The following is a 57,213-nucleotide window of genomic DNA, read 5'->3' on the forward strand; positions in this document are numbered from 1 at the left end:
CTGTTGACCGGCATCAGCGCGACATCGGTAGCGCCGCCGGTGGGCGCGGCGCCGTCCTGTGCCCAGGCAGCCGCGAGGTTCCAGGCCTGCACCCATTCGCCACGCGTCGAGAAAGGCGCCGACTGCCAGCGCCGCCAGCGCGTGCCGTCGGCGCCGGGGCGCAGCGTCCAGGCGACGACCTGCACGGTCGGCGTGCTGGTGTCGCTGCCGCGGCGCGTCATGCGCAGCACGCGGCCGTCCCAGTCGATCGGGCGGGTCTGCGCGAGCAGGGTGATGGCGTCGAGGTCGGCGCTCCATTGCGCGAGCGTGGCCTGCAGCGTGAGCACCGCGTCGGCGCGCAGCTGGTTCTGCGTGGTGGCGCGCGACATGCTGTCCAGGCCGCGCCAGCTCACGAGTGCGAGCAGCGCCATCACGGCGATGGCGACCAGCAGCTCGATCAGCGTGAAGCCGCGCGCGCGCGAGGGCTTGCGGATGTGCACCATCAGACGCGCCCCACCACGGTCGAGACGCGCAGCAGCGGCGCGCTGCCTTCGTCGCGCACCTGCACGTCGACGCGCCGGAAGTTCGGGTTGAGCGTGGGCACGGTCGTGGTCGTCACGAGGAAGGTGAGGCCGGCCTGCAGGCAGATCGAGCCCGAGTCGCCGATGGCCGGCATCTGCCGCGACAGGCGCGCCTTGGCGAGTTCGTTTTCGGCGCACAGGCCGGCCAGCACGAGGTCGGACTGGCGCTGCGCATTGCGCGTGAGCGACATCGTGGCCTGCGAGCCGGCCGCAAGCGCGAGCGCGACGATGCCCAGCGCGATCAGCACCTCGATCAGCGTGAAGCCGCGGTGGCGTGCGGTGCGCCGCAGCCGTGGTCTCATGGCACGGCGAACACGGTGAAGGGCCGCAGCCCGTCGGTCGCGACGCGCAGCATGCGCGCGGGCGGGCCTTCGCTGTGCAGCATGACCTGCTGCGCCGGAATGATGGGGTCGGGCCCGAGCTGCAGCGCCGTCACCGGCGTGCCGCCGCCCAGCAGGGGCTGGGCCGTGATGCCGGCGTGGGTCCAGCCGGTGGGCAGGGCGTCGGCCGGCAGGCCGTCGAAGACGAAGCCGCCGCCTTCGACGAGGCGCCAGCGCACCATGACGCCGCTGGCGCGCGACTGGGCGCGGGCCGATTCGAGCAGGGCGGCGAGGCGGTCGGCCTCGCGGTCGAGCGCGGCGGCGTTGCTGTCGCGCATCGCGAAGCTGACGCCGGCGGTCGCGATGGCGATGATCGCGATCACCACGATCAGCTCCAGCAATGTGAAGCCGCGCACCGCGCGAGGCGTTGGCAGCACCACGCGGCCGAGGGCGATGCGCTTACTGCCAGCTGCCGATGTCGGCATTCTTGCCCTCGCCGCCGCTTTGTCCGTCGGCGCCGAAGGAGAGCACGTCGATTTCGCCCTTGATGCCCGGGTTCATGTACTGGTACGGATGGCCCCAGGGATCGTTGGGCAGCTTCTCGACGTAGGGCTTCCAGTTGGGCGCGGCCGGGCCCGCGGTGGGGCGGGTCAGCAGCGACTGCAGGCCCTGCTCGGCGGTCGGGTAGCGCTGGTTGTCGAGGCGGTAGAGCTTGAGCGCCTGCATCAGGTTGTTGATGTCGGTGCGGGCGGCGGTGACGCGGGCGTCGTCGGCGCGCTCGATCACGTTCGGCACGATCAGGGCCGCGAGCACGCCGATGATGACAAGCACCACCATGAGTTCGATCAGCGTGAAGCCGCGTTGTGCGGTGCGGGAGACGGAACGAAGGAGTTTGTTCATAGCTTGCGGGGACATGAGGCAGTAAGCGCGCTGCATGATAATCCGCGGCCATGACAAGTCCTTACTCCGCAGCCCGCTGGCATGCCCCACTTGCAACGACGGGGCTTTGGGCGTTGGCCGCAGGCGCCGCGGTGTTCTGGGCGCTGAGGCTGGCGTCACCGGCCGATGCCGTGGCAGCAGCGGCCACGATGCCACGCGCGCCGGTCGCGGCCGATGCCGAGGCGGTGGCCCGGTTGCTGGGCGTGGTCACGGTGACGTCGAACGCTCCCGTGGCGCCGGAGGCCGCGAGCCGCTTCGCGCTGTCGGGCGTGGTGGCGGACCCGTCGAACCAGGGCGCGGCGCTGATCTCGATCGACGGCAAGCCGCCGCGGCCGTTCCGCGTGGGCTCGAAGGTCGGTGAGAGCTATGTGCTGCAGTCGGTGGGCGTGCGCGCGGCGACGCTCGGTGCCCAGCGCGACGGGCCGGCGGCGTTCACGCTGCAACTGCCGGTGCGTGCGCCGCTGAGCATGGGACTTCCGACGCCACCTGCCGGTCTGCCCACGATGCAGTCACCTGCGCCGGCCGGGCTGTTGCCGGCCACGATGCCGGCGGTGGTGATGCCGCCGCAGCAGCAGCAGCAATTGCAACCTGCCGCCACGGCGGGCGCTGCGATGGAGCCGCCGCCGCAGGCGCAGACCCCTGCGCAGTAAGCGCAGCGGTCTCTTTCTCTTTTCCTCTTCTTCTTTCGCTCAGGCCTGTAGGAACAGGCGGTAGGCCGGGTTGGCCGTTTCCTCGACGCAGGGGTAGCCCAGCGTTTCGAGGAAGCTGTCGAAGGCCGCCGACTCTTCGGCCGGCACCTGCAGGCCCACGAGGATGCGCCCGTAGTCGGCACCCTGGTTGCGGTAGTGGAACAGGCTGATGTTCCAGTTCGGCCGCATCAGGCTCAGGAACTTGAGCAGCGCACCGGGACGCTCGGGGAACACGAAGCGCAGCAGGCGCTCGTCGTGCGCCAGCCCCGTGCGGCCGCCCACCAGATGGCGCAGATGCTCCTTGGCAAGTTCATCGTGCGTGAGGTCGAGCGCGTCGAATCCGTGCGCGATGAAGACCTTCGCGATGGTGGCCGACTCGCCGCGCGCCGAGGTCGTGAGACCGACGAACACGTGGGCCTTGGCCGCGTCGCTGATGCGGTAGTTGAACTCGGTCACGTTGCGCGGCGCACCGCCGGCAGGCAGCTCGCTGATGAGTTCGCAAAAGCGACGGAAGCTGCCGCGCTCTTCGGGGATGGTCACAGCGAACAGCGCTTCGCGCTCCTCGCCGACCTCGGCCCGTTCGGCCACGAAGCGCAGCCGGTCGAAGTTCATGTTCGCGCCGCACAGGATCGCCGCGTAGGTCTCGCCCTTGCGGCCGTGCTCGGCGGCGTACTGCTTGATGGCCGCCACGGCCAGCGCGCCGGCCGGCTCGACGATGCTGCGCGTGTCGACGAACACATCCTTGATGGCCGCGCACACGGCATCGGTGTCGACCGAGATGTAGCTGTCGACCAGGTTCTGCGCGATGCGGAAGGTTTCCTCGCCGACGAGCTTGACGGCCGTGCCATCGGAGAACAGGCCGACGTCAGGGAGGTTCACGCGCTGGTGCGCGGCGACCGATTGCATCATCGCGTCGGAGTCGTTCATCTGAACGCCGATCACCTTGATCTCAGGCCGCACGGCCTTGATGTAGTTGGCCACGCCGGAGATGAGGCCGCCGCCGCCGATCGCCACGAACACCGCATCGAGCGGGCCCTGGTGCTGGCGCAGGATTTCCATCGCGATGGTGCCCTGGCCTGCGATGACGTCGGGATCGTCGAACGGATGAACGAAGGTCAGGTTCTGTTGTGCCTGCAATTCGAGCGCGTGCAGGTAGGCATCGGAATAGCTGTCGCCGTGCAACACGATCTCGCCGCCGAAACCGCGCACCGCATCGATCTTCAATTGCGGTGTGGTCACGGGCATCACGACCACCGCGCGCGCGCCGAGCTTGCGCGCGCCGAGCGCAACGCCTTGCGCGTGATTGCCGGCCGACGCGCAAATCACACCGCTCGCCAATTGCGCTTTGCTGAGGTGCGCCATCTTGTTATAGGCACCGCGCAGTTTGAAACTGAAGACGGGTTGCTGATCCTCGCGCTTGAGCAATACGGTATTGCCTAGTCGCTCGCTGAGCGCGCGCGCCTTCTCCAGAGCGGACTCGACGGCCACGTCGTAGACCCGCGCATTGAGGATTTTTCTGAGATAGTCGGCGGGCGTTAAAGCCGCGGTAACGGGTGCATTGCGCAAGATCTTTTCCAGGGAGTTTTCATTTGCTAACCATCAATCATAAGAGGCATCGGTATTGCATGCGGGGAATGGCATGGACACAAATGTCATAAACCTATTCCGCAAGGCTCCAGCTGCAAATGATTCCGGTTTTTTTGCGCGCACCTTTCCCGCGATTCATACGCCCGCTAATTCGATAACTGTTGAGCAGAATTTGTTATCAGTTTCTGTCAGCGACCTTTCGAAAGGGCTGATGAAAGCCGAGGCCGCACGCGTGCAACGCGGCGAAATCGGACGGCCCACATGGCAAGTCATGGGCAACAGATTGCGTGCGCACATCGTTCCTTTGCTGGGTGATGTGCCCGCGAACGTGTTCGCGACAACCGATGTGCAGCGTTTGATCGATCACCTCGGCGAACAAGGCTTCACCAGCACGACGATCGCGCAGTACCTCGTGCTGTTGCGCAAGGTCGCAACGCACGGTGTGCTCACCGGCGCGTTGCGCGAAGCGCCCGTGTTTCCAAAGATCAAGGTGCGCAGCCAGCCGCGAGGCAGCTTCAGCGTGGCGGAGTACCGCGCGTTGATTGCGGCCGCGCGCAAGTTGCGTGGTCGATCGCATCCGGTGCTTGATCGGTTGACGGCCGGAGAGCGCTTCTGGATCGCACGCGAACTGCTCGTCATGCCCGACGAGCTGCCATGGCTGATTCGCTGGATGGTCAACACCTTCGTGCGTCCCAGCGACATCAAGCTCATGAAGCACAAACACATCGAGGTTGTGCGCGGCAAGCACGTCTACCTGCGGATGAACTTGCCCGAGACCAAGCGGCACAGCCAGCCCATCGTGAGTCTGCGGCCTGCTGTTCGTGTCTATGAATGCTTGCGCGCCCACCGCGAGGCGCATGGTTTTGGCGGGGCGGAAGACTACATCTTCATGCCGCACCTGAAGAACCGCGAGCACGCGCTGGCGGTTCTCAATTTCTTCTTTCACTGGGTGCTCGAAAAGACGGGGCTCGAAAAAGGGCCGCTGGGTCAATCGAGGACGCTGTATTGCTTGCGCCATACCGCCATCACGTTGCGGCTGCTGTATGGGCAAGGCATCGACATGCTGACCTTGGCGCGCAATGCACGCACGAGCGTCAACATGGTCGAGCGTTTCTACGCATCGGTACTGAGCGGAGAAATGAATGTGGGGCTGCTGCAGAGCAGGCGTGGCCGGGTGAGTTGAAGACGGACAAAAAGCCGCCCGGCTTGAGCCGGGCGGCTTGAGGGTCTCTTGATTCAAACTGGCAAGGGCCAGCATGAGAATCGAGCCGTAGTCGATCAGAAGGTGTGGCGGATGCCGAAGTCGTAGCCGGTCGAGTTCTTCGGGGTGAAGCCACCCGTGGTCACGAAAGCCGGGCCGGCGACAGTCAGAGCTGCACCGTTCTTGTTGCTCACGCGAGCAACGGTAGCGTACAGAGCCGTGCGCTTCGACAGGTTGTGCACGTAGCCGATAGCCAGCTTGTTGGCTTTCGGATCGGCAGCGACCGGAGCGTACGAGAACGGCGACTGAACAGCGTTCAGGTCGTACTTGACGCTCGAGTAAGAAGCGCGGATCAGGCCAGCACCGACCGGCACGGTCACGCCGAGCAGGTAACCGGTCAGGTCGGTGTCAGCAGTACCGCCAGCGAACGGGGTGACTTCGTAGTCGACCTTGCTCTTGACGCGCGACACTTCACCGAACAGCTTGACGGGACCGAAGTCGTACGAAGCGCCTAAGTTCAGCGTCCTGACAGAGTCGGTCGTGCCAGCGTAGAAATCGTCGCCGGAGGTGCTGCTGCCATACGCCAGTGCAACGTCCAGGGGGCCATTGGCGTAGCCGAAGCGACCGCCGATGTAACGGCCCGTGCGACTCTTGGCCGCGGCAACGTCAGTCTTTTCGACCACGCCAGTCTTCGGATTCAGAACAAAAGCGGTACCAGCCTTGGGCGTGAAGTTGCCGTTGTCGTACTTGTTCCGTTCGTGGAAACCATACTGCACTTGGCCGTAGAAGCCGCCCAGGTTAGGGGGCAGGAAGTAGCCGATGGTGTTGCTGGCACGAGCGTAGTTCGGGTTGCCGCCAAAGCCGCCCGAACCACCGGTGGTGTTGAAGCCGCCGGCCGTCGAGATCAGGTTGGTGCCCACACCGTTGGCGCCGAACGGATCGAACACGGTGTCGTTCCAGAACGACGGGGTGTAGTCACGGCCCAGGCGGACTTCGCCGAAACCACCCGACAGGCTCACGGTCGAGCGACGAGCGAACGTCGACACGCCGGTTGCGCCGTCATCATTGGTGATCGGGGCTTCAAGCCAGAAGCTGGCTGCCAGGCCGCCACCCAGGTCTTCCGTGCCACGGAAGCCCAGACGGCTGGAGTTGTAGGCCGAGTTGGCCAGTTCGCGGCGGCTGACCTTGACGCTGCCGCGGTTCACGTAGAACGGGTTGTAGACCGGGAGGCCCAGCTTGTCGTACGTGACGCCGTTGTTCAGGTCACGCGAGGTGGACGAGTAGCTGCTGATCGATGCGTCAACCACACCGAACAGAGTGACGGACGACTGAGCCGAGGCAACACCGGCGACAGCCAGGGCAGCCAGAGCAGCTGCCCTTTCAAGAGGGGCGGCTAGAGTGGCGCCGCCATCGCGACGCACAAAGAAAAAAGCCCCGAGTTTTGCAACTCGGGGCTAAATCCACCAATTGGAAGGGTGGAGGAGACAACTGGGTGCACACCATGAAGTGCGCAGCAATGAAATAGAGTATACCCACCCTTTGTTGCGATGCAACAAGCAGGCGACGCTTTTCCCACACACAAATCGATGTTGGCGTGCACTTTTGCGCACCAATTCATCCCAATTGGAGCTGAAACACCATGGAATGCACAGTAAGTTGGACCGGTGACGCAGGCACCCGATCGGCCATGGGCTTCGTGGCCGAGACCGGCAGCGGCCACGTCCTGATGATGGACGGCGCCCCGGATGCAGCCAAGCCTGAGAACGGCGGGCAGAACCTGGCCGCGCGGCCGATGGAAACCGTGCTTGCCGGCACGGGGGGCTGCACGGCCTATGACGTGGTGCTCATATTGAAGCGGGGGCGCCATCGCGTCGAGCGCTGCAGCGTCAAGCTGACCAGCGAGCGCGCGGAAAAGGACCCCAAGGTCTTCACAAAGATCCACATGCATTTCACCGTGGCGGGCAAGGGAATTCCGGCCACCGCCGTGGAGCGGGCGATCGCGCTGAGCCATGAAACCTATTGCTCGGCCAGCATCATGTTGGCGAAGACGGCGGAAATCACCACCAGCTTCGACCTGATCGAGACCTGAAGCGTTGCGTGGCGGCGCTCGAAGCCTAGATTCGGTGCGCGACGGTTGTCATGACCCGTGCTGCCAAGCGCATTAGGGCCTTGGCCGGTGCCGGCAGCTCTACCGCGCCGGCGTCCACGGCTTGCGCGGCGTGGCGGGCTTCGTCGATCTTCATCTGTTCAACCACGGCGCGGGAGGCGTGATCGGTTGGCGGCAGGCGGTCCAGGTGACTTTCGAGGTGCGCTTCCACTTGGCGTTCGGTTTCCGCGACGAAGCCAAGACTTACAGGATCCCCCAGGCGTCCGGCAATCAGGCCGAGTCCGAAGGCGCCGGCATACCAGAGCGGGTTCAGGATGGACGGGCGGGCGCCTAGGTCGTCCATCCGTTGCTGCGTCCAAGCCAGGTGATCGGTTTCCTCATGCGCGGCTTCCAGGAAATGGGCGCGCAACGCCGTGTCGCGCGTCACGGCAGCCTGGGCGGTGTACAGCGCCTGTGCACACACTTCGCCGACATGGTTCACCCGCATCAAGGCTCCAGCTTCACGGCGTTCCGCTTCGCTCAATTCACCTTGCGGCTGGATCGCGGGGGGAAGCGCCCGAGTGGCGTGAGATCGGGCAAAAAGCGTACGCAAAGCGGCATCGGCGGCCGTCAGGGCAGGGTCGAGCAAGGTAGTCATGAGCCTATTTGACCCCACCTGCCTGGCGATGCAAGGCAGCCACATTTTGTTTCACATCATGGAAAAACAACCAGCCTAAGTCCTTTGTTGCACGACTGCAACGAAACACGCGGGGCTTCCATGATTTAGGGCGATTTGTTTTGCCCTGTTGCAGTGGCTCTGGTGCAATAGCATCAACTTCCCAAAAGGAGGTTGGCCCGGGGTCCGGTGGGAGCACTAAGTGCCAGTCACGGTGAGCCCTTCGCACCGGAGCCCTATGTTTAACCTTGGAGAAACTTGCAATGAAAAAATCTCTAGTTGCTCTGGCTGCCCTGGCTGTCGCCGGTGTTGCCTCGGCTCAGTCGTCCGTCACGCTGTTTGGTGTGGTCGACGCGTCGATCAGCGGCTACTCGTCCACCTCGCGTGACCTGAACGGCGCCACGTTCCTGAACCCGTTCTACCTGAACAAGGGCAGCGTCAAGGCAAGCCGTCGCGAACTGGCTAACTCGGGCTACAACTCCAGCCGTCTGGGCTTCCGTGGTACGGAAGACCTCGGTGGTGGCCTGGCAGCCAGCTTCTGGCTCGAAGCTCCGATCACCAACGACGACGGCCAGCAAGGTGTTGCTACGTTCGCACGTCGTTCGACCGTGAGCCTGTCGGGTGGTTTCGGTGAAATCCGCCTGGGTCGTGACTACACCCCGACGTTCTGGAACGACACCGTGTTCGATCCGTTCGGCACCAACGGCGTTGGCACCAACCTGATCTCGACGGCCAACAACGGCTTCGGTGGCTTCGGTACCCCCGCAGCTTCGACCGGCGCGTTCACCAACGTCGGCACGAGCAACTACGTTCGCGCCAGCAACACCATCGGCTACTTCCTGCCGCCGAACCTGGGTGGTTTCTACGGTCAAGTGATGTACGGCTTCGCTGAGAAGACCAAGTACAGCCCTGGCGTGGCAACGCCTGACGTGGCTAACAGCCAGCGTCAAGGTCGTTACGTCGGCGGCCGCTTCGGCTACGCCAACGGCCCCCTGGACGTGGCTCTGGCTTACGGCAGCAGCACCGTGGGTGACAACTACTACCCTGGCACGACCGACAAGGTCAACACGCTGAACCTGGGCGCTTCGTACGACTTCGGTCCCGTGAAGCTGTTCGGTGAACTGTCGCGCGCCAAGAACAAGCGTGACTACGAAGTCACCCCGTTCGCTGGCGGCCGTGCTGACACGGACCTGACCGGTTACCTGCTCGGCGTGACCGTGCCGGTCGGTGCTGGCCTGATCCGCGCTTCGTACTCGAGCGTCAAGTACGACCTGAACCAGCCTGACGTGCTGTTCCAGCCGCGTCTGGCTGACCCGAAGGCCAACAAGCTGGCTATCGGCTACGTGCACAACCTGTCGAAGCGCACGGCTCTGTACGCTACCGTTGCTCGCGTGAGCAACAAGAACGGCGCATCGCTGACCGTCGGCGGCCCGGCTTTCGTGACCACGGGTGGCTTCACCCCGAAGACCTCGACCGGCTACGACTTCGGTATCCGTCACGCTTTCTAATTTGATGCTGGCGTAAGCCAGCTTCGAATCGAAAGACTCAAAAGCCACCCGGCGCAAGCCGGGTGGCTTTTTTCATTGGGGCGCCGTCATCGCGAGGACGGGCAGTGTTGGCAAAGAGCACCATCTGTGTGCACCCCCGGGGAACCCCCGTGCGGGCACGCTGTTTGCACTGCTAGCATGCCGCGACCACTCTTGTTCCTGAATGACTGCCTTTGTACTGCGCCGCCTGATCCAGGCCGTGATCGTGATGATCGCGGTTGCGTTCATTGCCTTCCTCCTCTTTCAATATGTCGGCGACCCGGTCGTGTTCCTGCTGGGACAAGACGCCAAGCCCGACCAGATCCGTGAAATGCGCGCCGCATTGGGGCTCGACCGACCCTTCTTCGTGCAGTTCTGGCATTTCCTGGTCAACGCCGCACAAGGCGAGTTCGGCCTGAGCCTGCGCCAGGGCGCCAAGGTGTCGCGCCTGATCGGCGAGCGCTTCCCGGCCACGCTCGAACTCGCACTCGTGGCTGCGGCCCTCGCGCTGTTCGTCGGCATTCCGATGGGCGTGTACACCGCATTGCGCCGTGGCACCTTCATGAGCCAGGTGTTCATGACCGTGTCGCTGCTCGGCGTGTCGCTGCCCACCTTCCTGATCGGCATCCTGCTGATCCTCGTCTTCGCCGTGACGCTGGGCTGGTTCCCGAGCTTCGGGCGCGGCGACACCGTGCAGTTCGGCTGGTGGACCAGCGGGCTCTTCAAGGCCGACGGCTGGCACCACATCATCCTGCCGGCGGTGACGTTGGCGATCTTCCAGCTCACGCTGATCATGCGACTGGTGCGCGCCGAGATGCTCGAGGTGCTGCGCACCGACTACATCAAGTTCGCGCGCGCACGGGGCCTGTCGAACCGCGCGATCCACTTCGGCCACGCGCTCAAGAACACGCTGGTGCCGGTCATGACCATCACCGGCCTGCAGCTCGGCGGCCTGATCGCCTTCGCCATCATCACGGAGTCGGTGTTCCAGTGGCCCGGCATGGGGCTGCTCTTCATTCAGGCCGTGACCTTCGCGGACATCCCGGTGATGGCCGCCTACCTGTGCCTGATCGCGCTGATCTTCGTGGTGATCAACCTCGTGGTCGACCTGTTGTACTTCGTGGTCGATCCCCGGCTGCGCGTGGGCAAGGCGGGAGGCCATTGAGGTGAGCGCAACAGCCGCAGTTGCCGCGCCGCGCCTGCAGGCCTCCGGCCGGGCCTTCGCGCACATCGCCAGCTTCTACCCCGAGATCGAGGCCTTTCGCCGCGACCTGCATGCCAACCCCGAACTCGGCTTCGAAGAGGTCTACACCTCGGGCCGCGTGCGCGAGGCACTGCGGGCCTGCGGCGTGGATGAGATCCACGACGGCATCGGCAAGACCGGCGTGGTCGGCGTCATTCGTGGCAAGTCGACGGCCAGCGGCCGCATGATCGGCCTGCGCGCCGACATGGACGCGCTGCCCATGCGCGAGGACAACGACTTCGGCTGGCGCTCCGCCAACGACGGCCTGATGCACGGCTGCGGCCACGACGGCCACACCGCCATGCTGGTCGGCGCCGCGCGCTACCTGGCCGAGACGCGCGACTTCGACGGCACCGCCGTGCTGATCTTCCAGCCCGGCGAAGAGGGCTTTGCCGGTGCGCGCGTGATGATCGAAGACGGCCTGTTCGACCGCTTTCCGGTGAACGCCGTCTATGCGATGCACAACTGGCCCGCAATGCCGGCCGGCACCGTGGGCATCAACCGCGGCGCCATGATGGCCGCGGCCGATCGCGTGACGATCGAGATCAAGGGCAAGGGCGGCCATGGCGCGCACGCCTACCAGACCATCGATCCCGTCGTGGTGGCCGCGCACATCATCACCGCGGCGCAGACTATCGTGTCGCGCAGCGTGCGCCCCATCGACGCGGCCGTCGTCAGCATCTGCGCCGTGCAGGCCGGCGACCTCGGCGCGATGAGCGTGATCCCGGGCGAGGCCACGCTGGTCGGCACCGTGCGCACCTTCAGCGCGCGCGTGCAGGCGCAGGTCGAGCAGCGACTGAGCGAGCTGTGCATGGCCATTGCCGCCGGCTTTGGCGCGACCGCGACGATCAAGTACGAACGCATCTACCCGGCCACCATCAACACCGCGCCCGAAGCGATGTTCGCGGCCGACGTGGCCGAATCGCTGGTCGGCGCGAAGAACGTCGACCGCAACATGGAGCCCAGCATGGGCGCCGAAGATTTTTCCTTCATGCTGCAGAAGAAGGCCGGTGCCTATCTGCGCATCGGCCAGGACGTCCGCAGCGGCGCCTTCCTGCACAACAGCCGTTACGACTTCAATGACGAGATCCTGCCGTTGGGCGCCGCACTGCATGCGGGCCTGATCGAGCAGGGCATGCCGCTGGCTGCTACCCGCAGCCTGCAGCCAGGGAAAGCCGCCGCCACCGCGGCGCCGTGATGTGTTCGATTTCAACCCGAGGAGTGTTCCCATGAGTTTCAAGAAGCAAGCGGCTGCGGTCGCTGTCCTGTGCGCTCTGAGCGCCGTCAGCATGGTCGCCAGCGCGCAGACCATCCGCATCGCGAACCAGGGCGACGCCCTGTCGCTCGACCCGCACTCGCTCAACGAGTCGCTGCAACTGAGCGTCACCGCCAACGTCTATGAAACTCTCGTGGGCCGCAACAAGGACCTGAGCCTGGCGCCGCTGCTGGCCACGAGCTGGAAGCAGACCTCGCCGAACGTGTGGCGCTTCGAGCTGCGCAAGGGCGTCGTGTTCCATGACGGCACGCCGTTCAGCGCCGACGACGTGGTGTTCAGCTTTGCGCGTGCGCAGGGCGACGGTTCCGACATGAAGGCCACGCTCAGCGAGATCAAGGCCGTGCGCAAGGTCGGCGACCTCGCCGTTGAAATCGAAACCAACGGCCCGTTCCCGATCCTGCCCGACGTGATCTCGCTCACCATGATCATGAGCAAGAAGTGGTGCGAGGAAAACCAGGCCACCAAGCCCGTCGACCGCCGCAAGGGCATCGAGAACACCGCCTCGTTCAAGGCCAACGGCACCGGCCCGTTCCGCGTGCGCGAACGCCAGCCCAACGTGCGCACCGTGTTCACGCGCAACGGCACCTACTGGGGCAAGATCGACGGCAACGCGCAAGAGATCGTGTTCACGCCCATCGCCAACCCCGCGACCCGCGTGGCCGCACTGGTCTCCGGCGAAGTCGACGTGATGGAGCCCGTGCCCGTGCAGGACATCGCGCGCATCAACGCCGCACCCAACGCCCGCGTCATCACCGGCCCCGAGATGCGCACCATCTTCCTGGGCATGGACCAGAAGCGCGACGAACTGCAGTACTCGAACGTGAAGGGCAAGAACCCGTTCAAGGACAAGCGCGTGCGACAGGCCTTCTACCAGGCCATCGACATCAACGGCATCCAGCGCACCGTGATGCGCGGCGCCTCCAAGCCCACCGCGCTGCTCGTCGGCCCGGGCATCAACGGCTGGACCGCCGACCAGGACAAGCGCATGCCCTTCGACGTCGATGCCGCCAAGAAGCTGCTGACCGAAGCCGGCTACCCGAACGGCTTCGAAGTCTCGATGAACTGCCCGAACGACCGCTACGTCAACGACGGCCAGATCTGCCAGAGCGTGGCCGCCAACCTGGCGAAGATCGGCGTGAAGATCAACCTCGTGGCCGAGACCAAGGGCACCTACTTCCCGAAGATCCTGCGCCGCGACACCAGCTTCTACATGCTGGGCTGGACCCCGACCACCTACGACTCACACAACGCGCTGAGCTCGCTCACCTCGTGCCCCGACGACAAGGGCACGGGCCAGTTCAACCTGGGCGCCTACTGCAACCCCAAGCTGGACGAGCTGACCAAGAAGATCCAGTCCGAGTCGGACAAGGGCAAGCGCAACGAGATGATCAAGGAAGCCTTCAAGATCCACACCGACGACATCGGCCACCTGCCGCTGCATCAGCAGTCGCTGGCCTGGGGCGTGAGCAAGAAGGTCGAGCTGGTGCAACTGGCCGACAACTTCATGTACTTCAAGTGGATGAGCATCAAGTAAGTCGACCGTGGGCCGCTGCCTGAGCGGCCCGACCATGGGCCCGCTTCTTGCGGGCCCATTCTTTTTTGACTCACGATGAAAAATAACCCCCACGCGGCCCGGCGATGAAAAAAACCCTTGCCCGCTGGCTCGACAGCGATGTCGGCTACAGCTTCCGCAACTCGCCGGTGGCGATCGCTGCCGCCGTCATTGCGCTGGTGTGCGTCTTCTGTTCGGTGTTCGCCGGATGGGTGTCGCCGCACAATCCTTTTGACCTCGCCACCCTTGAACTCGGCGATGCCCGCCTGCCGCCGGCCTGGAGCGCCGAAGGCTCCTCCAAATACCTGCTCGGCACCGACGACCAGGGCCGCGACATTCTTTCGGCCGTGATCTACGGCGCGCGCATCTCGCTGATCGTCGGCGTGGTGTCGGTGGTGCTGTCGGTGGTGGTCGGCGTGGTGCTCGGCCTGCTGGCTGGCTTCTTCGGCGGCTGGCTCGACTCCTTCCTCATGCGCGTATGCGACGTGATGCTGTCGTTCCCACCCATCCTGGTCGCGCTACTCATCGCCGGCGTGGGCCGTGCGCTCTTTCCGAGCGCGCACGAATCGCTGGCTTTCGGCGTGCTGATCATTTCGATCTCGCTCACGGGCTGGGTGCAGTACGCGCGCACCGTGCGCGGCTCCACGCTGGTGGAGCGCAACAAGGAGTACGTGCAGGCCGCGCGTGTCACCGGCGTGGCGCCGCTGCGCATCATGCTGCGCCACGTGCTGCCCAACGTGATGGGGCCGGTGATGGTGCTGGCCACCATCCAGGTCGCGACCGCGATCATCACCGAGGCCACGCTCTCGTTCCTGGGCGTCGGCGTGCCGCCGACCTCGCCCTCGCTGGGCACGCTCATCAGCATCGGCAACCAGTACCTGTTCTCGGGCGAATGGTGGATCACGGTGTTCCCGGGCTTGATGCTGGTGCTCATCGCACTCAGCGTGAACCTGCTCGGCGACTGGCTGCGCGACGCGCTGAACCCGCGCTTGCGCTGAACAGAAAAGGACAACGCCCCCATGACGCTGCTCCAGGTCAAAGACCTCGTCGTCGAATTTCCGAACCGCCGCGGCACGCTGCGCGCACTCGACCGCATTTCCTTCGACATCGCGCCCGGAGAAATCCTCGGCGTGGTGGGCGAATCGGGTGCGGGCAAGTCGCTCACGGGCGCGGCCATCATCGGCCTGCTCGAACCGCCGGGCCGCGTGGCCAGCGGCGAGATCCTGCTCGAAGGCCAGCGCATCGACAACCTCGGTTTCGATGCGATGCGCCCCATCCGCGGCCGCAAGATCGGCGCGATCTTTCAAGATCCGCTGACCTCGCTGAACCCGCTGTACACGGTGGGCCGCCAGCTCATCGAGACCATCCGCACCCACCTGCCGGTGACCGAATCGGAAGCGCGCAAGCGCGCCATCGGCCTGCTGCAGGACACCGGCATTCCCGCCGCCGAACAGCGCATCGACCACTTCCCACACCAGTTCTCGGGCGGCATGCGCCAGCGCGTGGTGATTGCGCTCGCGCTCGCGGCCGAGCCCAAGCTCATCGTGGCCGACGAGCCGACCACCGCGCTCGACGTGTCGATCCAGGCGCAGATCATCCAGCTGCTCAAGCAGATCTGCAAAGACCGTGGCGCGGCGGTGATGCTCATCACGCACGACATGGGCGTGATCGCCGAGACCTGCGACCGCGTGGCCGTGATGTATGCGGGCCGCATCGCCGAGATCGGCCCGGTGCACGAGGTGATCCACCAGCCCGCGCATCCCTACACCTCGGGCCTGATGGCGTCGATTCCCGACATGACGGTCGACCGCGAACGGCTCAACCAGATCGACGGCGCCATGCCGCGGCTCAACGCCATCCCCACTGGCTGTGCCTACAACCCGCGCTGCCCGCGCACCTTTGCGCGCTGCCTGACCGAGCGGCCCGAGCTGATGCATGCGGGCGCCACGCGCGCCGCCTGCTGGCTGCACGACGCCGCCGACCCGCATGCGGGCCGCGCCGAGATCGCTGCGCAGCACCACGATGCCCTGGCGGCCGGCGAGCGCGCCACGCCCGAGGCGGCCGAACCCCTCGCGGAGGTGACCCGATGAGCGCCGTGACCGAACCCCGCACCGCCACGACCGCGGCCGCCACGGGCGAGCCGCTCGTGGTCGCGCACGACCTCGCGCGCACCTTCGATGTGTCGCCGCCCTGGCTCAACCGCGTGCTCGAACGCAAGCCACGCGTGCTGCTGCATGCGGTCGACGGCGTGAGCTTTTCCATCGAGCGCGGCAAGACGCTCGCGCTGGTCGGTGAATCGGGCTGCGGCAAGAGCACCGTCGCGCGGCTGCTGGTCGGCCTGTATGCGCCGACACGCGGCGGCCTGCAGTTCGACGGGCAGGACGCGCACGCCGCGTTCAAGACGCCCGAAGGCCGCACCCTGCGCCGCCGCATCCAGATGATCTTCCAGGACCCCTACGCGAGCCTCAACCCGCGCTGGATCGTCGAAGACATCATCGGCGAGCCGCTGCGCGAGCATGGCATCCTGAGCGACAAGGACGCGCTGCGCCAGCGCGTGGGCGAGCTGCTGCAGTCGGTCGGCCTCTCGCCGCTGGACATGAGCAAGTACCCGCACCAGTTCTCGGGCGGCCAGCGCCAGCGCATTTCAATTGCCCGCGCGCTCGCCACGCAGCCCGAGTTCCTGGTGTGCGACGAGCCCACCTCCGCGCTCGACGTGAGCGTGCAGGCGCAGGTGCTCAACATCATGAAGGACCTGCAGCGCGAGCAGGGCCTGACCTACCTCTTCATCTCGCACAACCTCGCCGTGGTGCGTCACGTGGCCGACCAGGTCGGTGTGATGTACCTGGGCCGGCTGGTCGAGGTGGCGGACAAGCAGAAGCTCTTCGCCGAGCCGCAGCACCCGTACACCCGCATGCTGCTCGACGCGATCCCGCAGATGAAGCACACGGGCCGTGCGCGCACGCCAGTGCAGGGCGAAGTGCCGAACCCGCTGAACCCGCCGACCGGCTGCGCCTTTCATCCGCGTTGCCCGCATGCGAATGCGCGCTGCTCGTCGGAGCGACCGTCGCTGTTGAGCCTGAAGGGCGTGCAGGTGGCCTGCCACGCGGTGGAGGAAGGCCGCTTGTGAGCGAAGGCGGCAGCCCGCAGGGCTGGCCGGCGGACAACTTTCCGTACCGGCCGCACCTGCGCTTCTGCTCGCTGGGCAATGAGAACGTGCAGGAGGTGATGGAGGGCTTTCGCCTCGCCTGCGAGCGCCTCGGCTACACCACAAGCATCGCGCCGGGCCCGGGTGTCGACAACGACGACATCAACCTCTTCTTCTTCGCGATGGGCCTGAGCCTGCCCTCGGACGACGAATTGCCGCCGAATGCGATCGTCGTCAACTTCGAGCCGGCCCTTCCCGAGTTGCTCGCGGAGATGCCTGGTTATCGACGGCTGCTGCAGCGCGCTCACGTGTGGGAGTACAGCCTCGAGAACATGGTGCACCACCCGGCGCTGGGCATCTACCGCGCCGATTACGTGGGCCCGGGCTTCGAGCCGATGGCCACGCCGCTGGTGCCGGCGTCCGAGGTGCTGGACGATGCGCAGCAGGACATCGACGTCATCTTCTTCGGCGAGACGACGCCCCGGCGGCTGCAGGTGCTGGAGGCACTGACCGCCGCCGGACTGCGTGTGGCCTATCCCTTCGGTACCGCCTGGACGCCGGCGCAGCGCGACGCCTTGCTGCCGCGCGCCAAGGTCGGGCTGAACATGCGCAAGGCCGACCACTCCAGCACGGTGGAGCTGCCGCGCCTGTCGATCCTGCTGCGGCATCGCAAGGCCGTGGTGTCGGAGCTGTATCCCCATTCCGAAATTCCGCAGGTGCTGCGCGACGCGGTCGAAGGGTGCACGAAGGACGAGCTGGTCGACCGCGTGCGCGCACTGGTGGCCGATGCGCCGCGGCGGCGCGCATTGGAAATCGCGGGGCCGCGGGCGCTGCAATCCTTGCCGCCGCAGCATGAGGTGCTGGCGGGTGCGATGCAGCGCTACCTTGCGGCGGCCCGGCAGCGGTGGGTGGGGCAGCAGGCACGGAGCACGCGTGAGCCTGCCTCGCAGGTGTCGGTCCTGATGGTGATGCGCGATGACGAGAAGGACGTTGCGGACGCCTTGGCATCGATCGCCGAGCAAAGCCTCGCACCGCACCAGATCATCGTTGTGGACGACGGCTCCACCGATGCCACCGTCGACGTGATTCGCGCGCGCATGGCCGCCGACCCGCGGCTGGCCGGGCTGCTGCTGTTGCAGGCGCCCGTCCCGATGGGGTGGGCGGCCGCCGCGCAATGGGGGTTGATGCAGGCGCGCGGCGACACGCTGGCGCTGTGGTCGCCGACCGTGCGCAGTGCGCCCGAGCGCTTGCAGGTGCAGTCCGCATTCCTGCGGGCGTCGCCGGAGATCGGCGCGGTCGGTGCCTGGTACGCCCGCGACGGCGACGCGGGCTCGCCGTCGATGCAGCGTGTGCCGGAGATGCACGACCAGATCCTGGCTGCGCTGTTGGCCCATCTGCCGCACGAACAACCGCTGCTGATGGGCGGCCTGATGCTGGCGCTGCCTCGAATTCGGCAACGCGGGCTGGGCTTCGATGCCACGCTCGGCCGGTTCGCATGGCTCGGCCTGTTGCTGGAGCTGGTGCGTGGCGACGCGCGGCTCGCCAACCTCGGCATGGGCCTGAATCGCCTGACGCGCCACCACGCCACAGGCCTTGCGGAAACCGATGTGATGGCGCTGGCCCATGTGCGCGAACGCTTGCTGCCGCTGGTCTTCCCCGACGTGCCGTCTGCCGATGCGCAGCGGCTGGCCCGGCTCTACGGCCAGCAATGGGCGCCCGATGCCGACGATGCCACGGCGCTGCTGCGCGACATGGCGAGCGCCTGCGAGCGGCAGGGTGACGTCCACGCGACCACGGTGCTGCGCGGTGAAAGTCTGCGCGTGCTGGCGGTGTATGCACAGAACGGGCGACTGGCGCCGGGCTACCTCGACACGCTGATGCGCGAGCCCTTGCTGCGCGACTTCCTGGCGCCGCTGGGCGAGCGCCTGCGTGCATTCGTGCCGTGATCCATGGCGCTGGCGCCGCACGGTGTGCGTAAACGCACTTTCCCTGCCGTCACTCTGTTGCACAGTCCCGGGTTGGCCCCGAACCCACACCCCCTGACACGATGACCTCCACCCCGATGACCCGCCTGCTCGGCCGCCGTGGCTTTCTCATGGGCTCGGCGCTGGGCGCGACCGCCGCGCTGGCGTCGATGAGCGAGATCGCGCACGCGGCCGGCGCGCCACCCGCGCGCCGCATGCCCGTCATCTTCATCGGCCACGGCTCGCCGATGAATGCGCTCGCGGACAACGCCTTCACGCGCCGCCTCGCCGCCTGGGGCCGCGAGCTGCCGAGGCCCACGGCGATCCTCAGCGTGTCGGCGCACTGGCTCAGCCAGGGCGCGACCGGCGTCACGGTGCAGACGCGGCCCAAGACGATCCACGATTTCGGCGGTTTTCCGCAGGCGCTGTTCGACATCGAGTACCCGGCGGCCGGCCATCCTGCACTCGCGCGCCAAGCGATCGGTGCCGTCAAGCAGATGCCGGTGATCGCCACCGAGCAGTGGGGGCTGGACCACGGCACCTGGAGCGTGCTGAAGCACCTGTATCCGAAGGCCGACGTGCCGGTCTTCCAGCTCAGCATCGACTACGACAAGCCGGCGGCGTTCCATCATGCGGTGGGGCGCGACCTGGCGGCCTTGCGCGACCAGGGCGTGCTTGTGATGGGCAGCGGCAACGTGGTGCACAACCTGCGCGCCACCGACCGCGGCACGCCCGACGGCCCGAAGGCGAGCCGCCCGTGGGCGCAGTCTTTCGACGATGCGGTGAAGGCCGCGCTGGCCGGCCGGGACGACCGTGCGCTCATCGGCTACGAGAAACTCGAAGGGGCGTCGACCGCCGTGGCCACGCCGGACCACTACTTTCCCTTCCTGTATGCCCTGGGCGCTGCGGCGCCGGGCGAGCGTGCGAAGACCGTCTACGAAGGCTTTCAGTCGGGCACGCTCGGCATGCGCTGCCTTCAGTTCGGCTGAAGGAAGGCCGCGCAGCCTCGCGGCTGCGTTACTGCTCTTCGCCCCAGGCGAAGCCGTCGCGCGCGATCATGGCGCTCGATGCGCTGGGGCCCCAGGTGCCAGCCGCATAGGGGCGCGGGCCGCCGTCGGATTCCCAGGAATCGATGAGCGGCTCGACCCAGCGCCAGGCTTCTTCCTGCTCGTCGCTGCGCACGAACAGGTTGAGGCGGCCGTCGATCACGTCGAGCAGCAGGCGCTCGTAGGCGCCCACGCGCTCGGCGCCGAAGCGCTTGTCGAAGTCGAGGTCGAGCTGAACCGGCGCCAGTTGTGCGGCGCTGGCGTGGCCGTTGCCGCCGCGCTGGCGGTTGTCCTGGGCCTGCGCGAGCATGTGCAGCTCCAGGCCGTCCTTCGGCTGCAGGTTGATGACCAGCTTGTTGACGTTGCCGGCGGGCGCGCGGTAGATGGCGTGCGGCGTCGGGCGGAAGTTGACCTCGATGCGCGCGTCGCGCGAGGCCAGCCGCTTGCCGGTGCGGATGTAGAAGGGCACGCCGGCCCAGCGCCAGTTGGCGATTTCGGTGCGCAGTGCCACGAAGGTCTCGGTGCGGCTGTCGGGGTTCACGCCCGGTTCGTCGCGGTAGCCCTGTACCCGCTCGCCGTAGGCCGTGCCGGCCGTGTACTGGCCGCGCACCGCATGCAGGCCCAGCGTCTCGGGCGTCCAGGGCTTGAGGGCGCGCAGCACCTTGAGCTTTTCGTCGCGGATGGCGTCGGCGTGCGCGTTGATCGGCGGCTCCATGGCCACGGCGCACAGCAGCTGCAGCGCATGGTTCTGCACCATGTCGCGCAGGGCGCCGGTCTGGTCGTAGAAGGCGCCGCGCTTTTCCACGCCGAGGTCTTCGGCCATGGTGATCTGGATATTGGCGATGTGCTCGCGGCGCCAGATGGGCTCGAACAGCGCGTTGCCGAAGCGCATTGCGAACAGGTTCTGCACCGAGGGCTTGCCCAGGTAGTGGTCGATGCGGAAGACCTGCTTCTCCTCGAGCACCTTGCCCACCGCCGCGTTGATGGCGCGGTTGGAGGCCAGGTCGTGGCCCAGCGGCTTTTCGAGCACGACACGGGTGCGCGGGCCGTTGAGCCCGGCGGCGGCGATCTGCTCGACCACCTGCGTGAAGAGCGCGGGCGCCGTGGCCACGTACATCACGACCGTCTTGGCGTCGCGCTGTTTGAGCAGCTCGGCCAGGCTGGCGTAGTCGGCGGGCTTGGACAGGTCCATGCGCAGGTAGTGCAGCATGGAGGCGAACTTCTTGAACTCCTCGGGGGAGGGGCGCTTGGCGCCTTCGACGGCGCTGAAGCGCGACTGGATCAGCTCGCGGTACTGGTCGTCCGACAGGTCGTCGCGCGCGACGCCGACGATGCGTCCGTCCTGCGGCAGGCTGCCGTGCCTGAAGGCCTGGAACAGCGCGGGCATCAACTTGCGCCACGCAAGGTCGCCAGTACCGCCGAACAGAACGAGATCGAAGCTCATGAGAAAACTTTCCTTTGTCTGAATGCCGAGCAGGCAACGTGCCAGTCGCGATGGTACTTCTACCGATTCGGCACACCTGTACTAAAGCTACGCTGACCCAAGGCCGCAAGGCCTTTTTTTATGCCTGAGGCAGGGGAATACCAATGAAGAAGCTTTTCACGGCAGCCGCGCTGCTGGGTCTGTCGGCCGCCGCGTCGGCGCAAACCGTCAACGTCATCTGCTCGGTGCAGGCCGAGTGGTGCAACGTGATCTCCACCGTCTACGCGCGCACCACGGGCGTGCGCATCAACATGGCGCTCAAGGGCTCGGGCGAGGCGCTGGCCCAGCTCATCGCCGAGAAGGACAACCCCAAGACCGACGTCTGGTTCGGTGGCACGGGCGACCCGCACCTGCAGGCGGCCGAGCAGGGGCTCACGCTCGAATACAAGTCGCCCACGCTGCCGCAATTGCACCCCTGGGCGCAGCAGCAGGCCAAGCAGTCGGGCTACAAGACCGTGGGCATCTACTCGGGCCCGCTGGGCTTCGGCTACAACCCCGAGCTGCTCGCCAAGAAGAAGCTGCCGGTGCCCAAGACCTGGGCCGACCTGCTCAAGCCCGAGTACAAGGGCGACATCCAGGTGGCCAACCCGGCCTCGAGCGGCACGGCCTACACGATGATCGCCACGCTGGTGCAGCTCATGGGCGAGGACAAGGCTTTCGACTACCTCAAGGCGCTGCACAAGAACGTCGGCCAGTACACCCGCTCGGGCACCGGTCCGATCAAGGCAGTGGCGCGCGGCGAAACCGCGATCTCCATCAGCTTCGTGCACGACGGCCCGGGCGAGAAGATGCAGGGCTTTCCGGTCGAGACCATCACGCCCAGCGACGGCACCGGCGCCGAGATCGGCTCCATGAGCATCATCAAGGGCGCGCGCAATCTCGACGCGGCCAAGAAGTTCTACGAATGGGCACTCACGCCCGCCGCGCAGGAGCTGGGCGCCGCCAACAAGCAGTTCCAGCTGCCGAGCAATGCGACCGCCAAGCTCGATCCGCGCATTCCCGACTTCAAGAAGATCAAGTTCGTCAACTACGACTACGCCAAGTACGGCGCCAGCGCCGAGCGCCGTCGCCTGATCGCGCGCTGGGAAAAAGACGTCAATTCGCTGCCGCGCTAAGTGGACGCGCGTTCCAACGAAGGCGCGCCGGTCAATCCGGCGTCTCTCGCCGCCGCCCGGCGCGCACGGCGCTGGATCTGGGCCTGGGTCGCACTGGGCTTCGCGGCCTACCTCGTGCTGCCCTGGTATGCGATCCAGGACGCGACCTGGTACGAAGCCGTTCCGCAGGTGTTCGGCAGTGCAGAGGGCGCCAACGGGCTGATGCAGGCGGCCACGCAGGGACGCAGCTGGCTCTTCATCGGGCTGGCCGGGTTGCTGTTGTGCGCCGTCGGTGCGGCCTTGCCGGCCGGCAAGGCGCAGGGGCGCTGGTTGCTGGCGGGCGGCGCGATCGGCGCCATCGGCCTGGCGGTCGCGGGCTTCACCATCGGCGCGCGCGGCTGGAGCGTCGCGGCGCTCAACACGCGATTCGGCGAGCTGGCCGTCAATCAGTTCGGCATCGGCGCGGGCGGCTTCGTGGCGCTCACGGCGCTGGTGCTGCTGGCGGCCTTCGGCATCGCGCGGCTCGGCCTGTTCAAGGGCGACCTCTTCGTGGCTGCCGCGGTCGTCGGCTGCGGCGTGCTGATGGCGCTGTTCATCGCCTACCCGGTGAGCCGTGCGCTGTCGGGCGCCTTCTTCAACGAAGACGGGCAATGGTCGATCGCGGCCTTCGCGGCGCGCGTGTTCACCGAGCGCATCTGGGGCCTGGGCTGCCTGGCGGGCGGGGTGCGCTGCGGCGTGGCGTGGAACACGCTGGTGCTGGCGCTGCTCACCGCGGCCGGCACCACCTTCCTGGGCACGCTGATGGCGCTGATGGCCGAGCGCGGCAGCCAGCGCGGGCAGGGCGTGCTGCGGGTGCTGGCGCTGCTGCCGATCATCACGCCGCCGTTCGTCGTCGGCCTCGGCCTGATCCTGCTGTTCGGCCGCGCGGGCATCGTCAACCAGGTGCTCGAAAGCGTGTTCGGCATCGAGCCCACGCGCTGGTTCTACGGCATGCCGGGCGTGCTGGTGGCGCAGCTGTTCGCCTTCACGCCCATTGCCTTCATGATCATGCGCGGCGTGGTGCAGGGCATCGCGCCCAGCCTGGAAGAGGCCGCGCAGATGCTGCGCGCCGACCGGCGCCGCGCGTTTTTCACCGTCACGCTGCCGCTGCTCAAGCCCGGGCTGGCCAACGCCTTCCTGGTCGGCTTCATCGAGAGCATGGCCGACTTCGGCAACCCGGTGGTGGTGGGCGGCCAGTTCTCGGTGCTGTCGACCGACATCTTCTTTGCCATCGTCGGCGCGCAGTACGACCAGGGCCGTGCGGCCTCGCTGGCCTGGGTGCTCACGCTGTTCGCGCTCGGCGTGTTCGCGCTGCAGCGTGGGCTGCTCGGCAAGCAGAACTACACGACCGTGAGCGGCAAGGGCGATGCCGGCATCGCGATGGCGCTGCCCGACGGCGTGCGCCGCACCATCCAGTGCGTTGCGCTGCCGTGGATCGCGTTCACGGCGGTGGTCTACCTGTTCGCCTTTGCGGGCGGCTTCGTGCAGACCTGGGGCCGCGACTACAGCTTCACGCTGAACCACTTCAAGAGCGCCTTCGCGCTGGAGTGGGGCCAGTTCGGGCTGGTGTGGGCCGGCACGGCGTGGAACTCGCTGATCACCACGCTGAAGCTGGCCGGCATCTCGGCGCCGATCACCGCCGCGCTCGGTTTGCTGATCGCCTGGCTGCTGGCGCGCAACGAGTTCAAGGGGCAGGGCCTCTTCGAGTTCGGTGCGCTGCTGGCCTTTGCGATCCCGGGCACGGTGCTCGGCGTGAGCTACATCCTGGCCTTCAACGTGCCGCCGTTCGAACTCACGGGCACGGGGCTCATCATCGTGCTGTGCTTCATGTTCCGCAATTTGCCGGTGGGCGTGCGGGCCGGCACGGCGGCCTTCAAGCAGCTCGACCGCTCGCTCGACGAGGCCTCGCTGATGCTGCGCGCCTCGACCTCGCAGACCTTGTTCAAGGTGGTTCTGCCGCTGCTCAAGCCGGCGCTGGTGGCCGCGCTGGTCTACAGCTTCGTGCGCGCCATGACGACGGTGAGCGCGGTGATCTTCCTGGTCACGGCCGAGAACGAACTGGCCACCACCTACATCATCGGCCGCGTCGGCAACGGCGACTACGGCATCGCGCTCGCGTACTGCACGGTGCTCATGGTGCTGATGTCGCTGGCGATTGCGCTGGTGCAGTTCGTGGTGGGGGAGCGCAAGCTGGGTCGGCGTGGGGCCGCGCCTCCGCATCAGGGACATCACAAAATGGAAAGCCTCTCCGTATGAATGGCATCGAATTCCGCAACGTCACCAAGCGCTATGGCGCCGACAAGAACGGGCCGATGGCCGTCAAGGGCATCAGCTTCGAGGTGCCTGTGGGGACGCTCACCACCATCCTCGGCCCCTCGGGCTGCGGCAAGACGACCACGCTGCGCATGATCGCGGGGCTCGAGTCGCCGACCTCGGGGTCGATCTTCATGGGCGGGCGCGACGTCACCACGCTCGGCCCGGGCGAGCGCAACGTGAGCATGATGTTCCAGAGCTACGCGCTGTTCCCGCACATGAACGTGATCGAGAACGTGGGCTACGGCCTGCGCATGAGCGGCGTGAAGAAGGACGAGGCCACGTCGCGCGCGCGCGATGCGCTCAAGGGTGTCGGCCTGGTCGGCTTCGACGAGCGCCTGCCCAGCGAGCTGTCGGGCGGCCAGCAGCAGCGCGTGGCCCTGGCGCGCGCGCTGGTGCTGGAGCCGGCGGTGCTGCTGTTCGACGAGCCGCTGTCCAACCTCGACGCCCGCCTGCGGCGCGAGATGCGCGAGGAAATCCGGTCGCTGCAGCAGCGCCTGAAGCTCACCGTGGCCTACGTGACGCACGACCAGAGCGAGGCGCTGGCCGTGAGCGACCAGATCATCGTGATGGACCACGGCGTGATCGCCCAGCGCGGCACGCCCGAGCAGTTGTACGGTCGTCCCGAGAGCGAGTTCGTTGCCGGCTTCATGGGCGAGGCGATGGTGTTCCCGGCTGTGGCGCAGGCCGACGGCAGCGTCACGCTCGGCCCGTTGCGCCTGCAGCCGCGCTACGCGGTGGCGCCCGGCACGGTGAAGGTGGCGGTGCGGCCCGAGGCCTGGGACATCGGCGCGCTCGACGGCCTGCCCGCCACGCTGCGCAAGGCGGCCTACCTCGGCAGCTACTACGAATACGGCTTCGACACCCCGCTGGGGCCGGTCTTCGTGGTGTCGACCGACCTGTCGCGCCCGCTGGCGGCCGGCACGCAGACCACCCTGTCGCTCGGAACCCATGGCGTGAGCGTGGTGCCCGGCGCATGAAACAATGGCGCCATGAACGTGGTTTTCGATCTTGGCGCCGTGCTGTTCGCCTGGGAGCCGACGCGGCTGGTCCAGGCCCATCTTGCCCCTCACGCCCCCACTGAAGCCGCTGCCGCGGCCTTGGGACGGGCCCTTTTCCATCACGACGACTGGACCGGCTTCGACTGCGGCACCCGCACGCTGGACGATGCCATCGCCCGCATGTCGGCCCGGCTGGCGCTGCCGGCCGCGTCGCTGCACGCCATGCTCGACGGGCTCGGGGAGCGGCTGGAGCCCATCGACGTCACGCTGGAGATGCTCGAACAGCTCATCGCCCAGCGCGATGCCGGCGAGCCGCTGCGGCTGTACTACCTGTCGAACATGCCCGCGCCGTTTGCCCGTGCCCTCGAGCGCCGGCACGCGTTCATGCGACGTTTCGACGGCGGCGTGTTCTCGGGCGATGTGAAGTTTCTCAAGCCGGAGCGCGAGATCTACGAGGTGCTGGCCATGCGCCACGGCCTCGACCCCGAGCAGACCGTGTTCATCGACGACTCGGCCGCCAACGTCGAGATGGCGCGCGCCTTCGGCTGGCACGCCATCCACTGCACCGCGCCGGCCATGCTGCCCTCGCAGCTGCAGCGCTACCTGCCGGTGAGCACCACCTTGTCGGTGTCGAACCCCAGGCTGCGGGCGTAGTCCAGCTCGGCCTGCAAGACGTCGTCCTCCAGGCGCGGCGCGCGCGAGAGCACCCAAAGGTACTCACGGTCGGGCGTACCGACCAGCGCCACCTGGTAGTCGCGGTCGAGCTTCAAAATCCAGTAGTCGCCCCACACCAGCGGCAGCCAGCCCATCCACGCCGGGGCAAAGCGCACCTGCAGCCGCCCCGCGCCGGGCTGGCCGGCCACGGGCACCACGCGCGCACTGCCGATGGCCTCGTCGAAGTTCCCGTCGGCGCGCACGCAGCGGTTGCGCACCTGCACGCTGCCGTCGGGCTGCGGCGTGTACTCGGCGCTCACCGGGCCGGCGCACTGTTTCTGGAACCGGTTCGGCAGGCGGGCCTGTTCGTGCCAGAGGCCGGCGTAGCGGTGCAGGTCGACCGGCGCCACCACCTGCAGCGGCGCGCGCATGAGCGGGGCGCCGTCGGCCGGGCCGGCAGGGCGTACACGGGCTGTGCGTGCGGCGCCCAGCGCGTACCAGGTGGCCACGCCGCCCACGACGAAGGCGGTGGCCATGGCGCCGATCGCGTGGCTGGTGCGGCGGTCGTCGAAGGGGCGGCCGGTGGTGGGCACGGGGCGTGGAGGGCGAGGGGTCATGGGGGCTCCTGAGGGAAGGTCGTTCGGCAGAGATGCCGCGTCAGGTTCAGGGTGCCCTCGGCCGCGGCCGGCTGCCGTCAGCCAGGGACCACAGCCCCTGTAGGGCAGGGCGGCCGACAACCCTTCGGGCCGCAGGCCGATGGAGCTTCGCGAAAACCCGTGCTACGGTTCGCATGAAAACATCGCCCGATGCGCAACTGCGTGCAGGACTTGTCACACCCCTCCCCGGATAATTGATTTCATGAACCAACTCGATGCACTCCGCCAGTGGACCACCGTGGTTGCCGACACCGGCGACTTCAAGCAGCTCAGCATTTCCAAGCCGCAGGACGCGACCACCAATCCGTCGCTGATCCTCAAGGCCGTGCAGAAGGCCGAATACCGGCCGCTGCTCGACGAGACCGTGAAGGCGCACGCCGGCAAGCCGCTCGACGAGGTCATCGACCGCCTGCTGATGCGCTTCGGCACCGAAATCCTCTCCATCATTCCGGGCCGCGTCTCCACCGAAGTCGACGCCCGCCTCTCGTTCGACACCGCTGCCACCGTGGCCCGCGGCGAGCGCATCGTGGCGCTGTACAAGGCCGAAGGCATCGACACCGAGAAGCGCCTGCTGATCAAGGTCGCCTCCACCTGGGAAGGCATCGAGGCCGCGCGCCTGCTCCAGCAGAAGGGCATCCGCACCAATCTCACGCTGCTGTTCTCGTTCGCGCAGGCCGTGGCCTGCGGCGCGGCCGGCGTGCAGCTCATCTCGCCTTTCGTGGGCCGCATCTACGACTGGTACAAGAAGTCGGCCGGTGCCAAGTGGGACGAAGCGGCCAGCGCGGGCGCCAACGACCCGGGCGTGCAGTCGGTGCGCGAGATCTTCAACTACTACAAGCAGCAGGGCATCAAGACCGAGGTCATGGGCGCGAGCTTCCGCAATGTGGGGCAGATCCAGGCGCTCGCCGGCTGCGACCTGCTGACCATCAGCCCCGAGCTGCTGGCCGAACTGGCCGCAAGCAACGCGCCGCTCACGCACGCGCTCGATGCCAAGGCCGCCGCGAGCGGCAACGCAGAGAAGGTGAGCTACGACGAAGCCGGCTTCCGCTTCGCGCTCAACGAAGACGCCATGGCCACCGAGAAGCTCGCCGAGGGCATCCGCGCCTTCGCGGCCGACGCCGTGAAGCTCGAAAAGCTCATGCAGGAAAGCGGCAAGTAAACATGACCATGACCCTGCGCTGTGACCGCGCGCCGGCCTGGGCGCAACTGCAGTCCAGCTTCGACACGGCCGGTCGCCAGTTCGACCTTCGCCATGCTTTCGTGGACGACACCGGGCGCTTCGCGCGCTTCAGCCAGGAAGCGCCCCACGTCTTTGCCGACCTGTCGAAGAACCTGATCGACGCGCGCACCGAGGCGCTGCTGTTCGCGCTGGCGCGCGAATGCGGCCTCGAGGCCCACCGCGACGCCATGTTCGCGGGTGCGCACATCAACAACACCGAAGACCGCGCCGTGCTGCACACGCTGCTGCGCGCGCCGGCCGATGCGGCCACCGGCCGCCAGACGGCCCCCGAGTTGCGCGAGGTGCACGCCACGCTCGACGCCATGCTGGCCTACGCCGAGAAGGTGCGCAGCGACCACACGATCACCGACGTGGTCAACATCGGCATCGGCGGCTCCGACCTCGGCCCGCAGATGGCGGTGCTGGCGCTTGCGGAATTCGTGGCGCCGGGCAAGCGCTTTCACTTCGTCTCGAACGTCGACGGCCACGAGCTGGCGGGCGTGCTGAAGGGCCTGGCGCCCGAGCACACGCTGTTCCTGGTTGCGTCGAAGACCTTCACCACGGCCGAGACGATGGCGAACGCGCGCTCGGCCAAACGCTGGTACGAGCAATCGGGCGGCACCGACATCGCTGGCCATTTCGCCGCGCTCACCACCAACGTCGAGGCCGCGAAGGAGTTCGGCATCGCCACCACCTTCGGCTTCTGGGACTGGGTGGGCGGCCGCTACTCGCTGTGGTCGGCCATCGGCCTGCCGATCGCGCTGGCCATCGGTGCCGACGGCTTTCGCCGGCTGCTGGCGGGCGCGCATGCAATGGACGAGCACTTCCGCACCGCGCCGCTCGAGCAGAACCTGCCGGTGCGCCTGGGCCTGCTCGACGTCTGGTACCGCAACTTCCACCGCTTCACGAGCCGCAGCATCGCGCCGTACCACAGCGCCTTGAAGCGCGTGCCGGCCTACCTGCAGCAGCTCGAGATGGAGAGCAACGGCAAGCAGGTCGATGCGAGCGGCGCCCCGCTGGCCTTCGGCACGTCGCCCGTGCTCTGGGGCGAGCCCGGCACCAACGGGCAGCACGCCTACTTCCAGATGCTGCACCAGGGCACCGACGTGATCCCGCTCGAATTCATGGCGGTGCGCGACGCCTCGCACGATCTCGAAGGCCACCATGCCAAGCTGCTCGCCAACGCGCTCGCACAGGCACAGGCGCTGATGGTCGGCAAGCTCGACGCAGGCGGCCACAAGAACTTTCCGGGCAACCGGCCGAGCACCTTCTTCGTGTTCGAGAAGCTCACGCCCGAAGCGCTGGGCGCCTTCCTCGCGATGTACGAGCACCGCGTGTTCACCAGCGGCGCGCTGTGGGGCATCAACAGCTTCGACCAGTGGGGCGTGGAGCTCGGCAAGGTGCTGGCGCGCGACATCGAGCCGCGCCTCGCCTCGGGCGATGTCTCGGGGCTCGACGCCTCGACGGCCGGGCTGCTGAAGCGGCTGAGCGCCTGACGGCACACGTCACTGCAACCCCTGCAAGCCTTGGCCAAACGCTCTAATCACTAGGCCGTTAGGCCATTGGTTTGCAGCGTGGTGGCCGGTTTGGCCGAGTTTGTCGTTGCACAGTGCGCCGATATGATGGCCCCGGGGAAATTTCCCTGGGATTCATCAAGAGGAGCGAGTCAATGGACTTTCAAACAGCGGTCAAGACGTGCATCGCCAAGTACACCGACTTCAGCGGTCGTGCGTCGCGTTCGGAATTCTGGTGGTTTTTTCTGGCCCAGTTCGGGGTGCTCATCATCACGGGCCTGATCCATCAATACGTGTACGTCATCGCAGCGCTGGGCCTGCTTCTGCCCGCACTCGCCGTAGGCGCGCGCCGCCTGCACGACATCGGCAAGAGCGGCTGGTTTCTGCTGCTGTCGATCATCCCGCTGATCAATCTCGTGCTGATCTACTTCTTCGTTCAGCCGTCGCAGCCGGAGAGCAACGCTTACGGCGAACCACCGAGCGCCTGATCCTTCTGCCAAGGGCCGCACATGCGGCCCTTTTCTTTTGCGGCGCCAGCAGCTCAGGCCACCGCCGCTTCGACGGACGCGGGTGCAGCAGGCGCACCGCTTGCCATCCGCACGCACAGGTCGAAGGCTTGCTGCAGCCCTTCGATCTGCGCCATGCCCTTGCCGGCAATGTCGAAGGCGCTGCCGCTCGCCGACGTGGCCACCGGCACCGGCAGGCCGCCGTGCAAGGTCACGCCTTGTTCGAAGCCCATGAGCTTCATCGCGATCTGGCCCTGGTCGTGGTACATCGAGACCACCGCATCGACATCGCCGCGCCGTGCGCCGATGAACACGGTGTCGGGTGAGAACGGGCCGCGCGCGTCGTAGCCTTCGGCGCGCAGCTGTTCGATGGCGGGCGCGATGATCTCGATCTCTTCCATGCCGATCGAGCCGCCGTCGCCCGCGTGCGGATTGAGCCCGGTCACGGCGATGCGCGGCTGGGCCACGCCCGCGCGACGCAGTGCCGACGCGATGATCTTCACGGCGTCGCTCACGCCTTCCACGGTGATGTGCCGCGCCACGTCCTTCAGCGGAATGTGCGAGGTCACGCGCGAGGTCCACAGCGATCCGGTGAGGTTGAACTCGCAGACGAAGCTGGTCACGGCGAAGCGCTCCTGCATGTAGCGCAACTCGTCCTCGTGCGTCAGGCCTCCGAGCCGCAGCGAATGCTTGTTGAGGGGCGCGAAAAGGATCGCATCGGCCTGGCCGCGTCGCACGGCTACGGTCGCGTCTTCGAGCGCCTGGAACGAGGCACGGCCCGAGCGTTCGTTCGACTCGCCGAGCACGGGCTCCTCGCCCGCCATCCAGTCGCGCCTGAGGAGGCTCAGCCGGCCGTCCTCGAAGCGCAGGTCGTCGAGGGCGTTCACCTGCAGCGGGGCGAGCTTCATGCCTGCCACGCGTTCTCCCTGCGCGAGCACAACGGGGTCGGCGATCAGCAGCACGCGCGCGGCGTCGAGGTTGCGCTGGCGCGCGAGCAGCTTCACGGCCATCTCGGGGCCGACGCCGCTGGGGTCGCCGAGCAGCACGGCGATGCGGGGTTTGGCGGAGGTCACGCTCGGGGTTGTCGATGGGGTTGGCATGGTCGGCAATGGATGTGGGGAAAAGAGAAGGGAAGGGTCGGCCTCACTCGGCCTTGATGCGCGCCGCGCGCACGAGCTGGCCGTAGTGGTCGAACTCCTGCTTGTTCATCGCCGCGAAGGGCTCGCCGGTCAGCGTGCCGGGCTCGCCGCCGAGTGCCTTGATGCGCGACTGCACGTCCGCCAGGTTCATCGTGCGCGTGAGTTCGGCGCTCAGCCGCTCGACGGCGGCGCGCGGCGTGCCGGCCGTCACGTACAGGCCGTACCAGGTGGACACGTCGGCGCCCTTGATGCCTTGCTCGGCGAGCGTGGGCACGTCGGGCAGCTCGGGCGAGCGCTGCGGCGCGCTCACGGCCAGCGCGCGGAACTTGCCTGCGCGGATCTGGCCCATGGCCGAGGAGGTGCTGTCGAACATCATCTCGACCTCGCCCGAGATGATGTCGATGTGGGCCTGCGAACTGCCCTTGTAGGGCACGTGGATCGAGCGCATGCCCGTGGCCAGGTTGAAGGCCTCGCCGCCCACGTGCTGCGTGCTGCCGATGCCCGACGACGCGTACTTGAAGCCGCCCGGCTTGGCCGCCATGGCCGCGAGCAGGTCCTTCACCGACCGGTAGGGCGAGTTGGCCGACACCACCAGCACGTTGGGCATCACGGCCACGAGGCCGATGGGTTGCAGGTCTTTCAGCGGGTCGTACTTGAGCTTGAGGATGTGCGGGGCCACGGCCTGCGCCGTGTTGGTGGCCAGCAGCAGCGTGGCGCCGTCGGCCGGCGCGCGGGCCGTGAGTTCGCCGGCGATGGTGTTCGAGGCGCCGGGACGGTTCTCCACCGTCACGGGCTGCTTGAGCACGGGCGCGAACTTGTCGGCCAGCACGCGCGCGAGGATGTCGGTGCCGCCGCCGGGTGAGGCGCCGACCAGGATGCGCAGCGGCTTGTCGGGGTAGGCCGGCTGCGCACCCGCGCTCAGGCAGGCCGCCAGCGCCAGCAGCGCTGCCACGCCGGCATGGCGCGCCAGGGGAAAGGGATTCATCGCGTCGTCTCCTGCTTGTTGTGGCCCCGAGCCTACGGAGCTTCGGGCGCGCGATCCAATCGAAAAAGGCCGAAGCTCCATATACTTTTGTGCATGAATACAGGCCTCGCCGACGCTTCGCTGATGCTCCACGTCCGGCCGCGCCAGCTGCTGTTGCTGGCCCGGCTCGACGCGCACCGCCACCTCGGCCGCGCGGCCGAGGCCATGAACATCAGCCAGCCCGCGGCCACCAAGCTGCTGCAGCAGCTGGAGGAGTCGCTGGGCGAACAGCTCTTCGAACGCTCGGCGCGCGGCATGGCGCCCACGCCCTACGGCGAGATCCTCATCCGCTACGCCCGCCGCGTGCTCAGCGACTTCGGCACCGCCCGCGAGGAAATGCTCGCGCTGCGCTCGGGCCTGAGCGGGGCGCTGCGCGTGGGCAGCGTGCCGGGCGCCGTGCCCGAGCTGCTGGCGCCGGCGCTGGTCGCGTACCACCTGCGCCATCCGCAGGTGGCCGTGTCGGTGGTGGTCGAGACCAGCGACGTGATGCAGGCGCAGCTGGAGCAGGGCGACGTCGACCTCGTGCTGGGCCGCCTCACCGACGGCCACGATGAGGCCAAGTACGCGAGCGTGCCGCTGCTGGGCGAGTCGCAGGTGGTCGTGGTGCGCGCGGCGCACCCGGTGTTCGAGCGCGCGGCCACGGTCACGCTGGCCGAGATGGCGACCTGGTCGTGGGTGCTGCAGCCGCCGGGCTCGCCGCAGCGCGGGCGCTTCGAGGCCGCGATGCGCGAGGCGGGCATCCAGGCGCGGCTGGACATCATCGAAACGGCATCGCCCATCGCCATCACGGCCCTGCTGGAGAACTCCGACATGGCGGCCGTCATGCCGGCCTCGCAGGCCAACCATTACGGCCGGCTGGGCGTTCTGCGCACGGTGCCGGTCGAGCTGCCCGTGCGCGTGCCGCCGATCTGCCTGATCACCCGCGAAGACCGCGCGCTGTCGCCGGCGGCCGCGCAGTTCCGGCGCCAGCTGCTGGGTGGGCAGGCCTGATCGTGAGAACTTCAGACCGAAGGTTTTCCATGCTGTATTGCGTTGACTAGGGAATTCACTAGATAACTGGTGCAAGAGCGTACAGGTAGCGGCGGTCGAAGTACCAAAGCTGCAAGCGCGTTTCTCCAGAATCCGGGCACGGCGACCACGATCTCGGGGCGTCGCTCACCTCTAGGAGACAACATGAAGCGTTTTCTGAAAGCGGGCCTCGTCCTCGCACTTGCCGGCGCGGGCCTCGCGTCCCAGGCAGCCCCCACCGAACTCGTGATCGCCACCGTCAACAACGGCCACATGATCGAGATGCAGAAGCTCACGCCCTTCTTCGAAAAGGCGAACCCCGACATCAAGCTCAAGTGGGTCACGCTCGAAGAAGGCACGCTGCGCCAGCGCGTGACCACTGACATCGCCACCAAGGGCGGCCAGTTCGACGTGATGACCATCGGCCTGTACGAAGCGCCGATCTGGTCGAAGAAGGGCTGGCTGCAGCCCATCGCCACCGATGCCGCCTACGACGCCGACGACCTGCTGCCCGCCATTCGCGCCGGCCTGTCGCACGAAGGCAAGCTCTACGCCGCCCCGTTCTACGGCGAGAGCTCGATGCTCATGTACCGCAAGGACCTGGCCGACAAGGTCGGCTTCAAGATGCCCGAGCAGCCCACCTGGGTGCAGGTGAAGGAACTGGCCGGCAAGATCCATGACCCCAAGGGCGGCCTGTACGGCATGTGCCTGCGCGGCAAGCCGGGCTGGGGCGACAACATGGCCTTCCTGACCACGCTGGTCAACACCAACGGCGGCCAGTGGTTCGACATGCAGTGGAAGCCGCAGATCGACACCAAGCCCTGGAAGGACGCGATCAACTTCTACGTCGACCTCATGAAGGCCTACGGCCCGCCGGGCGCCTCGGCCAACAGCTTCAACGAGAACCTGGCGCTCTTCAACGAAGGCAAGTGCGGCATGTGGGTCGACGCGACCATCGCGGCCTCGTTCATCAGCGATCCCAAGCAGTCGAAGGTGGCCGACAAGGTGGCCTTCGCACAGGCACCCGTCGCCGTGACGCCCAAGGGCGCGAACTGGCTGTGGACCTGGAACCTCGCCATTCCGGCCAGCTCGACCAAGGGCGCCGCCGCACAGACCTTCGTGAAGTGGGCGACCTCCAAGGAGTACGTCAACCTCGTCGCCAAGGAGCACGGCTGGGGCACGGTGCCCACCGGCACGCGCAAGTCGACCTACGCGAACCCCGAGTTCCAGAAGGTCGCCAAGTTCGCCGCCGCCGAGAAGAAGGCCATCGACAGCGCCAACCTCAGCGACAGCACCTTGCCCAAGTCGCCGTACGTCGGCGTGCAGTACGCGGCCATTCCCGAGTTCCAGGCCATCGGCGTGGCGGTGGGCCAGCAGATGAGCGCGGCGCTGTCGGGCAAGGTCACGGTCGACCAGGCGTTGAAGACCTCGCAGCTTGCTGCCGAACGCGAAATGAAGAAGGCCGGCTACTACAAGTAAGCCGCGCTTCTTCCCCTCTCCCCTCGGGGAGAGGGCAGGGTGAGGGGGCAGCGGCATGCCCACCGCCGGGGCCGCATGCCCTCACCCCAACCCTCTCCCGCGTGCGGGAGAGGGGGCAACAGCCAGAGAGGAACAGACCATGAAAAGACTCCTGCCCCGCGCCCTCATGGCGCCCGCCGTGCTCACGCTCTTCCTCTGGATGATCGTGCCGCTGCTGATGACGTTGTACTTCTCGTTCGTGAACTACAACCTCATGCAACCCGGCGAACGCACGTTCGCGGGCCTCGAGAACTTTCACTATTTCGTCACCGACCCCGACTTCTGGCCGGCCACGTGGAACACGCTGCTGCTCATCGGCAGCGTGATCGTCATCACGGTGGTGTTCGGCGTGCTGCTCGCGCTGCTGGTGAACGAGCCCTTCCCGGGCCGCGGCATCGTGCGCGTGCTGCTGATCTCGCCCTTCTTCGTCATGCCCGCAGTGAACGCGCTGCTGTGGAAGCACATGATGATGAACCCGATCTATGGTGTGCTCGCCGACCTGTGGCGCTTCTTCGGCGCGCAGCCGGTCGACTGGCTCACCGATGTGCCGCTGTTCTCCGTGATCATCATGGTGGCGTGGCAGTGGCTGCCGTTTGCCTGCCTGATCTTCATCACCTCGCTGCAGTCGCTGGACCGCGAGCAGATGGAAGCCGCGCGCATGGACGGCGCGAGTTCGTTCCAGCGCTTCTTCTATCTCACCATTCCGCACCTCGGCCGCCCGATGGCGGTCGTGATCATGATCGAGATGATCTTCCTGCTCAGCGTGTTCGCCGAGATCGCCATCACCACCAATGGCGGCCCGGGCAACGAGAGCACGAACATGACCTACATGATCTTCAAGCAGTCGCTCATGAATTTCGATGTGGGCGTGGCCTCCGCCGGTGCGCTGTTCGCGGTGGTGCTGGCGAACATCGTCGCGGTGTTCCTCATCCGCATCATCGGCAAGAACCTTGATTGAAGAAGGAACGACCATGCAACCCAGCAACTTCCTTCCCCAGCTGCTGCGCACCGTCGGTGCGTGGGCCGTGGCACTGCTCCTGTTCTTCCCGCTCGGCTGGCTGTTCCTCACGGCCTTCAAGACGGAGCTGCAGGCGATCCACGTGCCGCCGCTGTTCATCTTCGAGCCCACGCTCGACAACTTCGGCGAAGTGCAGCGCCGCAGCGACTACCTGCTGTATGCGCGCAACTCGCTCATCACCAGCCTGGGCTCGACCATCCTGGGCCTGCTCATCGCCGCACCCGCCGCGTACTCGATGGCGTTCTTTCGCACGAAGAAGACGCGCGACATCCTCATGTGGATGCTCTCCACCAAGATGATGCCGGCCGTCGGTGCGCTGGTGCCGATCTACGTGCTCGCGCAGACCGCCGGCATGCTGGATTCGCTCACCGCGCTGACCATCGTGTTCACGCTGTCGAACCTGCCGATCATGGTCTGGATGCTCTACAGCGCCTACAAGGACATTCCGAACGAGATCCTCGAAGCCGCGCGCATGGACGGCGCCAGCCTGTGGACCGAGTTCCGCCACGTCGTGCTGCCGCTGTCGGTCGGCGGGCTCGCATCGACCGGCCTGCTGTGCCTGGTGCTGAGCTGGAACGAGGCCTTCTGGGCCCTGAACCTCACCTCCGCCAAGGCCGGCACGCTGGCCACGCTCATTGCCTCGTACTCCAGCCCCGAGGGCCTGTTCTGGGCCAAGTTATCGGCTGCCTCGCTGATGGCCATCGCGCCCATCGTCGTGTTCGGCTGGTTCAGCCAGAAGCAGCTCGTGCAGGGCCTGACCTTCGGCGCCGTCAAGTAAAGAAAGGGAGACATCTCATGGCCTACCTCGAACTCAAGAACATCAAGAAGAGCTTTGGTGACGTCCACATCATCAAGGGCGTCGACCTCGAAATCCAGAAAGGCGAATTCATCGTCTTCGTCGGGCCTTCGGGCTGCGGCAAGTCGACGCTGTTGCGCCTGATCGCGGGGCTCGAACCCATCACCAGCGGCAACCTGATGCTCGACGGCAAGGACATCACCTGGGCGCCTTCGGGCAAGCGCGACCTCGCGATGGTGTTCCAGAGCTACGCGCTGTACCCGCACATGAGCGTGTACGACAACATGTCCTTCGCGCTCAAGCTCGCGGGCGTGCCCAAGAGCGAGATCAAGACCAAGGTCGAGCACGCGGCGAAGACGCTGAACCTTACGCAGTACCTCGACCGCACGCCGAAGGATTTGTCGGGCGGCCAGCGCCAGCGCGTGGCCATCGGCCGCGCCATCGTGCGCGCGCCGAAGGTGTTCCTGTTTGACGAGCCGCTGTCGAACCTCGACGCGGCGCTGCGCGGCAACACGCGTGTCGAGATCCACAAGCTGCACCGCGCGCTGGGCGCGACCACCATCTACGTCACGCACGACCAGGTCGAAGCCATGACGCTGGCCGACCGCGTGGTGGTGCTGAAGGACGGCCTCATCGAACAGGTCGGCACGCCGCTCGAGCTCTACGACCGCCCGGCCAACCAGTTCGTCGCGCAGTTCATCGGCATGCCGTCGATGAACATGGTCGCGGCGAGCGCGATCCCGAGCTTTTCCGCTGCGACCGGCGGGCGCCTGCCGAGCGACGGCTTCCTGGGTGTGCGTCCCGAAGGCCTGCGCGTGCATCCGAAGCAGAACGCAGCCGCTGGCGTGCCAGGCCGCGTCGAGCTCATCGAAGCGCTGGGTGCCGACACGCTGATCCACGTGCACGTGGGCGGCGTGCCGCTCATCGCGCGCCAGAACGAGCGCACGCCGCTGCAGGCTGGTGACGACGTGGCGGTCGAGCTCGATCCGTCCGTGCTGCACCTGTTCAGCCGCGAAGGCCGCGCGGTGGCCGCCTGACCCGACCTCACTTCATTTTTCCGGACCTTTCCTGTGACCCTCGCAGCAGCAGCGGCCCTCGTGCCCACCCCACCGGCGCCTTCGGAATTCACGGTGCTTCACCTCGGCCTCGGCTCGTTCCACCGTGCCCACCAGGCCGTCTACCTGCAGCGGCTGATCGATGCGGGCGACACCCGCTGGTCGCTGTCGGGCGCCAACATCCGGCCGGACATGGCCGAGGTCGTCGCAGCGTTGCAGGCCCAGGGCGGGCGCTACACGCTCGAGACGGTGTCGCCGGCCGGCGAGTACCGCTACGAGCAGATCGAAGCGATCCGCGAAGTGCTGCCGTACGAACCGTCGCTGGCCGCAGTGATTGCGCGCGGCGCCGCGCCGTCCACGCGCATCGTCTCCTTCACCGTGACCGAGGCGGGCTACTACCTCGACACCAAGGGCCGGCTGGACCTGTCGTTCGCCGACCTCGCGGCCGACATCGAACGCGCGCGGCGTGGCGAGGCCGGCGAGACGATCTACGGTGCGGTCTGCGCGATCCTGCGGGCACGGCGTGCCGCGCAGGCGGGCCCCGTGACACTGCTGAACTGCGACAACCTGCGCCACAACGGCGACCGCTTCCGCGCGGGCTTGCTCGAATTCATCGCGCTGGTCGGCGACGCGCCGCTGCAGGCCTGGGTGGATGCCAACACCCGCTGCCCGAACGCGATGGTCGACCGCATCACGCCGCGGCCCCCGCCCGAGTTGCGCGCGCGCGTGCAGGCCGCCACGGGCCGCGACGATGGCGCCGCGGTCACGGGCGAGAGCTTCATCCAGTGGGTGATCGAAGACGATTTCGTCGCCGGCCGGCCCGACTGGGACCGCGTGGGTGCCGAGCTGGTCGACTCGGTGCAGCCGTATGAGGAGGCCAAGATCCGCATCCTCAACGCCACGCACAGCTGCATCGCCTGGGCGGGCACGCTGGCGGGGCTGGGGTTCATCCACGAAGGCACGCACGACGCGGCCATTCGCCGGATGGCTTTCGACTACGTGACCGACGACGTCATCCCGTGCCTGAGCCCGAGCCCGATCGACCTCGCGGCCTACCGCGACGTGGTGCTCGACCGCTTCGGCAACCCCGCGATCCGCGACACCAACCAGCGCGTGGCGGCCGACGGCTTTTCGAAGATCCCGGGCTTCATCGCACCGACCGTGCGCGAGCGCCTCGCGGCGGGGCAGGGCATCGACAGCGTGGCGATGCTGCCTGCGCTGTTCCTCGCGTTCCTGCAGCGCTGGCATCGGGGCGAGCTGCCCTACGCCTACCAGGACCAGAGCATGGACGACGCCGTGGCGCACGCCCTCTGTGACGCGGCCGACCCGGTGGCGGCGTTGTGCGCCGATGCCGGGCTGTGGGGCAGCCTCGCGGGCGATGCGCGGCTGGTCGACGCGGTGCGCCGTGCCGGCGAGCGCGTGGCGCGCTTCATCGCGGAGAAGGCCGCGCCATGAGCGGCCGGCTGCAGGACCGCCATGTGCTGCTGACCGGCGCCGCCGGCGGCATCGGTCTGGCCGTGGCCGAGGCCTGCATCGCCGAGGGCGCGCGCTGCAGCGTGATCGACCGCGCGACTGCCGCGCCCGATGCAGTGCGGGCTCTGCAGAAGCGCCACCCCGACAGCCTCGCTTACATCGCGGCCGACGTGACCGACACACAGGCCATCGCGCACATGCTGGCCGCGGCACAGGTCGCCTTCGGCCCCATTCACACGCTGTTCAACAACGCCGCCGTGTTCGACCTCGCGCCGCTGCTCGATAGCGACGAAGCCTCGTTCGATCGACTGTTCGCCGTCAACGTGAAGGGCATGTTCTTCGTGATGCAGGCCGTGCTGCGCCACATGGTCGAGGCCGGCACGCCGGGCGCGTCGGTCATCAACATGGCCTCGCAGGCCGGGCGCCGCGGCGAGGCGCTGGTGTCGCACTACTGCGCGACCAAGGCGGCCGTCATCAGCTACACGCAGAGCGCCGCGCTGGCCATGGCGCCGCACGGCATCCGCGTCAACGGCATCGCCCCCGGTGTGGTCGACACGCCGATGTGGGACCATGTCGACAGCCTGTTTGCCAAAGCCGAAGGGCTCGCGCCGGGCGAGAAGAAGCGGCGTGTCGGCCTCGACGTGCCGCTCGGGCGCATGGGCGTGCCGGGCGACATTGCAGGGGCGGCGGTGTTTCTCGCCAGCGACGAGGCGCGCTACATCACGGCGCAGACCCTCAATGTCGATGGCGGCAATGTCATGAGCTGAACTTCCTCTTTCGCATGAACGACGATTTCCATCTGTACCTCGACAGCGCCGACCTGGCCGAACTGCAGGCCTGCCTGCCGCACCCGGTGGTGCATGGCGTGACGACCAACCCGACGCTGCTGCAGCGTGCCGGCGTGGGCCGCGCGGCCGTGCCGGGGCTGCTCAAGCGCTGCATCGACCTGGGCGCGCGCCAGGTGCAGGCGCAGGTCTATTCGAGCGAAGTCGACGGCATGCTCGAAGACGCGCAGGCACTGCTGCCGCAGTTCGACCGCGGCCAGCTCGTCATCAAAATTCCCGCCACGCGCCAGGGCCTGGATGCGGGCGCGCAGCTCATCGCGCAGGGCGTGCCCGTCACCTGGACCGCCGTGTACGCGCCCGAGCAGGCGCACTTCGCCGCGCAACTGGGCGCGGCCTATGCGGCGCCGTACCTCGGCCGGCTCGAAGACGCCGGCATCGACGGGCTCGGGCTCATCGCGCAGATGCAGTCGCTGGTCGCGCGGCGCCCCGCGTCGGGCACGCGGCTGCTGGTGGCGAGCATCCGATCGCGTGCGGCGTACCTGTCGCTGCTGGCGCTGGGCGTGGGCGCCATCACCATTCCGCCGCGCCTCTTTGCCGAGCTGCTCGACCATCCCGCCACCCTGGCTGCCGAAGCGGGTTTCCTGGCCGATGCCCGGGCCTTGCCCTGACAGAAGCACAAAATAAACACACCATGCGCATTGCACTCACGGGCGAGGCCCTGATCGATTTCACCGCCGGCGAAGGGGGTTCGCTGGCGTTCCTGGGCCATGAGGGCGGCTCGCCGCTCAACACGGCCGTGGCCTGCGCGCGGCTTGGGCAGCCGACCGGCTTTCTCACGCAGCTCTCGACCGACCTGTTTGGCGAACGGCTCATGGCCTTTCTCGAACGCAACGGCGTCGACACCCGCCTCATCCTGCGCAGCGATGCGCCGTCGACGCTGGCCTTTGTCGAGCGCACGCTGCAGACCAACCGCTACGCCTTCTACACACGCGGCAGTGCCGACGCGACCTGGGCGCCCGAGCCGCTGCCGCAGCTGCCGGCGGAATGCCGCTTCTTGCACTTCGGCTCGATCTCGCTGCTGCAGGAGCCGGCGTCGTCGCGCATCACCGACCTCGTGGCGGCCCACACGGGGCGCTGTGTGATCGTGTTCGATCCCAACGTGCGGCCCAGCCTGATCCCGAACATGGCCGCCTACCGCGCCCGTGTCACCGAGTGGTTCGCCATGGCCGACCTCGTCAAGCTCAGTGACGAAGACGCCCAGTTGCTCGCCCCCGGGCGGCCCGTCGATGCGCTCGCGGCCGAGTGCCTCACGGCCGGCGCGCGCGCCGTGGTCGTCACGCGCGGCGGTGCCGGCGCCACGCTGTGGCGCACCGGCAGTGCCCCGCTCACCGTGGCCGCGCCGCGCGTCGAGGTGGTCGACACCATCGGCGCGGGCGACACCTTCACCGCCGGGCTGTCGGTGGCGCTGCTGGCGCATGGCGTGGCGCATCCGGCGCAACTGGCCGAACTGGGCGACGACGCCTGGCGCGCCGTGATGCGTTTCGCCGCCACCGCCGCGGCCCTGAATTGCACCCGCGAGGGCGCCGATCCACCGACGCTGGAAGCCGTTCACACGGCGCTTTCGCAGGAAGACAATGCGGCCGTCGCTTCCCGGCCCTGATCGATCCGTGCTGCCATGACAACGACCACCCGCAAACGCGCGATCCCTCGCCAACGCCAGCCCGAGCTGGAGCGCGATTTCGCGCGCTCCCCGTCGCTGGGCTACGAGGCCCCGGAAGAAACCGGCCTGGTGCGCTGCCTCGCGCACGGCTTTCCGAGCCCGCTGGTGCGTTGGCACTTCCATGAAGACTACGAGCTGCACCTGATCACCGAGACCTCGGGCAAGGCCTTCATCGGCGACTGGATCGGGCCGTTCCAGCCCGGGCACCTCGTGCTGTGCGGGCCGCGCCTGCCGCACAACTGGATTTCGCTCGACGTGCCCGAAGAAGGTGCCGCCGGGCGCGACCGCGTGATCCAGTTCCGCCACGAACCCATCGAGCGCGCAGCCGCCGAGATTCCCGAGCTGCGCGACGTGATGCCGCTGCTCGACCGCGCGCGCCACGGCATCGAGTTCTTCGGCATGTCGGCGCAGGCGCTGGCGTACTGGGACCGCATCAAGGCGGCGCGCGGCGTGCGGCGCCTGGGCCTGTTCTGCGAGTTCATGGCCGACCTGGCGCAATGCACCGACTACCGGCTGCTGTCGAGCGTGCAGATGCAGGGCGTGCAGGGCAGCGACGGCGATGCGCAGGTCGACCAGATCAACGACATCGTCAATCGCATCACCAACAACATGGCCGACTCGATCTCGATGTCGGACATGGCCGTCGAGCTGGGCATGAGCGAGAGCCGCTTCAGCCGCTTTTTCCGCCGTTCGACCGGCAACAGTTTTACCGACTTCGTGAACCGCGTGCGCATCAACAGTGCCTGTCACCTGTTGATGCAGACCGACCATTACGTGACCGACATCTGCTACCAGGTGGGCTTCAACAACGTGGCGAACTTCAACCGGCGCTTTCTCGAGATCAAGGGCATGACGCCCAGCGAGTTCAGGCGCCAGGCCGACACGCGCTTCGGCTGATTTCTTTCAAGGCGAACGCGCCTGCTCCAAAGGCGCCATCAGGGAGACGATCTTGTATCTGGGACTCGACCTCGGCACGTCCGAGCTCAAGGCGTTGCTGCTCGCGGACGATCACCGCATCGTCGGCGTGGCACGCGCGCCGCTCACGGTCGACCGGCCGCAACCGCTGTGGTCGGAACAGGCGCCCGCCCAGTGGTGGCAGGCGCTCGACACGGTCATGACCGAACTGCGCGCGGCGCATGCCGAGGCGCTGTCGCAGGTGCGCGCCATCGGCCTGTCGGGCCAGATGCACGGCGCCACGCTGCTCGATGCGGCAGGCGAGGTGCTGCGCCCGGCCATCCTCTGGAACGACGGCCGCAGCGGCGCGCAGTGCGAGGCGCTCACGCGCGCCGTGCCGCGCCTGGGCGAGATCGCGGGCAACCTCGCGATGCCCGGCTTCACCGCGCCCAAGCTGCTGTGGGTGCGCGAGCACGAGCCCGAGGTCTTCGCCCGCGTCGCGCGCGTGCTGCTGCCCAAAGACTGGCTGCGCTTCATGCTCAGCGGCGAGGCGGTCAGCGAGATGTCCGATGCGGCCGGCACGCTCTGGCTCGACGTGGGCGCGCGCGACTGGTCCGACGAACTGCTTGCCGCCACGGGGCTCACGCGCGATCACATGCCGCGGCTCGTGGAAGGCAGCGAAATCTCCGCGCTGCTCAAGTCGGAGCTGGCGGCGCGCTGGGGATTGCGCGATGGCGTGAAGATCGCTGGCGGTGCGGGCGACAACGCGGCCAGCGCGGTCGGCATGGGGCTCGTGGAGCCGGGGCAGGGCTTTGTCTCGCTCGGCACTTCGGGCGTGGTATTCGTCTCGACCGACCGCTTCCTGCCGAACCCCGCGCAGGCGATGCACGCCTTCTGCCACGCGCTGCCCCAGCGCTGGCACCAGATGTCGGTGATGCTCTCGGCCGCGAGCGCGGTGAGCTGGGCGACCAAGACCTTCAAGTTCGCGGACGAGGCGGCATTGCTCGAAGCGGCGGCGTCGATCGCGCTGGCGGACCGGGCGCGATGCCCGCTGTTCCTGCCGTACCTGTCGGGCGAACGCTCGCCGCACAACAACCCGAACGCCCAAGGCGTGCTCTTCGGGCTGACGCATGCGCACGGTCCTGCAGAGATCGCCTATGCCGTGGTCGAGGGCGTGAGCTTCGGCCTGCGCGATGGCTTCGACACCTTGCGCCTGCCGGCCGACATGCCGCTGCGCGAAGTCGCGCTCGTGGGCGGTGGTGCGCGCAGTGTCTGGTGGGGCCAGCTGCTGGCCGACATCTTCCAGGTGGAGCTCACGCTCTACGCAGGCAGCGAGACCGGTGGTGCGCTCGGTGCGGCGCGGTTGGCGTGGCTGGCCGATGGGGGCGCGGTGGCCGACGTGTGCACGCTGCCGCCGGTGAAGCAGACGCTGACGCCTTCATCCGACGGGGCGGGTGAACACAAGACGCGGCATGCGCGTTTTCAGGTGCTGTACATGGCGCTGCGCGACCAGTTTCGATAAACGTCGCGCGCAATGAAAAAGGGCCGCTTGCGCGGCCCTTTCGTTTGGTGAGCAGAGCTCAGCCGGGTATTACATACCCATGCCGCCCATGCCGCCCATTCCGCCCATGTCAGGCATGCCGCCGCCGGCGCCCGACTCGTCCTTCGGTGCGTCAGCGATCATGGCTTCGGTCGTCAGCAGCAGCGAGGACACCGAAGCGGCGTTCTGCAGTGCGGTGCGGGTGACCTTCGTCGGGTCCAGGATGCCCAGTTCGAGCATGTCGCCGTACGTGTCGTTCGCAGCGTTGAAGCCGTAGTTGCCCTTGCCGGCCAACACAGCGTTCACCACCACCGAGGCTTCGCCGCCGGCGTTGTTCACGATTTCGCGCAGGGGGGCTTCGATGGCCTTCAGCACCAGCTTGATGCCGGCTTCTTGATCGGCGTTGTCGCCCTTGACCGAGTCGCCCACAGCTTGCTTGGCACGCAGCAGAGCCACGCCGCCGCCAGCCACAACGCCTTCTTCCACTGCAGCGCGGGTGGCGTGCAGGGCGTCTTCGACGCGAGCCTTCTTTTCCTTCATTTCGACTTCGGTGGCAGCGCCAACCTTGATCACTGCCACGCCGCCGGCCAGCTTGGCCACGCGCTCTTGCAGCTTTTCACGGTCGTAGTCGCTGGTCGCTTCTTCGATCTGAACGCGCACTTGCTTCACGCGGGCTTCGATGTCACCGGCAGCGCCAGCGCCGTCGATGATGATCGTGTTTTCCTTGCCCACTTCGATGCGCTTGGCTTGACCCAGGTCGGCCAGCGTCACCTTTTCGAGCGTCAGGCCCACTTCTTCAGCGATGACCTTGCCGCCCGTCAGGATGGCGATGTCTTCCAGCATGGCCTTGCGGCGGTCGCCGAAGCCAGGAGCCTTCACAGCCACAACCTTCAGGATGCCGCGGATCGTGTTCACGACCAAGGTAGCCAGGGCTTCGCCTTCGACTTCTTCGGCAATGATCAGCAGCGGACGGCCAGCCTTGGCGACTTGCTCCAGCACCGGCAGCAGGTCACGGATGTTGCTGATCTTCTTGTCGAACAGCAGCACGAAGGGGTTGTCCAACAGCGCCGATTGCTTCTCGGGGTTGTTGATGAAGTAGGGCGACAGGTAGCCGCGGTCGAACTGCATGCCTTCGACGACGTCGAGTTCGCTGTCCAGCGACTTGCCGTCTTCCACGGTGATCACGCCTTCCTTGCCGACCTTGTCCATCGCGTCAGCGATGAGCTTGCCGATGGTTTCGTCGCTGTTGGCCGAGATGGAGCCGACTTGCGCGATTTCCTTCGACGTGGTGGTGGGCTTCGAAGCCTTCTTCAGCTCGGCGACCAGGGCCGTGACAGCCTTGTCGATGCCGCGCTTCAGGTCCATCGGGTTCATGCCGGCAGCCACCAGCTTGAAACCTTCGCGAACGATGGCTTGGGCCAGGACCGTGGCGGTGGTGGTGCCGTCACCGGCGTTGTCCGAAGTCTTGGAAGCCACTTCCTTCACGAGCTGGGCGCCCATGTTCTGCAGCTTGTCCTTGAGTTCGATTTCCTTGGCCACGGACACACCGTCCTTGGTCACGGTGGGGGCGCCGAACGAACGCTCGAGCACCACGTTGCGGCCCTTGGGGCCCAGGGTCACTTTGACTGCGTTGGCCAGGATGTTGACACCCTCGACCATGCGTGCGCGGGCTTCTCCGCCGAAGACTACGTCTTTTGCTGCCATGATGAATTAACTCCGAATGGATTGAATTTGGATGAGATCGAAAGGAGGAGAAGAATTACTTCTCGACGACTGCGAACAGGTCGTCTTCCTTCATCACGAGCAGTTCGTCGCCATCGACCTTGACGGTCTGGCCGCTGTACTTGCCGAACAGGACGCGGTCGCCGACCTTTACGGTCAGTGCGGCCAGTTCGCCCTTGTCGTTGCGCTTGCCCGGGCCCACGGCCAGGACTTCACCCTGATCGGGCTTTTCGGCGGCTGCGTCGGGGATGACGATGCCGGAGGCGGTCTTGGTTTCGCTGTCAACACGCTTGACGATCACGCGATCGGCCAAAGGACGAAGTTTCATTGCATCTCCTGGAAGGGTAAGAAACGGGTTTGTTTGTGGTCGGACGCCGGAGAAACCGGCGACCTGTCGACTGGATGGGAGGGCTGTTAGCACTCGTCAGCAGCGAGTGCTAATCATAAGGGCATTCGATGACCTTTCAAGAGCGTGGCCCTTGCCCTCGTCTCGCACGGCTGTGCTTTTACGGGGAAACCCTGGGCTGCCGGGTGCCACCGGTCGGAACGTTTGGGGTTCTTTTGTCCGGGTGAAATAAGACCACTCAGACCCATGCAGAGGCCGCGCGCGGATTGCTTCCTTGTAATCCACGTGATCGGCGATTGACGGGGCGGGCTTCCTAGAGTCGCGGCACGCCAGCTCGCAGCACCGGACGGATGTGCGCGCAGGCCGCCCGATCCACCCTTTCAATCTCCAAGGACACCATGGCTCTTACCTTCCGCAACACCGTTTTCGCTGCCTTGGCCGCATTGGCCGCCGTCGGCGCTTCCGCCTCGGGCACCCATGCCGGCGACCACGGCCATGACGATGCCGAGGCCGCCATCGGCAAGCCCGGCGTGGCCGCCAAGGTGACGCGCACGGTCCAGGTCGACATGACGGACGCGATGCGCTTCACGCCGGCGGACATCAAGGTCAGGCAGGGGGAGACGGTGCGCTTCGTCGTCAAGAACTCCGGGGTCCTGAAGCACGAGCTCGTGCTCGGGACCGAGAAGGCGCTCAAGGCGCACTACGACGCCATGAAGAAGAACCCCGAGATGGAGCACGCCGATCCGAACATGGTCACGCTGGCCGCGGGCAAGACCGGCGAGATCGTCTGGCAGTTCACGCAGGCCGGCAAGGTCGACTTCGGCTGCCTGCAGCCGGGCCACTACGACGCCGGAATGAAGGGCGCGGTGCTGGTGGGCAAGGCCGGCAAGTAAGAACCAAGAGGCGGCCGCGTGTTGAACACGCAGCCGCCCGGCACGCTCAGAACTTCGCGCGCAGCGTCAGCTGCACCTCGCGCCCCGGTCCCGGCAGGATCAGGTTGTCCACGCTGCCGTGGGCCGAGACGTAGTACTTGCGGTTCGCGATGTTCTTCAGGTTCAGCGCGATCTCGTAGCGCTCGGTCTTGTAGTTGGCCGCGAGGTCGGCGGTCAGGTACGAGGGCAGCGTGACGAGGTTGCTGAGCGAGGCATAGCGCGCGCTGACGTAGTTCAGGCCGCCGCCGGCGCTGAAGCCGTGGCCGAGGTCCTTCATGGCCCACACGAAGGCCGAGTGGCGCGGCGTGAGCGCGGCGGTCTTGCCCTGCACCGGGATCGCGGCGCCCACGGGCAGCTGCAGCGAGCTCACGGTGGCGAGCGACTTCGTCATCTTCGCGTCGAGGTACGCATAGCCCGCGCTCACGTCCCAGCGGCCCGGCAGACGGCCGTTGAGCGCAAGCTCCAGGCCGTTGGTGCGCTGCGTGCCGACGTTGATCTGGCGGCGTGGGTTGTTCGGGTCGGTGTTCTTGATGCCCGAGCGCTCCAGGTTGAACAGCGCGGTCGTGAGGTTCAGGCCGCCGTCGAGCAGGTCGAACTTGGCGCCGATTTCCTTGTTGACGGTGATCTCGGGCGCGTTGTCGATGTTGCCGGCGGACAGCGCGAAGTTCTCGCCCGAGGGCTGGAACGAGCGGCTGTACGACACGTAGTACGACTGCACCGCATCCGGCTGCCACACCACGCCGGCGCGCGGGCTGAACTTGCGGTCGGTGCGCGCCAGCGGCGCGAGCTTGCGCTCGAAGCTGGTGTCCTGCTTGAACACGTCGTAGCGTCCGCCGAGCAGCGCCTTCCACTGCGGCGCCAGCGTGATCTGGTCCTGGAAATACACGGCCGCGGTCTTGAACTCGCTGTTGCTCGGGATCGCGCCGTCGGCCAGGTACGTGGCGAGCGGAATCGGCTGCGGGTCGACCACCGGGTTGAACAGGCTCACGCGCTCGAAGCCCGTGGCCGACGACACGCTGAACAGGCGCTTGCGCTGCACGCCGAACTCGGCGCCGACCAGCCACTCCTGCTTGAAGCCGCCGATGTCGTTGCGCCAGGTCAGGTCGGTCTGGTTGAACCAGCCGCTCTCGTCGCGGTCGACGATGCCGCGCGTGCGGCCCACCGTGAGGCGCACCGGGTCGGTGGTGCCGCTGGGCAGCGTGTTGTTGCGGTCCAGGTGGTAGCTCGAGTAGCGCGTGGTGTTGCGCAGGCTCAACGCGTCGCTGAAGCGGTGGTTCAGCGTGGCGGTGAACGTCTGCACCTTGCTGGTCACGGTGTCGTCGCGCTTGCCGTGCGCGGAGCCGTAGTAGGCGCCGATGGGCACGTCGACCGGGCGGCCGTTGAGCGCCGGAATGCCGAAGTCGGTGAGGCGCTGGTCGCGCAGGTTGGTGTACTGCAGCAGCAGGTCGGTCTGCGGGCTGAACTTGATCGCCAGCGAGGGCGCGATGTTGTAGCGGTCGGTGAACTGCTGGTCGCGGTAGCTGTCCGACTTCTCGCCCGCCACGTTCAGTCGGAAGGCCATGTTCTCGCCAATGGGCGTGTTCAGGTCGATCGTGCTGCGCGTGTAGTGGTGGCTGCCCAGGCCCAGCGAGACCTCGCCGAAGCGGCGCTCGAACACGGGCTTCTTGGTCACGCGGTTGATCAGGCCGCCCGAGGAGCCGCGGCCGTAGAGCACGGCGGCCGGGCCCTTGAGCACCTCGATGCGCTCGGTGTCCGAGAGGTCGCGGAAGTACAGCGCGTCATCGCGCACGCCGTCGACGAACCAGTCGGAGATGCCGCTGAAGCCGCGGATCACGACCTGGTCGCGCTGGCCGTCGCCGTGGTTGAAGCTCACGCCCGGCACGTTGCGCAGGGCGTCCTGCATCGACACGGCGCCCTGGTCGCGCAGCAGTTGCTCGGGCAGCACGTTCACGGCCTGCGGCACGTCGCGCAGCGGCGCGCTGCCCTTGGTGGCGGTGCTGGTGGCGGCGGGGGCATAACCCTTGTCGTCCTCGGCGCTGACGGTCACTTCCTTCAGGGTCGAGGCGGTGGCGGCGGTCTGCGCCAGGGCGGCGCCCGAGAGCGACGCGAGGGTGGCGGCGGCCAGCAGGGAAAGGGGCCACAGCGGGCGCGAAGAGGTGGCAGTGCGGGAAGAGGGCTTCATGTTGTCCAGTTTTTTTAAGGCGGCGTCGCGCACAGGCAGCCGCGCACGCGCACGCACAACCCGTCGTCATGGGACGCTGGGCGATGTCGTGCCTTGCCTTGAAAAAATCTGGGTGAGGCGGGGGCCGGGCAGACGGAAGGAAGCTCCGTCGTGGCACCCCTGGGTGACGGCCGCTGGAGGCGGCGAATGAATTGTAAAGTTCTAGATGCGAGTTGTTCGCATCTGTGGCAAGAATGAGACGAGCGACCGCCGGCTCACAGCTGGTCGGTCGGCACGAACCACGAGAACAGCAGCAGCTGCAGGCGCGTGAGCATGCTGGAGTCGGGCTCGCTGTCGAGCACCTCGTTGTGTACGTCGCCGGTGCCGATCCACTGCACGTTCTGGCCGTCGGGCTTGAGCACGACGCGGTACACGCCTTCCATGTCGTCCAGCTGGTAGGCGAAGAGCAGCGCCTGCGTGAGCTCGAAGCTGCGCACGCGCACGCCGAACTCGGTGTTCAGCAGGGCCGAGCGCGGGTCGAGGTTCATCGAGCCGAGCAGCACCCACTGGCGATCGACCAGCGCCAGCTTGGCATGCAGGCGTCCGCGCGCCTTCTTGAGCAGGCTGCGGAACTGGCCGCTGCGCTTGAGCTGCTGCGTGCTGACCTCGTACAGGTTCACGCCCAGCTTGAGCATGTCGACGCGGTAGCGGTTGTAGTTGATGTTCACCAGCGGCTCGTCGCTGTCGGCCAGCGAGTTGGTGACCACGGTGATGCTCAGGCCGTGCTCGCGACCCATGCGGATGCGCTCCATGCCCTCGTCGCCGGGAATGAAGTAGGGCGAGATCACCACCACGTTCGACTTCGCAGCGCCCAGCATCTCGTGAAAGCGCTGCGCCAGCGATTCCTGCGGCTGGACCATCTTGCCCAGGGCCTTGTTGGGGCTGTCGGCGGTGGCGGCGGCTTCGGCGCGGATCCAGCGCGTCTCGCCCATGTTCGCGAGCTGCGCGCCCAGGGGCAGGTCGCCCAGCAGGTCGGTGGCGGCCAGCGGGTCGGGCAGCGGTGCGAAGGCGGGCGAGGTCGCCGTATCGAAGGCAGCCTTGAGTTCGTCGGGCGTGAGCGTCGTGCCGGCCATGCGCTGCAGCGGGTAGACGACGTCGCTGTTCCAGTAGGTGTCGAAGATCCCGGCCGACTGCGCCACCACCGGGCCGGCCAGCAGCAGCTCGAAGTCGATGAAGTTGGCGCTCTCGCTGCGCAGGAAGTACTCGTCCGCGAGGTTGCGCCCGCCGGCGATGGCCAGGGCGCCGTCGGCGATGAACAGCTTGTTGTGCATGCGGTGGTTGAGCCGCCGGAAATCGCCGAAGAACTCCAGCCAGCGCATCGACGAGTGGTCGCGCGCGTTCACGAAGGGGTTGAACAGCCGCACCTGCGCGTTCGGCTCGGCGGCCAGCCCGAGCAGCAGGCGGTCCATGCCCGCCGTATAGAAATCGTCGAGCAGCAGGCGCACGCGCACGCCGCGCCGGGCGGCGTCGCGCAGTTCGCGCAGCAGCAGGCGGCCGGTCTTGTCGTTGCCGAGCTGGTAGGTCTGCACGTCGAGCGACGACTGGGCGCGCCGGATGAGCTCCAGCCGCGCGTCGAGCGCGAACGAGGCCTCGATCAGCGGTCGCATGCTCGAGAGCCCGTCGGGCGGCGAATCCAGGCTGGCGGCGGCGCGGCCTAGCGGGGTGGCGGGCGAGGCGGGAATGGCCACCGAGGGCGGCCCATCGGGCAGGCGCGGCGGCAGTCCGGCGCAGCCGGTGAGCACCAGCACGGCCAGCACCAGCGCCGGGCCGCGCAGCGCGGGAAACAACGAGGCGAGGAGCTTGAGCATGGGGCCTGTCAGCGCACGCAACGGCATGCGGGCGGGATCGTAGCTCGGCGGGTGCGGGCAACCGCGGCGGTTTTGCAACGCTTCGCCCCCGTGTGCTGGAAAACCCGGGGAGCGAGACTCTCTTGACAATAGAATACGAATAGTTATCAATAGTATTCAGTAGACGATAAAAACATGGAAAGAATCTTCGCGCGGCGCAGGGCCGCTTCGGTGCTGGTGGGCTGTCTGGCGATCTACGCGCAGCATCAGGTGTTGGCGCAGACGAGCGGCACGGGGTCGCTCCCTGAAGTGCGGGTCGATGCGAACGCCGAAGCTGAAACCGCCACCTCGCCCGTGATCGGCTACCGCGCGAAGAACGCCGTCACCGCCACCAAGACCGACACGCCGCTGTCGGAAACCCCGCAGTCCGTCACCGTGATCACGCGCGACCAGATAGTCGACCAGGGCGCCAACAGCCTGCAGGACGCCCTCAACTACGCGGCGGGCGTGCGCTCCGATGCGTACGGCCTGGATTCGCGGACCGATTCGATCCGTGTGCGCGGCGCCTTGCCCGACATCTACCTCGACGGCCTGCGCCAGGCCTACGGCTACTACACGAGCACCACGCGCACCGAGCCCTACACGCTCGAGCGCCTCGAAGTGTTGCGCGGCCCCTCGGGCATGCTGTTCGGCGCGGGCACCGCGGCGGGCGTGGTCAACATGGTCAGCAAGCGACCGCTGCAGGAGGCCCAGCGCGAGGTGGGCGTGCAGTTCGGCAGCTTCGGCCGCAAGCAGGTGCAGGCCGACTTGACCGGCCCGCTGAACGCCGACGGCTCGCTGTCGTACCGGCTGATCGCGCTGCAGCGCAAGTCGGATTCGCAGGTCGACCACGTGCCCGACGACCGCAGCGTGATCGCGCCGTCGCTCACCTGGCGCCCCAACGCCGCGACCTCGCTGACGCTGCAAGGCCTGTGGCAAAAAGACAAGAGCGGCAGCAGCTCGCAGTTCCTGCCGTGGGAAGGCACCTTGCTGCCGAACGCGAACGGCCGCGTGCCGGCCAGCCGCTTCATCGGCGAGCCCAGCGACTACTACAACAGCGAGCGCCAGACCTTCGGCTGGCAGTTCGAGCACAAGTTCAACGACAGCTGGACCGTGCGCCAGAACTTCCGCTACGCGAAGAACGAAAACGACAACCGCTACCACTACGGCGGTGCGTTCAGCGGCTTCGACAGCTGGTCGACCGACCCGATCTTCAAGCGCGTGTTCCCCCGCTACTACGACAGCCAGCTGACGCGCAACCGCACGCAGACGCTGGACAACCACGTCGAAGGCCACTTCCAGACCGGCGCGCTCAAGCACACGTTGTTGATCGGTACAGACTTCGCGCGCCAGCGCGAGAACGTGTGGGGCGGCACCACGGCCGACACCATCGACATCTACGCGCCGGTGTACGGCCACCTCGACGAGCCCGAGCGCGTGGCACGTCCGCGCACCCGCCAGCGCCAGACCGGCCTGTACCTGCAGGACCAGATCAAGCTCGACCACTGGATCTTCGTGGCCGGCCTGCGCCATGACCGCGCCGTGTCCAGCGCCGCCGGCAGCGACGAGGAAAAGAGCAGCGCCACCACCAAGCGCCTGGGCGTGATGTACGCCCATCCTTCGGGCTGGTCGCCGTACCTGAGCTACAGCGAGTCGTTCACGCCGCAGTCGCCGCGCGAAGGCCGCATCTTCTCGCCGCTGCGCGGTGAGCAGTGGGAAGCGGGCGTCAAGTACGAGCCCAAGGATCGCGCCCTGGCCTTCAGCGCCGCGGTGTACGACCTGCGCGAGAAGAACCAGATCGTCGAAGAACGGCCGAACGTGTTCTCGCAGCGCGGCCTCACCAAGACCCGGGGCGTGGAGCTGGAGGCCAAGGGCTCGGTGGGTTCCAACCTCGACCTGATCGCCCACTACAACTACACCGACGCCGACGCGCAGATCGAAGGCCTGCCCAAGCACCAGGCCAGCTTCTGGGCGAAGTACAAGTTCTCGGTGGCCGGCATGAACGGCTTCTCGGCCGGCGCCGGCGTGCGCGTGATGAGTTCGTTCCGCGACACCCAGTTCGGCACCGGACCGCGCATCCCGGGCGTGGCATTGGCCGACCTGGTGTTTGCTTACGATACGGCCCAGTGGCGCTATGCGCTCAACATCAACAACGTGACGGACAAGGTGTACTTCAGCACCTGCCTCTCGCGCGGTGACTGCTGGTACGGTGCGCGACGCAACATCGTGGCGAGCGCCACCTACCGCTTCTAGCCTTTTCCCACCCAACGACACACGACGACATGGACAGCCGAAAGATCAAGACCTGGGCCTGGGTCCACAAGTGGAGCAGCCTCGTCTGCACGGTGTTCATGCTGCTGCTGTGCATCACCGGCCTGCCGCTGATCTTCCACCACGAGATCGGTCACCTGCTGGGCACCGAGGTCGAGGCGCCGAAGATGCCGGCCAACACGCCGCGCATCAGCCTGGACAAGGTGGTCGAGATCGGCCGCGCCAAGCACCCCGACCGCGTGGTGCAGTTCGTCTCGCAGCCCGAGGACGACGACGGCCTGTGGTTCGTCACGCTCACGCCCACGCCCGAACCCACCGAAGACTTCAAGTCGGTGGCGGTCGATGCGCGCACCGGCGTCGTGCTGGCACAGCCGGAGTTCAGCCAGGGCTTCATGTACGTCATGTTCAAGCTGCACGTCGACCTGTTCGCCGGGCTGCCGGGCAAGCTGTTCCTGGGCTTCATGGGCCTGCTGCTGCTGGTGGCCATCGTCTCGGGCGTGGTGCTGTATTCGCCGTTCATGCGCAAGCTCGACTTCGGCACGGTGCGGCGCGAGAAGCGCCCGCGCCTGAAGTGGCTCGACCTGCACAACCTGCTGGGCATCGTCACGCTGGTGTGGCTGTTCGTGGTGGGCTCCACCGGCATGATCAACACCTGGGCCGACCTGATCATCAAGTACTGGCAGTACGACCAGCTGAGCACGCTGCTCGCGCCCTACAAGAACGAGCCGGTGGTGCCGGTGGCCGAGCGCGGCTCGCTGCAGCGCTCGATGGAAGGCGCGATGCAGAAGGCGCCCGGCATGAAGCTGTCGTTCATCGCGTTCCCGGGCACCTCGTTCTCGAGCCCGCACCACACGACCTTCTTCCTGCGCGGCAACGAGCCCTTCACCTCGAAGCTGCTGCAGCCGGTGCTGGTCGATGCCAAGACGGCACAGGTCACAGCGGCGCCGAAGATGCCGTGGTACCTCACGGGCCTCTTGGTGTCGCAGCCGCTGCACTTCGGTGACTACGGCGGCATGCCGATGCAGATCCTGTGGGCGCTGCTCGACATCGCGACCATCATCGTGCTGGGCAGCGGGCTGTACCTGTGGCTCAAGCGGGGCAACACCGTGCCGGCCCGGACTGCCACGACCGCGGTGCCCGCCACGGAGCGCGCACCACCCTCGGCCTCGGGCCCGCAGCCCGACCCGGCACCGGCCATGAAGGTGCAGGCATGACGGCGCACCACAAGGCACCGCACCAATCCTTCTGGCGCATGTGGGGCTGGCCGATCGTGCTGGGCGTGCTGACCACCATCGGCCTGATCACCGCGCTGTTCAGCGACGGCGGCATCGGCGACATGGTGGCCTGGGTGGGGCTGGGCATTCCGGTGCTCGTGTGCGCCTGGTACGGCTGGCGCCGGTCGCCGCGCACGGGTTCGCGCTAGGCCAGAGGGGCAGGGCACCGACGCAGAATCGGTGCCGATGAATGCCGCACTCTCTTACCCGCTTCGCCTGCTGATCCTGGGCGCTCCGCTGGCCGTGCACGGCCAGCAACCCGCAGCGTCGCCGGCCGGCACGCTGCGCGATGTCACCGTCTCCACGCCGCGCGGCACGCTGTCTCCTTTCCTCGTGCCCGGCTCGGTCGATCGCGTCGACGGCGACGAGATGCGCGACAGCCGGATGCAGGTCAACCTGTCCGAAAGCCTGGGCGCCGTGCCCGGCCTGCAGGTGCAGAACCGCATGAACTACGCACAGGACCTGCAACTGTCGGTGCGCGGCTTCGGCGCGCGCTCGACCTTTGGCGTGCGCGGCGTGCGCCTGTACGTCGACGGCATTCCGGCCACCTTGCCCGACGGGCAGGGGCAGACTTCGAACATCGACATCGGCTCGGTCGACCGCGTGGAAGTACTGCGCGGGCCCTTCTCGGCGCTGTACGGCAATTCGTCGGGCGGCGTGGTGCAGGCGTTCACGGCCTCGGGGGAGGGCGCGCCGCGCTTGTCCTATTCGCTGGCCGGCGGCAGCTTCGGCAGCTGGCGCCAGTCGGTGCAGCTCAGCGGTTCGCAGGGCGCGGTCGATTACCTGCTCGGCGCGAGCCACTTCCGCACCGACGGCTGGCGCGAGCAGAGCGCCGCGCGGCGCAACATCGCGAACGGCAAGCTGGGCGTTGCGCTCGACAACGGCGACAAGCTCACACTCGTGTTCAACAGCGTGCGCATCGAAGCGCAAGACCCGCTGGGCCTGACGGCCGAGCAGGTTGCGCAGGCACCGCGCAAGGCGCCGCTCGCGCTGCAGTACGACACACGCAAGACGGTCGAGCAGACGCAGGTCGGCTTGCGCTACGAACGGCGCCTCAATGCCGAGCAGGCGCTGCAGTTCATGGTCTATGGCGGCGAGCGCAAGACGGTGCAGTTCCAGTCGATTCCGCCGTCGGCGCAGCAGAGCCCGCTGCATGCGGGCGGCGTGATCGACCTCACGCGCCAGTACGGCGGCGTCGACCTGCGCTGGACCGCCGCACTGCAGTTGGCCGACCGGCCCTTCGACCTCGTCGCGGGCCTGGGCTACGACAGCCTGCGCGAGCGCCGCCGCGGCTACGAGAACTACCAGGGCTCCGCGGCGATGCCCGTGCTGGGCGTGCAAGGGCGGCTGCGCCGCAACGAGCGCAACGAGGTCTGGAACCTCGATCCGTATGCGCAGGCGGCTTGGCGCTTCACGGAGCGCTGGACGCTCGAGGCCGGCGTGCGCCGCAGCCGCGTGCACTTCGATTCGCACGACCTCTACATCGGCGGCGCCAACCGCGACGACAGCGGCAGCGCGAGCTACAGCAAGACCTTGCCCGTGGCCTCGCTGCGCTACCAGGCCACGCCCGATCTTGCTTTGTACAGCTCGGTGGGCCGTGGCTTCGAGACGCCGACGCTCAACGAGCTGTCGTACCGCCCGGGCGGCGCGAGCGGGCTCAACTTCGGGCTGCGGCCTTCGGTGAACGACAGCCTCGAGGTGGGCGCGAAGGCGCGGCTGGCGGGCGGCCTGCTGACGGCGGCGCTGTTCCACACCCGCACGCGCGACGAGATCGTCACCGCCACCAACAGCGGCGGCCGCGCCACCTTCCAGAACGCGGGGCGCACGCGGCGCAACGGCTTCGAGCTGGGCTGGCAGCACGAAACGGCCGACCACTGGCGCACGCAGGTCGCCTACACGTGGCTGGACGCAACGTACCGCGATGCGTTCTGCTCGCCGTCACCTTGCGCGGGTGGCAACGCCGTGAACGCGGGCAACCGCATCCCGGGCATCGCGCGGCAATCGCTCTTTGCTTCGCTGGGCTGGGTGCCGCCCGAGGGCTGGCGCGCGGGTGTCGAGATGCGCGCGCTGAGCCGCATCCAGGCCAACGACCTGAACACCGCGAGCGCGCACGGCTACGCCGTGGCGGCGCTGTACGCCGGCTACCTGAAGAAGTGGGAGCGCTGGGACTTCAACGCCTTCGCGCGCGTCGACAACCTGTTCGACCGGCGTTATGTGGGCTCGGTCATCGTCAACGAAGGCAATGCGCGCTTCTACGAGCCCGCGCCGGGCCGCAACTGGACACTGGGCCTGAGCGGCGCGTACCGCTTCTGAACGCGCCCTGAAAAGAAAAGGCCCGCCGCCCCGAGGGGACGGCGGGCCT

General features: G+C 67.3%; 50 protein-coding genes (1 of these 50 only partly in view). 35 read left to right on the forward strand and 15 right to left on the reverse strand.

Annotated elements, in window-relative coordinates:
• The 4 genes in view from CLU95_RS20020 to gspG are tightly spaced (each overlapping or abutting the next) and all read right to left on the reverse strand, a layout consistent with a single transcriptional unit that may run on beyond the window.
• Positions 1–482, reverse strand: the 5' portion of a protein-coding gene (locus CLU95_RS20020) for a PulJ/GspJ family protein (RefSeq protein WP_099795214.1). The gene continues 208 nt to the left of window position 1, outside the view; 482 of the gene's 690 nt are visible here — the first part of the coding sequence; its start codon is at positions 480–482; its stop codon lies off the left edge, out of view.
• A complete protein-coding gene (gene gspI / locus CLU95_RS20025) occupies positions 482–862 on the reverse strand; it encodes a type II secretion system minor pseudopilin GspI (protein WP_099795215.1) in 381 nt (126 codons plus the stop codon). The genes CLU95_RS20020 and gspI overlap by 1 nt, the downstream gene beginning before the upstream one ends.
• Positions 859–1,365, reverse strand: coding sequence for a prepilin-type N-terminal cleavage/methylation domain-containing protein (locus CLU95_RS20030; RefSeq protein WP_099795216.1), 507 nt, complete (start codon positions 1,363–1,365; stop codon positions 859–861). Before CLU95_RS20030 ends, gspI begins: the two co-directional genes overlap by 4 nt.
• The gene (gene gspG, locus CLU95_RS20035; protein ID WP_056573020.1) at positions 1,340–1,780 is read right to left on the reverse strand and encodes a type II secretion system major pseudopilin GspG; all 441 of its coding nucleotides are present in this window, start codon (positions 1,778–1,780) and stop codon (positions 1,340–1,342) included. The genes CLU95_RS20030 and gspG overlap by 26 nt, the downstream gene beginning before the upstream one ends.
• A gap of 50 nt (positions 1,781–1,830) precedes the next feature.
• Between gspG and CLU95_RS20040 the strand changes: the two genes are divergently transcribed.
• Positions 1,831–2,469 (forward strand): type II secretion system protein N, encoded by a 639-nt coding sequence (locus tag CLU95_RS20040; RefSeq protein WP_099795217.1) that lies wholly within the window; start codon positions 1,831–1,833, stop codon positions 2,467–2,469.
• A 39-nt stretch (positions 2,470–2,508) separates the two neighbouring features.
• On the opposite strand, the gene ilvA is transcribed toward CLU95_RS20040, so the two are convergent.
• On the reverse strand, positions 2,509–4,074 hold the full coding sequence (ilvA, locus tag CLU95_RS20045) for a threonine ammonia-lyase, biosynthetic (protein WP_373669324.1): 1,566 nt from the start codon (positions 4,072–4,074) through the stop codon (positions 2,509–2,511).
• A gap of 73 nt (positions 4,075–4,147) precedes the next feature.
• Here ilvA and CLU95_RS20050 point away from each other — a divergent pair, with 73 nt between their 5' ends.
• Positions 4,148–5,278: a hypothetical protein gene (locus tag CLU95_RS20050; protein ID WP_099795219.1), complete on the forward strand. Its 1,131-nt coding sequence runs from the start codon at positions 4,148–4,150 to the stop codon at positions 5,276–5,278.
• Positions 5,279–5,373: 95 nt separating this feature from the next.
• Here the strand turns inward: CLU95_RS20050 and CLU95_RS20055 are convergent, their stop codons facing one another.
• Positions 5,374–6,663: a porin gene (locus CLU95_RS20055; RefSeq protein ID WP_257214815.1), complete on the reverse strand. Its 1,290-nt coding sequence runs from the start codon at positions 6,661–6,663 to the stop codon at positions 5,374–5,376.
• A gap of 272 nt (positions 6,664–6,935) precedes the next feature.
• Here CLU95_RS20055 and CLU95_RS20060 point away from each other — a divergent pair, with 272 nt between their 5' ends.
• Positions 6,936–7,385, forward strand: a complete 450-nt coding sequence (locus CLU95_RS20060; protein WP_062472691.1) for an OsmC family protein — start codon at positions 6,936–6,938, stop codon at positions 7,383–7,385.
• Between the two features lie 25 nt (positions 7,386–7,410).
• Here the strand turns inward: CLU95_RS20060 and coq7 are convergent, their stop codons facing one another.
• A complete protein-coding gene (coq7, locus tag CLU95_RS20065; protein WP_099797400.1) occupies positions 7,411–8,040 on the reverse strand; it encodes a 2-polyprenyl-3-methyl-6-methoxy-1,4-benzoquinone monooxygenase in 630 nt (209 codons plus the stop codon).
• A 281-nt stretch (positions 8,041–8,321) separates the two neighbouring features.
• On the opposite strand from coq7, the gene CLU95_RS20070 reads away from it, so the two are divergent.
• The 9 genes from CLU95_RS20070 to ygiD all read left to right on the forward strand — a co-directional run bounded on the left by CLU95_RS20070 (position 8,322) and on the right by ygiD (position 19,753).
• Positions 8,322–9,566 (forward strand): porin, encoded by a 1,245-nt coding sequence (locus tag CLU95_RS20070; protein ID WP_099795221.1) that lies wholly within the window; start codon positions 8,322–8,324, stop codon positions 9,564–9,566.
• A 202-nt stretch (positions 9,567–9,768) separates the two neighbouring features.
• Complete coding sequence (locus CLU95_RS20075) at positions 9,769–10,749, forward strand: ABC transporter permease (RefSeq protein WP_056573001.1); 981 nt, start codon at positions 9,769–9,771, stop codon at positions 10,747–10,749.
• Between the two features lies 1 nt (position 10,750).
• Positions 10,751–12,025, forward strand: a complete 1,275-nt coding sequence (locus CLU95_RS20080) for a M20 aminoacylase family protein (RefSeq protein WP_099795222.1) — start codon at positions 10,751–10,753, stop codon at positions 12,023–12,025.
• Between the two features lie 31 nt (positions 12,026–12,056).
• On the forward strand, positions 12,057–13,637 hold the full coding sequence (locus CLU95_RS20085) for an ABC transporter substrate-binding protein (RefSeq protein ID WP_099795223.1): 1,581 nt from the start codon (positions 12,057–12,059) through the stop codon (positions 13,635–13,637).
• Between the two features lie 104 nt (positions 13,638–13,741).
• Positions 13,742–14,653 carry an ABC transporter permease gene (locus CLU95_RS20090; RefSeq protein ID WP_099795224.1) on the forward strand — a complete coding sequence of 304 codons (912 nt, stop codon included), beginning with the start codon at positions 13,742–13,744 and terminating at the stop codon, positions 14,651–14,653.
• Positions 14,654–14,674: 21 nt separating this feature from the next.
• The gene (locus CLU95_RS20095) at positions 14,675–15,745 is read left to right on the forward strand and encodes an ABC transporter ATP-binding protein (protein WP_099795225.1); all 1,071 of its coding nucleotides are present in this window, start codon (positions 14,675–14,677) and stop codon (positions 15,743–15,745) included.
• On the forward strand, positions 15,742–16,782 hold the full coding sequence (locus CLU95_RS20100; protein WP_099795226.1) for an ABC transporter ATP-binding protein: 1,041 nt from the start codon (positions 15,742–15,744) through the stop codon (positions 16,780–16,782). Before CLU95_RS20095 ends, CLU95_RS20100 begins: the two co-directional genes overlap by 4 nt.
• Positions 16,779–18,746: a glycosyltransferase family 2 protein gene (locus CLU95_RS20105; protein WP_099795227.1), complete on the forward strand. Its 1,968-nt coding sequence runs from the start codon at positions 16,779–16,781 to the stop codon at positions 18,744–18,746. Before CLU95_RS20100 ends, CLU95_RS20105 begins: the two co-directional genes overlap by 4 nt.
• A 101-nt stretch (positions 18,747–18,847) precedes the next feature.
• On the forward strand, positions 18,848–19,753 hold the full coding sequence (gene ygiD, locus CLU95_RS20110) for a 4,5-DOPA dioxygenase extradiol (protein WP_099795228.1): 906 nt from the start codon (positions 18,848–18,850) through the stop codon (positions 19,751–19,753).
• A 28-nt stretch (positions 19,754–19,781) separates the two neighbouring features.
• Here ygiD and zwf read toward each other — a convergent pair whose 3' ends face one another.
• Positions 19,782–21,254, reverse strand: coding sequence for a glucose-6-phosphate dehydrogenase (gene zwf / locus CLU95_RS20115; RefSeq protein WP_099795229.1), 1,473 nt, complete (start codon positions 21,252–21,254; stop codon positions 19,782–19,784).
• A 143-nt stretch (positions 21,255–21,397) separates the two neighbouring features.
• Here zwf and CLU95_RS20120 point away from each other — a divergent pair, with 143 nt between their 5' ends.
• Genes CLU95_RS20120 through CLU95_RS20135 form a run of 4 tightly spaced genes read left to right on the forward strand, consistent with a single transcriptional unit; the run spans position 21,398 to position 26,394 of the window.
• Complete coding sequence (locus CLU95_RS20120) at positions 21,398–22,408, forward strand: ABC transporter substrate-binding protein (protein ID WP_099795230.1); 1,011 nt, start codon at positions 21,398–21,400, stop codon at positions 22,406–22,408.
• Entirely contained in the window at positions 22,409–24,682 is a 2,274-nt protein-coding gene (locus CLU95_RS20125; protein ID WP_099795231.1) for an ABC transporter permease, read from the forward strand.
• Positions 24,679–25,719: an ABC transporter ATP-binding protein gene (locus CLU95_RS20130; protein ID WP_099795232.1), complete on the forward strand. Its 1,041-nt coding sequence runs from the start codon at positions 24,679–24,681 to the stop codon at positions 25,717–25,719. The genes CLU95_RS20125 and CLU95_RS20130 overlap by 4 nt, the downstream gene beginning before the upstream one ends.
• 12 nt (positions 25,720–25,731) lie before the next feature.
• Positions 25,732–26,394: an HAD family hydrolase gene (locus tag CLU95_RS20135; protein ID WP_099795233.1), complete on the forward strand. Its 663-nt coding sequence runs from the start codon at positions 25,732–25,734 to the stop codon at positions 26,392–26,394.
• Here the strand turns inward: CLU95_RS20135 and CLU95_RS20140 are convergent.
• Entirely contained in the window at positions 26,340–27,011 is a 672-nt protein-coding gene (locus tag CLU95_RS20140) for a lipocalin family protein (RefSeq protein ID WP_099795234.1), read from the reverse strand. The two genes, CLU95_RS20135 and CLU95_RS20140, sit on opposite strands and share 55 nt — an antisense overlap.
• 241 nt (positions 27,012–27,252) lie before the next feature.
• Here CLU95_RS20140 and tal point away from each other — a divergent pair, with 241 nt between their 5' ends.
• The 3 genes from tal (at position 27,253) to CLU95_RS20155 (ending at position 30,271) form a co-directional block, all read left to right on the forward strand.
• Positions 27,253–28,209, forward strand: coding sequence for a transaldolase (gene tal / locus CLU95_RS20145; RefSeq protein ID WP_099795235.1), 957 nt, complete (start codon positions 27,253–27,255; stop codon positions 28,207–28,209).
• Between the two features lie 2 nt (positions 28,210–28,211).
• Complete coding sequence (gene pgi / locus CLU95_RS20150; protein ID WP_099795236.1) at positions 28,212–29,765, forward strand: glucose-6-phosphate isomerase; 1,554 nt, start codon at positions 28,212–28,214, stop codon at positions 29,763–29,765.
• Between the two features lie 173 nt (positions 29,766–29,938).
• On the forward strand, positions 29,939–30,271 hold the full coding sequence (locus CLU95_RS20155; RefSeq protein WP_099795237.1) for a DUF805 domain-containing protein: 333 nt from the start codon (positions 29,939–29,941) through the stop codon (positions 30,269–30,271).
• A gap of 53 nt (positions 30,272–30,324) precedes the next feature.
• Here the strand turns inward: CLU95_RS20155 and CLU95_RS20160 are convergent, their stop codons facing one another.
• Complete coding sequence (locus tag CLU95_RS20160; protein ID WP_257214681.1) at positions 30,325–31,362, reverse strand: PdxA family dehydrogenase; 1,038 nt, start codon at positions 31,360–31,362, stop codon at positions 30,325–30,327.
• Between the two features lie 70 nt (positions 31,363–31,432).
• Complete coding sequence (locus CLU95_RS20165) at positions 31,433–32,413, reverse strand: Bug family tripartite tricarboxylate transporter substrate binding protein (protein ID WP_099795239.1); 981 nt, start codon at positions 32,411–32,413, stop codon at positions 31,433–31,435.
• 93 nt (positions 32,414–32,506) lie between these two features.
• Here CLU95_RS20165 and CLU95_RS20170 point away from each other — a divergent pair, with 93 nt between their 5' ends.
• From CLU95_RS20170 to xylB, 11 genes are all read left to right on the forward strand, one after another.
• Positions 32,507–33,442, forward strand: coding sequence for a LysR family transcriptional regulator (locus CLU95_RS20170; protein ID WP_180288648.1), 936 nt, complete (start codon positions 32,507–32,509; stop codon positions 33,440–33,442).
• Between the two features lie 183 nt (positions 33,443–33,625).
• Positions 33,626–34,939 carry an ABC transporter substrate-binding protein gene (locus tag CLU95_RS20175; protein ID WP_099795240.1) on the forward strand — a complete coding sequence of 438 codons (1,314 nt, stop codon included), beginning with the start codon at positions 33,626–33,628 and terminating at the stop codon, positions 34,937–34,939.
• Positions 34,940–35,078: 139 nt separating this feature from the next.
• Positions 35,079–35,936 (forward strand): carbohydrate ABC transporter permease, encoded by an 858-nt coding sequence (locus CLU95_RS20180; RefSeq protein WP_099795241.1) that lies wholly within the window; start codon positions 35,079–35,081, stop codon positions 35,934–35,936.
• Between the two features lie 13 nt (positions 35,937–35,949).
• Entirely contained in the window at positions 35,950–36,774 is an 825-nt protein-coding gene (locus CLU95_RS20185; RefSeq protein ID WP_099795242.1) for a carbohydrate ABC transporter permease, read from the forward strand.
• Between the two features lie 17 nt (positions 36,775–36,791).
• Positions 36,792–37,829 (forward strand): ABC transporter ATP-binding protein, encoded by a 1,038-nt coding sequence (locus CLU95_RS20190; protein ID WP_099795243.1) that lies wholly within the window; start codon positions 36,792–36,794, stop codon positions 37,827–37,829.
• A gap of 93 nt (positions 37,830–37,922) precedes the next feature.
• The gene (gene dalD, locus CLU95_RS20195; protein WP_099795244.1) at positions 37,923–39,302 is read left to right on the forward strand and encodes a D-arabinitol 4-dehydrogenase; all 1,380 of its coding nucleotides are present in this window, start codon (positions 37,923–37,925) and stop codon (positions 39,300–39,302) included.
• Complete coding sequence (locus tag CLU95_RS20200) at positions 39,299–40,087, forward strand: L-iditol 2-dehydrogenase (protein ID WP_099795245.1); 789 nt, start codon at positions 39,299–39,301, stop codon at positions 40,085–40,087. The genes dalD and CLU95_RS20200 overlap by 4 nt, the downstream gene beginning before the upstream one ends.
• 14 nt (positions 40,088–40,101) lie before the next feature.
• Positions 40,102–40,773: a transaldolase family protein gene (locus CLU95_RS20205; protein WP_099795246.1), complete on the forward strand. Its 672-nt coding sequence runs from the start codon at positions 40,102–40,104 to the stop codon at positions 40,771–40,773.
• Positions 40,774–40,796: 23 nt separating this feature from the next.
• Complete coding sequence (locus tag CLU95_RS20210; protein WP_099795247.1) at positions 40,797–41,765, forward strand: carbohydrate kinase family protein; 969 nt, start codon at positions 40,797–40,799, stop codon at positions 41,763–41,765.
• A gap of 15 nt (positions 41,766–41,780) precedes the next feature.
• Positions 41,781–42,722, forward strand: coding sequence for an AraC family transcriptional regulator (locus CLU95_RS20215; RefSeq protein WP_099795248.1), 942 nt, complete (start codon positions 41,781–41,783; stop codon positions 42,720–42,722).
• A gap of 52 nt (positions 42,723–42,774) precedes the next feature.
• Entirely contained in the window at positions 42,775–44,241 is a 1,467-nt protein-coding gene (gene xylB / locus CLU95_RS20220) for a xylulokinase (RefSeq protein WP_099795249.1), read from the forward strand.
• Positions 44,242–44,310: 69 nt separating this feature from the next.
• On the opposite strand, the gene groL is transcribed toward xylB, so the two are convergent.
• Together groL and CLU95_RS20230 are read right to left on the reverse strand one after the other, a co-directional pair.
• A complete protein-coding gene (gene groL / locus CLU95_RS20225) occupies positions 44,311–45,963 on the reverse strand; it encodes a chaperonin GroEL (protein WP_099795250.1) in 1,653 nt (550 codons plus the stop codon).
• A gap of 55 nt (positions 45,964–46,018) precedes the next feature.
• Complete coding sequence (locus tag CLU95_RS20230) at positions 46,019–46,309, reverse strand: co-chaperone GroES (RefSeq protein WP_056572926.1); 291 nt, start codon at positions 46,307–46,309, stop codon at positions 46,019–46,021.
• 416 nt (positions 46,310–46,725) lie between these two features.
• Here CLU95_RS20230 and CLU95_RS20235 point away from each other — a divergent pair, with 416 nt between their 5' ends.
• Complete coding sequence (locus CLU95_RS20235; RefSeq protein ID WP_099795251.1) at positions 46,726–47,220, forward strand: cupredoxin domain-containing protein; 495 nt, start codon at positions 46,726–46,728, stop codon at positions 47,218–47,220.
• 46 nt (positions 47,221–47,266) lie between these two features.
• On the opposite strand, the gene CLU95_RS20240 is transcribed toward CLU95_RS20235, so the two are convergent.
• Together CLU95_RS20240 and CLU95_RS20245 are read right to left on the reverse strand one after the other, a co-directional pair.
• The gene (locus tag CLU95_RS20240) at positions 47,267–49,441 is read right to left on the reverse strand and encodes a TonB-dependent receptor (protein WP_180288649.1); all 2,175 of its coding nucleotides are present in this window, start codon (positions 49,439–49,441) and stop codon (positions 47,267–47,269) included.
• Positions 49,442–49,695: 254 nt separating this feature from the next.
• Entirely contained in the window at positions 49,696–51,288 is a 1,593-nt protein-coding gene (locus CLU95_RS20245; protein ID WP_099795252.1) for a phospholipase D family protein, read from the reverse strand.
• Between the two features lie 174 nt (positions 51,289–51,462).
• Between CLU95_RS20245 and CLU95_RS20250 the strand changes: the two genes are divergently transcribed.
• From CLU95_RS20250 to CLU95_RS20265, 4 genes are read left to right on the forward strand one after another with little or no spacing between them, the layout of a single operon-like run.
• Positions 51,463–53,559 carry a TonB-dependent siderophore receptor gene (locus tag CLU95_RS20250; protein WP_099795253.1) on the forward strand — a complete coding sequence of 699 codons (2,097 nt, stop codon included), beginning with the start codon at positions 51,463–51,465 and terminating at the stop codon, positions 53,557–53,559.
• A 29-nt stretch (positions 53,560–53,588) separates the two neighbouring features.
• On the forward strand, positions 53,589–54,791 hold the full coding sequence (locus CLU95_RS20255) for a PepSY-associated TM helix domain-containing protein (protein WP_099795254.1): 1,203 nt from the start codon (positions 53,589–53,591) through the stop codon (positions 54,789–54,791).
• The gene (locus CLU95_RS20260; protein ID WP_099795255.1) at positions 54,788–55,000 is read left to right on the forward strand and encodes a hypothetical protein; all 213 of its coding nucleotides are present in this window, start codon (positions 54,788–54,790) and stop codon (positions 54,998–55,000) included. Before CLU95_RS20255 ends, CLU95_RS20260 begins: the two co-directional genes overlap by 4 nt.
• 37 nt (positions 55,001–55,037) lie before the next feature.
• Positions 55,038–57,164 (forward strand): TonB-dependent receptor, encoded by a 2,127-nt coding sequence (locus tag CLU95_RS20265; protein ID WP_099795256.1) that lies wholly within the window; start codon positions 55,038–55,040, stop codon positions 57,162–57,164.
• Positions 57,165–57,213 lie beyond the last annotated feature (49 nt).

The organism is Variovorax sp. 54, from assembly GCF_002754375.1.
GTDB lineage: Bacteria > Pseudomonadota > Gammaproteobacteria > Burkholderiales > Burkholderiaceae_C > Variovorax.

Bases quoted from the DNA above. Each gene is read 5' to 3' on its own strand.
- gspI (WP_099795215.1), bottom strand. From the start codon at position 862: ATGAGACCACGGCTGCGGCGCACCGCACGCCACCGCGGCTTCACGCTG.
- CLU95_RS20030 (WP_099795216.1), bottom strand. From the start codon at position 1,365: ATGCCGACATCGGCAGCTGGCAGTAAGCGCATCGCCCTCGGCCGCGTG.
- gspG (WP_056573020.1), bottom strand. From the start codon at position 1,780: ATGAACAAACTCCTTCGTTCCGTCTCCCGCACCGCACAACGCGGCTTC.
- CLU95_RS20040 (WP_099795217.1), top strand. From the start codon at position 1,831: ATGACAAGTCCTTACTCCGCAGCCCGCTGGCATGCCCCACTTGCAACG.
- CLU95_RS20050 (WP_099795219.1), top strand. From the start codon at position 4,148: ATGGACACAAATGTCATAAACCTATTCCGCAAGGCTCCAGCTGCAAAT.
- CLU95_RS20060 (WP_062472691.1), top strand. From the start codon at position 6,936: ATGGAATGCACAGTAAGTTGGACCGGTGACGCAGGCACCCGATCGGCC.
- coq7 (WP_099797400.1), bottom strand. From the start codon at position 8,040: ATGACTACCTTGCTCGACCCTGCCCTGACGGCCGCCGATGCCGCTTTG.
- CLU95_RS20070 (WP_099795221.1), top strand. From the start codon at position 8,322: ATGAAAAAATCTCTAGTTGCTCTGGCTGCCCTGGCTGTCGCCGGTGTT.
- CLU95_RS20075 (WP_056573001.1), top strand. From the start codon at position 9,769: ATGACTGCCTTTGTACTGCGCCGCCTGATCCAGGCCGTGATCGTGATG.
- CLU95_RS20085 (WP_099795223.1), top strand. From the start codon at position 12,057: ATGAGTTTCAAGAAGCAAGCGGCTGCGGTCGCTGTCCTGTGCGCTCTG.
- CLU95_RS20090 (WP_099795224.1), top strand. From the start codon at position 13,742: ATGAAAAAAACCCTTGCCCGCTGGCTCGACAGCGATGTCGGCTACAGC.
- CLU95_RS20095 (WP_099795225.1), top strand. From the start codon at position 14,675: ATGACGCTGCTCCAGGTCAAAGACCTCGTCGTCGAATTTCCGAACCGC.
- CLU95_RS20100 (WP_099795226.1), top strand. From the start codon at position 15,742: ATGAGCGCCGTGACCGAACCCCGCACCGCCACGACCGCGGCCGCCACG.
- ygiD (WP_099795228.1), top strand. From the start codon at position 18,848: ATGACCTCCACCCCGATGACCCGCCTGCTCGGCCGCCGTGGCTTTCTC.
- zwf (WP_099795229.1), bottom strand. From the start codon at position 21,254: ATGAGCTTCGATCTCGTTCTGTTCGGCGGTACTGGCGACCTTGCGTGG.
- CLU95_RS20120 (WP_099795230.1), top strand. From the start codon at position 21,398: ATGAAGAAGCTTTTCACGGCAGCCGCGCTGCTGGGTCTGTCGGCCGCC.
- CLU95_RS20130 (WP_099795232.1), top strand. From the start codon at position 24,679: ATGAATGGCATCGAATTCCGCAACGTCACCAAGCGCTATGGCGCCGAC.
- CLU95_RS20135 (WP_099795233.1), top strand. From the start codon at position 25,732: ATGAACGTGGTTTTCGATCTTGGCGCCGTGCTGTTCGCCTGGGAGCCG.
- CLU95_RS20140 (WP_099795234.1), bottom strand. From the start codon at position 27,011: ATGACCCCTCGCCCTCCACGCCCCGTGCCCACCACCGGCCGCCCCTTC.
- tal (WP_099795235.1), top strand. From the start codon at position 27,253: ATGAACCAACTCGATGCACTCCGCCAGTGGACCACCGTGGTTGCCGAC.
- pgi (WP_099795236.1), top strand. From the start codon at position 28,212: ATGACCATGACCCTGCGCTGTGACCGCGCGCCGGCCTGGGCGCAACTG.
- CLU95_RS20155 (WP_099795237.1), top strand. From the start codon at position 29,939: ATGGACTTTCAAACAGCGGTCAAGACGTGCATCGCCAAGTACACCGAC.
- CLU95_RS20165 (WP_099795239.1), bottom strand. From the start codon at position 32,413: ATGAATCCCTTTCCCCTGGCGCGCCATGCCGGCGTGGCAGCGCTGCTG.
- CLU95_RS20170 (WP_180288648.1), top strand. From the start codon at position 32,507: ATGAATACAGGCCTCGCCGACGCTTCGCTGATGCTCCACGTCCGGCCG.
- CLU95_RS20175 (WP_099795240.1), top strand. From the start codon at position 33,626: ATGAAGCGTTTTCTGAAAGCGGGCCTCGTCCTCGCACTTGCCGGCGCG.
- CLU95_RS20180 (WP_099795241.1), top strand. From the start codon at position 35,079: ATGAAAAGACTCCTGCCCCGCGCCCTCATGGCGCCCGCCGTGCTCACG.
- CLU95_RS20185 (WP_099795242.1), top strand. From the start codon at position 35,950: ATGCAACCCAGCAACTTCCTTCCCCAGCTGCTGCGCACCGTCGGTGCG.
- CLU95_RS20190 (WP_099795243.1), top strand. From the start codon at position 36,792: ATGGCCTACCTCGAACTCAAGAACATCAAGAAGAGCTTTGGTGACGTC.
- CLU95_RS20200 (WP_099795245.1), top strand. From the start codon at position 39,299: ATGAGCGGCCGGCTGCAGGACCGCCATGTGCTGCTGACCGGCGCCGCC.
- CLU95_RS20205 (WP_099795246.1), top strand. From the start codon at position 40,102: ATGAACGACGATTTCCATCTGTACCTCGACAGCGCCGACCTGGCCGAA.
- CLU95_RS20210 (WP_099795247.1), top strand. From the start codon at position 40,797: ATGCGCATTGCACTCACGGGCGAGGCCCTGATCGATTTCACCGCCGGC.
- CLU95_RS20215 (WP_099795248.1), top strand. From the start codon at position 41,781: ATGACAACGACCACCCGCAAACGCGCGATCCCTCGCCAACGCCAGCCC.
- groL (WP_099795250.1), bottom strand. From the start codon at position 45,963: ATGGCAGCAAAAGACGTAGTCTTCGGCGGAGAAGCCCGCGCACGCATG.
- CLU95_RS20230 (WP_056572926.1), bottom strand. From the start codon at position 46,309: ATGAAACTTCGTCCTTTGGCCGATCGCGTGATCGTCAAGCGTGTTGAC.
- CLU95_RS20235 (WP_099795251.1), top strand. From the start codon at position 46,726: ATGGCTCTTACCTTCCGCAACACCGTTTTCGCTGCCTTGGCCGCATTG.
- CLU95_RS20240 (WP_180288649.1), bottom strand. From the start codon at position 49,441: ATGAAGCCCTCTTCCCGCACTGCCACCTCTTCGCGCCCGCTGTGGCCC.
- CLU95_RS20245 (WP_099795252.1), bottom strand. From the start codon at position 51,288: ATGCTCAAGCTCCTCGCCTCGTTGTTTCCCGCGCTGCGCGGCCCGGCG.
- CLU95_RS20250 (WP_099795253.1), top strand. From the start codon at position 51,463: ATGGAAAGAATCTTCGCGCGGCGCAGGGCCGCTTCGGTGCTGGTGGGC.
- CLU95_RS20255 (WP_099795254.1), top strand. From the start codon at position 53,589: ATGGACAGCCGAAAGATCAAGACCTGGGCCTGGGTCCACAAGTGGAGC.
- CLU95_RS20260 (WP_099795255.1), top strand. From the start codon at position 54,788: ATGACGGCGCACCACAAGGCACCGCACCAATCCTTCTGGCGCATGTGG.
- CLU95_RS20265 (WP_099795256.1), top strand. From the start codon at position 55,038: ATGAATGCCGCACTCTCTTACCCGCTTCGCCTGCTGATCCTGGGCGCT.